General features: G+C 62.2%; 42 protein-coding genes and 3 tRNA genes (2 of these 45 cut by a window edge). 19 read left to right on the plus strand and 26 right to left on the minus strand.

Annotated features, from left to right (window positions below; genetic code table 11):
* The 8 genes from KF708_18820 to KF708_18855 all read left to right on the plus strand — a co-directional run.
* Positions 1–1,128, plus strand: partial view of a tetratricopeptide repeat protein gene (locus KF708_18820; GenBank protein MBX3414748.1) — the final stretch only. Its footprint begins 1,329 nt before the window's first position; 1,128 of the gene's 2,457 nt are visible here — the last part of the coding sequence; the start codon falls outside the window, past its left edge; its stop codon occupies positions 1,126–1,128.
* 64 nt (positions 1,129–1,192) lie between these two features.
* Positions 1,193–1,954, plus strand: coding sequence for a 4'-phosphopantetheinyl transferase superfamily protein (locus tag KF708_18825; protein MBX3414749.1), 762 nt, complete (start codon positions 1,193–1,195; stop codon positions 1,952–1,954).
* Positions 1,944–3,521 carry a hypothetical protein gene (locus KF708_18830; protein ID MBX3414750.1) on the plus strand — a complete coding sequence of 526 codons (1,578 nt, stop codon included), beginning with the start codon at positions 1,944–1,946 and terminating at the stop codon, positions 3,519–3,521. The genes KF708_18825 and KF708_18830 overlap by 11 nt, the downstream gene beginning before the upstream one ends.
* 183 nt (positions 3,522–3,704) lie before the next feature.
* The gene (locus tag KF708_18835; protein MBX3414751.1) at positions 3,705–4,826 is read left to right on the plus strand and encodes a glycosyltransferase family 9 protein; all 1,122 of its coding nucleotides are present in this window, start codon (positions 3,705–3,707) and stop codon (positions 4,824–4,826) included.
* On the plus strand, positions 4,823–5,782 hold the full coding sequence (locus KF708_18840; GenBank protein MBX3414752.1) for an endonuclease/exonuclease/phosphatase family protein: 960 nt from the start codon (positions 4,823–4,825) through the stop codon (positions 5,780–5,782). Before KF708_18835 ends, KF708_18840 begins: the two co-directional genes overlap by 4 nt.
* A gap of 276 nt (positions 5,783–6,058) precedes the next feature.
* Complete coding sequence (locus KF708_18845; GenBank protein MBX3414753.1) at positions 6,059–7,117, plus strand: radical SAM protein; 1,059 nt, start codon at positions 6,059–6,061, stop codon at positions 7,115–7,117.
* A gap of 454 nt (positions 7,118–7,571) precedes the next feature.
* A complete protein-coding gene (locus tag KF708_18850) occupies positions 7,572–10,637 on the plus strand; it encodes a hypothetical protein (protein MBX3414754.1) in 3,066 nt (1,021 codons plus the stop codon).
* A gap of 204 nt (positions 10,638–10,841) precedes the next feature.
* Positions 10,842–11,690, plus strand: coding sequence for an MBL fold metallo-hydrolase (locus tag KF708_18855; protein MBX3414755.1), 849 nt, complete (start codon positions 10,842–10,844; stop codon positions 11,688–11,690).
* A 25-nt stretch (positions 11,691–11,715) separates the two neighbouring features.
* Here the strand turns inward: KF708_18855 and KF708_18860 are convergent, their stop codons facing one another.
* The gene (locus KF708_18860) at positions 11,716–12,789 is read right to left on the minus strand and encodes an FAD-dependent oxidoreductase (GenBank protein ID MBX3414756.1); all 1,074 of its coding nucleotides are present in this window, start codon (positions 12,787–12,789) and stop codon (positions 11,716–11,718) included.
* A 449-nt stretch (positions 12,790–13,238) separates the two neighbouring features.
* Between KF708_18860 and KF708_18865 the strand changes: the two genes are divergently transcribed.
* Both KF708_18865 and KF708_18870 read left to right on the plus strand, forming a co-directional pair.
* A complete protein-coding gene (locus KF708_18865) occupies positions 13,239–14,759 on the plus strand; it encodes an aldehyde dehydrogenase family protein (protein MBX3414757.1) in 1,521 nt (506 codons plus the stop codon).
* A gap of 56 nt (positions 14,760–14,815) precedes the next feature.
* Complete coding sequence (locus KF708_18870) at positions 14,816–16,099, plus strand: acetyl ornithine aminotransferase family protein (GenBank protein MBX3414758.1); 1,284 nt, start codon at positions 14,816–14,818, stop codon at positions 16,097–16,099.
* Positions 16,100–16,112: 13 nt separating this feature from the next.
* Here the strand turns inward: KF708_18870 and fliM are convergent, their stop codons facing one another.
* Together fliM and KF708_18880 are read right to left on the minus strand one after the other, a co-directional pair.
* Positions 16,113–17,117, minus strand: a complete 1,005-nt coding sequence (gene fliM / locus KF708_18875) for a flagellar motor switch protein FliM (GenBank protein MBX3414759.1) — start codon at positions 17,115–17,117, stop codon at positions 16,113–16,115.
* A 25-nt stretch (positions 17,118–17,142) separates the two neighbouring features.
* Positions 17,143–18,417: a glutamate-5-semialdehyde dehydrogenase gene (locus tag KF708_18880; protein ID MBX3414760.1), complete on the minus strand. Its 1,275-nt coding sequence runs from the start codon at positions 18,415–18,417 to the stop codon at positions 17,143–17,145.
* 359 nt (positions 18,418–18,776) lie between these two features.
* Here KF708_18880 and KF708_18885 point away from each other — a divergent pair, with 359 nt between their 5' ends.
* Positions 18,777–20,900, plus strand: a complete 2,124-nt coding sequence (locus tag KF708_18885) for a hypothetical protein (GenBank protein MBX3414761.1) — start codon at positions 18,777–18,779, stop codon at positions 20,898–20,900.
* On the opposite strand, the gene KF708_18890 is transcribed toward KF708_18885, so the two are convergent.
* From KF708_18890 to KF708_18905, 4 genes are all read right to left on the minus strand, one after another.
* The gene (locus KF708_18890) at positions 20,845–21,888 is read right to left on the minus strand and encodes a nucleoside hydrolase (protein ID MBX3414762.1); all 1,044 of its coding nucleotides are present in this window, start codon (positions 21,886–21,888) and stop codon (positions 20,845–20,847) included. The two genes, KF708_18885 and KF708_18890, sit on opposite strands and share 56 nt — an antisense overlap.
* Positions 21,885–22,688 carry a polyphosphate kinase 2 family protein gene (locus KF708_18895; GenBank protein ID MBX3414763.1) on the minus strand — a complete coding sequence of 268 codons (804 nt, stop codon included), beginning with the start codon at positions 22,686–22,688 and terminating at the stop codon, positions 21,885–21,887. Before KF708_18895 ends, KF708_18890 begins: the two co-directional genes overlap by 4 nt.
* Before the next feature lie 261 nt (positions 22,689–22,949).
* On the minus strand, positions 22,950–23,405 hold the full coding sequence (locus KF708_18900) for a carbon storage regulator (protein ID MBX3414764.1): 456 nt from the start codon (positions 23,403–23,405) through the stop codon (positions 22,950–22,952).
* A 275-nt stretch (positions 23,406–23,680) separates the two neighbouring features.
* A complete protein-coding gene (locus KF708_18905; GenBank protein MBX3414765.1) occupies positions 23,681–24,433 on the minus strand; it encodes a UvrB/UvrC motif-containing protein in 753 nt (250 codons plus the stop codon).
* Positions 24,434–24,889: 456 nt separating this feature from the next.
* On the opposite strand from KF708_18905, the gene KF708_18910 reads away from it, so the two are divergent.
* From KF708_18910 to KF708_18930, 5 genes are all read left to right on the plus strand, one after another.
* Positions 24,890–26,221: an LssY C-terminal domain-containing protein gene (locus KF708_18910; protein MBX3414766.1), complete on the plus strand. Its 1,332-nt coding sequence runs from the start codon at positions 24,890–24,892 to the stop codon at positions 26,219–26,221.
* 115 nt (positions 26,222–26,336) lie between these two features.
* Positions 26,337–27,845: a hypothetical protein gene (locus KF708_18915; protein MBX3414767.1), complete on the plus strand. Its 1,509-nt coding sequence runs from the start codon at positions 26,337–26,339 to the stop codon at positions 27,843–27,845.
* Between the two features lie 132 nt (positions 27,846–27,977).
* The gene (locus KF708_18920) at positions 27,978–29,249 is read left to right on the plus strand and encodes an alpha/beta fold hydrolase (GenBank protein ID MBX3414768.1); all 1,272 of its coding nucleotides are present in this window, start codon (positions 27,978–27,980) and stop codon (positions 29,247–29,249) included.
* A gap of 212 nt (positions 29,250–29,461) precedes the next feature.
* Complete coding sequence (locus tag KF708_18925) at positions 29,462–33,217, plus strand: HEAT repeat domain-containing protein (GenBank protein ID MBX3414769.1); 3,756 nt, start codon at positions 29,462–29,464, stop codon at positions 33,215–33,217.
* Between the two features lie 181 nt (positions 33,218–33,398).
* Positions 33,399–34,367: a hypothetical protein gene (locus KF708_18930; GenBank protein MBX3414770.1), complete on the plus strand. Its 969-nt coding sequence runs from the start codon at positions 33,399–33,401 to the stop codon at positions 34,365–34,367.
* 246 nt (positions 34,368–34,613) lie between these two features.
* On the opposite strand, the gene KF708_18935 is transcribed toward KF708_18930, so the two are convergent.
* From KF708_18935 to KF708_18960, 6 genes are all read right to left on the minus strand, one after another.
* Positions 34,614–35,123, minus strand: a complete 510-nt coding sequence (locus tag KF708_18935; protein ID MBX3414771.1) for a DUF2721 domain-containing protein — start codon at positions 35,121–35,123, stop codon at positions 34,614–34,616.
* A 125-nt stretch (positions 35,124–35,248) separates the two neighbouring features.
* Positions 35,249–37,333 (minus strand): hypothetical protein, encoded by a 2,085-nt coding sequence (locus KF708_18940; protein ID MBX3414772.1) that lies wholly within the window; start codon positions 37,331–37,333, stop codon positions 35,249–35,251.
* A 288-nt stretch (positions 37,334–37,621) separates the two neighbouring features.
* Positions 37,622–39,481, minus strand: coding sequence for a beta-propeller fold lactonase family protein (locus KF708_18945; protein MBX3414773.1), 1,860 nt, complete (start codon positions 39,479–39,481; stop codon positions 37,622–37,624).
* 307 nt (positions 39,482–39,788) lie between these two features.
* Positions 39,789–40,418 (minus strand): biopolymer transporter ExbD, encoded by a 630-nt coding sequence (locus tag KF708_18950; protein MBX3414774.1) that lies wholly within the window; start codon positions 40,416–40,418, stop codon positions 39,789–39,791.
* A gap of 37 nt (positions 40,419–40,455) precedes the next feature.
* A complete protein-coding gene (locus tag KF708_18955; GenBank protein ID MBX3414775.1) occupies positions 40,456–40,845 on the minus strand; it encodes a biopolymer transporter ExbD in 390 nt (129 codons plus the stop codon).
* Between the two features lie 159 nt (positions 40,846–41,004).
* A complete protein-coding gene (locus KF708_18960) occupies positions 41,005–41,637 on the minus strand; it encodes a MotA/TolQ/ExbB proton channel family protein (protein MBX3414776.1) in 633 nt (210 codons plus the stop codon).
* Between the two features lie 493 nt (positions 41,638–42,130).
* Here KF708_18960 and KF708_18965 point away from each other — a divergent pair, with 493 nt between their 5' ends.
* Together KF708_18965 and KF708_18970 are read left to right on the plus strand one after the other, a co-directional pair.
* On the plus strand, positions 42,131–43,096 hold the full coding sequence (locus KF708_18965) for a hypothetical protein (GenBank protein MBX3414777.1): 966 nt from the start codon (positions 42,131–42,133) through the stop codon (positions 43,094–43,096).
* Between the two features lie 208 nt (positions 43,097–43,304).
* Complete coding sequence (locus tag KF708_18970; protein MBX3414778.1) at positions 43,305–43,853, plus strand: hypothetical protein; 549 nt, start codon at positions 43,305–43,307, stop codon at positions 43,851–43,853.
* 38 nt (positions 43,854–43,891) lie between these two features.
* Here the strand turns inward: KF708_18970 and KF708_18975 are convergent.
* From KF708_18975 to KF708_19010, 8 genes are all read right to left on the minus strand, one after another.
* Positions 43,892–43,962 (minus strand) — tRNA-Ala (locus tag KF708_18975).
* An 11-nt stretch (positions 43,963–43,973) separates the two neighbouring features.
* A tRNA-Ala gene (locus KF708_18980) sits at positions 43,974–44,045 on the minus strand.
* A 242-nt stretch (positions 44,046–44,287) separates the two neighbouring features.
* A complete protein-coding gene (locus KF708_18985) occupies positions 44,288–44,683 on the minus strand; it encodes a YciI family protein (GenBank protein MBX3414779.1) in 396 nt (131 codons plus the stop codon).
* A gap of 1,141 nt (positions 44,684–45,824) precedes the next feature.
* Positions 45,825–45,917, minus strand: a tRNA-Phe gene (locus KF708_18990).
* Positions 45,918–47,128: 1,211 nt separating this feature from the next.
* Positions 47,129–47,308 carry a YqaE/Pmp3 family membrane protein gene (locus KF708_18995; protein ID MBX3414780.1) on the minus strand — a complete coding sequence of 60 codons (180 nt, stop codon included), beginning with the start codon at positions 47,306–47,308 and terminating at the stop codon, positions 47,129–47,131.
* A 16-nt stretch (positions 47,309–47,324) separates the two neighbouring features.
* A complete protein-coding gene (locus KF708_19000) occupies positions 47,325–47,849 on the minus strand; it encodes an alpha amylase C-terminal domain-containing protein (GenBank protein MBX3414781.1) in 525 nt (174 codons plus the stop codon).
* Entirely contained in the window at positions 47,846–49,555 is a 1,710-nt protein-coding gene (locus KF708_19005; protein MBX3414782.1) for an HAD family hydrolase, read from the minus strand. The genes KF708_19000 and KF708_19005 overlap by 4 nt, the downstream gene beginning before the upstream one ends.
* Before the next feature lie 45 nt (positions 49,556–49,600).
* Positions 49,601–50,650 carry an NAD(P)-dependent alcohol dehydrogenase gene (locus KF708_19010; protein ID MBX3414783.1) on the minus strand — a complete coding sequence of 350 codons (1,050 nt, stop codon included), beginning with the start codon at positions 50,648–50,650 and terminating at the stop codon, positions 49,601–49,603.
* A 311-nt stretch (positions 50,651–50,961) separates the two neighbouring features.
* Here KF708_19010 and KF708_19015 point away from each other — a divergent pair, with 311 nt between their 5' ends.
* Complete coding sequence (locus tag KF708_19015; protein ID MBX3414784.1) at positions 50,962–53,463, plus strand: cation-transporting P-type ATPase; 2,502 nt, start codon at positions 50,962–50,964, stop codon at positions 53,461–53,463.
* 1,334 nt (positions 53,464–54,797) lie between these two features.
* On the opposite strand, the gene KF708_19020 is transcribed toward KF708_19015, so the two are convergent.
* The 5 genes in view from KF708_19020 to KF708_19040 are tightly spaced (at most 18 nt apart) and all read right to left on the minus strand, a layout consistent with a single transcriptional unit that may run on beyond the window.
* Positions 54,798–55,871 carry a tellurite resistance/C4-dicarboxylate transporter family protein gene (locus KF708_19020; protein MBX3414785.1) on the minus strand — a complete coding sequence of 358 codons (1,074 nt, stop codon included), beginning with the start codon at positions 55,869–55,871 and terminating at the stop codon, positions 54,798–54,800.
* An 18-nt stretch (positions 55,872–55,889) separates the two neighbouring features.
* Complete coding sequence (locus KF708_19025) at positions 55,890–56,114, minus strand: hypothetical protein (GenBank protein MBX3414786.1); 225 nt, start codon at positions 56,112–56,114, stop codon at positions 55,890–55,892.
* Positions 56,111–56,650, minus strand: coding sequence for a Rieske 2Fe-2S domain-containing protein (locus tag KF708_19030; GenBank protein MBX3414787.1), 540 nt, complete (start codon positions 56,648–56,650; stop codon positions 56,111–56,113). Before KF708_19030 ends, KF708_19025 begins: the two co-directional genes overlap by 4 nt.
* A 10-nt stretch (positions 56,651–56,660) precedes the next feature.
* On the minus strand, positions 56,661–57,317 hold the full coding sequence (locus tag KF708_19035; GenBank protein MBX3414788.1) for a 4Fe-4S binding protein: 657 nt from the start codon (positions 57,315–57,317) through the stop codon (positions 56,661–56,663).
* A gap of 10 nt (positions 57,318–57,327) precedes the next feature.
* Positions 57,328–57,671 carry the 3' portion of a molybdopterin oxidoreductase family protein gene (locus KF708_19040; GenBank protein ID MBX3414789.1) on the minus strand. The gene runs 1,903 nt beyond the window's last position, so only the last 344 of its 2,247 coding nucleotides appear in the window; the start codon falls outside the window, past its right edge — the gene reads right to left on this strand; the stop codon is at positions 57,328–57,330.

The following is a 57,671-nucleotide window of genomic DNA, read 5'->3' on the forward strand; positions in this document are numbered from 1 at the left end:
CTGGGCTACGTCGAGCGTCCGCGCAAAGGCTATTCGCTGAACACGTACTCGAATGAGAGCTTCAAGAGCGGTACGGAACTGCCCAAAGATCTGCCGCGCGATACGGTCGTCGTGTGGTTGGAAAGCGCCCTGACGCCGCGTGGTACGATTCCGCGGCCCGAGGCCGTACCCGGGAGCGATCTCGAGATCTTGTATAACGACCGACAGTTGCATCCGCTCGTCGTCTATCGGCGGCGTTGGTCGCCGGAGGTGAAATCGGAAGACCTGACGCGTTGGTATCACGCCATGCTCTTGCCACAGTTGGATACGATGAGCAAGGCCCTCACCTTCGAAGAAGAAGGACGCCTCGAGGATGCTGCGGCGGCGTTTGCCGCGGCGATGGATCAGCAGCCAGACAACCCCGATGTTCGCACCGGTTATGGCCGCGTGCTCGTGAAGCAAAAGAAGTTCGAATCGGCACTCGAGCAGTTTCGCGAAGCGGTACGCCTGGCCCCCAATGAGGCGGTGTCACACCAGTTGCTCGGTACGATGCTGTTTGACATGGGGCGCTACGATGAAGCCGTTCCGGAACTGACGAAATCGCTGGAACTGAACCCCGAGAAGGGGGACGCTCAGGCCACGCTCGGTCGCGTCCAGGCGCGCCTGGGCAACTATGCGGAATCCGAAGCGGCCTACGCGGCTGCCATTCGGCTCGATGCTGAAAACCCGGCGTATCGCTACGAACTCGGCAATGTGTTGCTGATGCAAAACAAGTTCAGCGAGGCCATCGGCTCGCTGCGCGAAGCCCTGCGTCTGCGCCCCGATTGGCCCGATGCGGTGAATGTGTTGGCCTGGATCCTCTCGACGAACGCCGACGATAGCCTACGCAATGGCGCCGAGGCGGTCGAGTTGCTCGAGCGAGCCCAGAAGAATACCGAGCCCGACAGCATCGCCCTGATGGCGCTACTCGACACGCTGGCGGCAGCCTACGCCGAAGTCGGACGCTACGACGATGCCGTGAAGGTACAACAGCAATCGATCGATCTGGCGAAAAAGCTAAACGTCGAAAAGACCTTGCCGGGCATGGAACTGCGGCTGCAGCAGTACCAGGATCGGCAACCGTATCGAGATCCTGTCGCGTCTCCCTGATGGCCGGGCGTGCCCGCCAACCGTGTCAATCGCCGGGCGCATGAGCGAGTCCAGAGGACCAGGGATGCCGCACGACTCCGCCTCGTCCCATCGACCGCTCGGAACGCATGAAGTCCACGTCTGGCACTGCGCGACGATCGACCCTGCCGACGTGGAAGTCCTGGCCCAGGCCGAGCGGTTCTTGTCGGCCGAGGAACGCGCGCGGGCAGCGCGGTTCTTCTTCGATCGGGACCGCCATACCTACCTGGTAGCCCACGCGCTTGTGCGAACGCGTCTGTCCGCCACGACCGGCGTCGATCCGAAGGATTGGACCTTTGTCGCGAACAAGTATGGGCGGCCCGAGGTGTCCACACCGACGGAGCATCAATCGTTGCGGTTCAATCTTTCGCACACGCGAGGACTCGTCGCCTGTGCGTTGACCTGGCGGCGGGATGTCGGAGTCGACGTCGAGAACCTCGAACGACTCGAAGGATCGCTCGACGTCGCTCGACGGTTCTTCGCCGAGCCGGAAGTGGATGTTCTGTCGCGCGTGGCCGAGAGGGACCGCCGTCGAACCTTCTTCGACTTCTGGACGTTGAAAGAATCGTATATCAAAGCGCGAGGCATGGGGCTCTCCCTGCCGCTACGGCAGTTTGCCTTCGATCTTGCGCACGAGTCGAACGTGAGCATCTCCTTCGGTCCCGAGATCGAGGACGATCCCGCGCATTGGGAGTTTCATTTGAGCCGCCCGACCGAGCGGCATCGCCTGGCGCTGGCGGTGCGACGTCCGCCAGGCGAATCGATTCGCGTCACTATTCGAGAGGTTTCGCCCCTTGATGCCCGCTAACCTTTTCGTCCGCGATCGAAGGGCCGCTCGCCACGCCCAACGGATTCTGCTTGCATTGGCCGCGCTGTGGTGGGCAGCCGCGGGCGTGTCCCACGCCACGGCCTCCGAACGGGCATTCGTGGTCACGCTCGACCCAGCGGTCGCCAGCCAGCCGATCAGCGGACGGTTATTTGTGTTTCTGTCGCAACGAGAACGGAGCGAACCGCGGTTGGGTCCCAACTGGTTTTCGCCCGAGCCATTCTTTGGAGTGGATGTACGCGACTTTGCACCAAGTGAGACGCGCCGCGTCGACGACACGGCAGATGGCTATCCCGCTTCACTCGGCAAGCTCGAGCCGGGCAAATACTATGCCCAGGCGCTTTTGGATCACGACTTTTACAGCAGCTCGCCGGGGCGCGGCGTGGGCAATCTCTACAGCGATGTCGTCGAGATCGAAGTGCCAGCGGATGCCCAGGCTGCTTTTGATCTGCGATTAACGAACGAGGTCGAAGCGCAACCCTTTCCCGAAACGGAACACGTGCAGGAGATCGCGAGGCGCAGCGATCTGCTGTCGGCATTTCACGGTCGCGAAGTAGTCGAAGTGGCCGCCATCGTGCTTCCGGAAAGTTATGCCCAGCATCCCGAGCGTCGTTATCCCGTGATGTACGTCATTCCAGGTTTCGGCGGCAGTCATCGCGACGCATTGCGTTTTGCCAGCCGCCCAGAGGAACCGGGGGTCGAGTTTATTCGCATCATGCTCAGCGGCAATTGCAAATGGGGTCATCATGTTTACGCCGACAGCGCGACGAACGGCCCACGCGGCCGTGCGCTCGTCGAAGAACTGATCCCGCACATCGATCGCGAGTTTCGCACCATGGCGGAGCCGACGGCCCGATTCGTCACGGGGCACAGTTCGGGGGGCTGGTCGTCGCTGTGGCTGCAAGTGAATTATCCCGAGGTCTTCGGCGGCTGCTGGAGCACGTCGCCCGACCCGGTCGATTTTCGCGACTATCAACAGGTCGACTTGTATGCGGTCCCACCGTTGAGCCTGTACTTCGACGAAGCGGGAAACAAGCGACCGATCGCACGTCGCGGCGAGGAGCCGACCCTGTGGTATGAATCGTTCGGCCACATGGACGACGTGTTGAAGCGTGGCGGGCAACTGCGCTCCTTCGAGGCGGTGTTCAGTCCCCTGGACGATGCGGGAGAGCCCCTCAAGTTGTGGGACCGCGAGACCGGGCGTATCGATCCCCAGGTGGCCACAGCCTGGGAGGCATACGATATCCGCCTGGTCCTCGAACGCCACTGGGACGAGCTCGCGCCGAAACTGGCGGGCAAGCTACACGTCATCACGGGCTCGCTCGACACGTTCTATCTGGAAGGGGCCGTCCGCAAGCTGGCCGAGTCGCTACGGGCACTCGGCAGCGACGCCGTGGTAGAGATCCAGGAGGGGAAGAATCACTCCGATGTTCTGACGGCGGAGCTGGCGGCCCGTATTCGCCGTGAAATGCGGGAAAAGTTCCTCGAGCATCACCCGTGGCCCGTGGCAACCCCGTCACCTGCCGGCGCGGGCAACGCGGAAAAATAGCTGCTGCCGCCCGCCGCTAGCACTGCTATCGCCACCCGACTTTCGGTGGTGCCTTCTATTGGGCAAAACAGGGCGGCGGCTTATCATGCCCCGCCTTCGGCAGCGGCGAGTGCGATCGCATGTCTCGCTGCCGCAGAACCAATTTTCTACCAAGTCTCATCCTTGCGGCCCGAGTGGCTCCCCGTGCGCCAACGCATCCTGATCGTCAAACCAAGTTCCATGGGCGATATCGTCCATACGTTGCCCGCTTCGCTGGCAATTCGACAGGCGTATCCGGATGCGCATCTGGCGTGGCTGGTCGAGCGAGCACATGCCGAATTGCTGGCGCGGCAGAAGCATCTCGACGAGGTATTCGTCTGGGACCGGCGCGACATTCGCGGTTTGCCGCAGTTCGTGCGACGTCTGCGCGAAGGTGGATGGGACGCGGCCATCGATTTCCAAGGGCTGCTGCGGAGTGGCCTCTTTACGTGGGTTTCCGGGGCACGACGACGGATCGGCTACACGCCGTCGAAAGAAGGAGCCCACCTTTTTTATACCGAGCGCTTGCCGCTCGACATGTCGCGGTACCACGCCGTCGAGCGACACTTGCAGCTCGCAAGACTGCTGAACGCCGAGTTGACCTGCGTGCCGATCGAGCGTCCCTATCTCGACGGCGGGCATGTCGCGGCGCGACGCGATTCGCCGCCGATCTTTCCGCTGTTTCCCAGCGAGAAGGATGAAGCCTCGGTCGACGCATGGCTGGCGCGACACCAGTTCGATCCCGCGCGCGAGCGCCTGATCGTGCTGAACCCCGACTGCCGCAAGGCCGCCAATCGCTGGCCGACGGAGCGCTTTGCCGAAGTCGCCCGGCTCTTGAAGCAACAGCCGCATTTGCGCGTTGTGCTCTGCGGCGGACCGGCGAGCCGGGAACTGTGCGACGAGATCGATCGCCTGGCCGGAGGAGGCCTCTGGCGTGCCGATGGCCAGTTCGGTCTGCTGGCTTCGACCGCGCTCATCGCACGGTCCGCCGTGATGCTCACGGGAGACACGGGGCCGATGCACCTCGCGGTGGCCGTGGGCACGCTCGTCGTCGCCTTGTTCGGGCCGGCCAGTCCACGTCTCACGGGTCCGTATGCCAGCGATGCGATCGTGCTGAATGAACAGCTCTCTTGCGCGCCCTGTTTTGGCCGGCGCTGCCACCTGGGCTTCGATCGCCCCCCCTGCATGGAAGGCATCGCGGCGACGGCCACGGTCGAGGCCGTACGGCGGCAACTAGCCTTGTTCGAATCGGGGTTAGGCAGGAAATTCGCGAGGAAGTCGGCATGAAGACGACGGAATCGGCCAATCGCAAAACTCGCCGCCGCGATGTGCCCGCGGCGCAGCCCATCGGAGCGATTCCGTGGGCGCGACTCCGCACTCGTGGCGTCTGGATTCCGGCCGCCGTCGCTCTATTATTACTCTCCTCCGTCGTCTGGAGTGGCTCGCAACGTACCCCGCTGGGCCCGGCCGAGGGGCTCGAGCTATCGCCGCCGGCCGCCACGAATACCGAGACCGCGACGGCGCCATCGTCGGGCTCAGGGCTGCTGGTCACCAGCTACAACATCCACGGTGGCAAAGGTACCGATCGCGTGCGCGATCTGAGCCGCATTGCCGACAACCTGCGCGGGGCACAGCTCATCGGACTTAACGAGTTGCACCGCTTGAACCCCTTCAGCTCGTCGAACCAGGCAGAGCAACTGGGGGCGATGCTCGACATGCCCTGGCTCTTCGCGCCGACCGAACAAAAGTGGTGGTATCACGATTTCGGCAATGGACTACTTACGTCGTTGTCGGTCGATTACTGGCAGCGGATCCCCCTTTCGCGCAACTATGGCAAAAGCTTTCGCAACGTGGTGCTGACGGCGGTGCAGTACCGCGGCCGTACGATTCAGGTGCTCGTGACCCATCTGGACCGCAGCGACGATCGCGAGCGCAGGGCGCAGGTTCGGGCCGTGGGCGACCTCTTCGCGAGCCTCGACGAGCCGGCGATCTTGATGGGCGATTTGAACTCCGACGCGACCGAGCCCCAGATCCAACGCTTGATGGCCAAGCCGGGGGTCGAATCTCCGTTGCACGTCGCGCAGGGGGAGCAGGCCCCGCGCACGATCGATTGGATCTTTACGCGGGGTCTCGTCACGCTCGACGCCGGTCTCGAGCAGAGCGTGGCGTCGGATCATCCGCGCGTCTGGGCACGACTTGAGCTGCCCGAGCGCTCCGCATCGGTGCGATACTCGCGCCACTGACCAGCGGACGACGCTTCTCGAGCAACCTCTTTTCGCATCTCGCGTCCTGCCGGTGGGCGTCTCTTGTCGGCGATTCCGCAAGGGACGGCATCGTTCCGTCCTAGCCCCGCGACGGCACTGCTAGCATGCACCGCGTGCGGCTGAGTTTGCAGATTTTGTGGATTTTGCGGCGTGTTTGGGTCGAAATCTCACGTGATCGGCGCGCTGCGCGTCGACCGAGGGGGTCGCTGCGCAGAGACTTCGCGATCCGTAAAAACTGGCCAAGGTGGGCACACGATGCCGTCGCAAGAGAATCCGTTTCGCATCATTGACGCACCGCCGCGCCCCGAGCAGTCGTCGCGAGGCGGACCCCACTTCAAGCTACCGATCGTCGACAGTCTCGCCTCGACGATGCCCCCGGCGGCGAAGCCGGCGACCGCGCCACCTCCCGAAACGGCGCCGATCCGCGAGTCGGATTCGCTGTTGGCCCACGTGACGTCGCGCGCCATGGCGGCGGGCATGAACCTGCTGCTGGGCAGCTTTCCGGCCACCGTGCGCATCGAGACGACCAGCCGCTGCAACGCGGCGTGTACGTTCTGTCCTCGCGACACGATGAATCGTCCCAAGGAGACCATGGACGACGAGTTGTTCGAGAAGATCGTCCGCGAATGCGCCGCGGCGAAGTGCAAGCTGCTGCACCTGCACAATTTTGGCGAGCCGCTGCTCGACAAGGCCTTGCCCGACCGGATCGCGCTGGCGAAGAAGCTGGGCATTCGACGCGTAAAGCTCTTCTCGAACGGTTCTCTGTTGAAAGACGAGACGGCTCGACGGCTGCTCCACTCGGGGCTCGACGAGATCAAGATCTCGATCGACGGCGCCAGCGCCACCGAGTTCAACGAGTTGCGCATCGGGCTGTCGCACGAGAAGGTGATCGAGAATGTCCGCCGCTTCAAGGCGATGCGCGACGCCGCCGATCTGCAGGGGAGTCTCCGCATCATCGCCACCTGCACGCAAACCTCGAACCGCGAAGAAACCGATCAGTTGCTCTCGAACATGGTCGATCGCATCGACTATACGCGGTTGCACAACTGGGCCGGAGCGCTGGGTAGCCTGGTGAATCGCCGTATCCGCAAGCCCTGCGATCGACTGTGGCGCACGTTCACCGTGCTGGCCAACGGCAACGTCTCGATCTGCTGCCGCGACTACGCGGGTCGGGAACTGGTAGGCAACGTTCGCCAACAAACGATTCGCGAGATCTGGCGAAACCATCGCTACTACGACCTCCGTCGTCTCCATGCGCAGTCCAAGCAACGGGACATCGACGTCTGCAGCGACTGCTCGAGCAGCTTCTGGTAGTCCGACTGGTCCGCCCATTCTGAAGCGGATTCACGCGCGAGCGACTCGTGATGTGTGCGCGCAAACCAGTCAATTTGACTTGGCCGCGCTCATGCTATGACCCAAAAGCGCTCACCTCTCCCCGGCGTGATGCCCTTTCTGCAGCAAGAAAGCGTGCGATTCTCGCGTCGTTTTCACAGCTTTTGCATCTTCGGTGGCTGCCGCCGGAAGACGGTATAGCATTTGCTCTTGCGCAGTGACCATTGCCTGCGTCAGGCCGGCAGATCGTTCAATACCCACCAGAGAAACGCGGTTTGATCGTCATAAACCTCCCCTCAGGGTAAAAAGAGGGTTGATTCCCGAAATCAATCGGATGACTATTGTCGTATAGAACCGCGAAATCAGCCTTTCTCATGGGCATTATTGGGGTCACCTTAGGCCGAGCAAAAACGGCCTTCTCGGGGGAAAAGGATTGATGCTATTTAGCAAACGACGTCGATGCCGCTCCACGCCCAGCCGCGCTTTGGGGCTTGGATTTCGTTCCCGCCACATTTCTTGCGAGCCGCTCGAAGAGCGCCGGCTGCTGTCGACCTCGCCGGGAAATCCCGAGCAAATCACGCAGGTGGGCAACGAGCTTTTCTTCGTCGCGCAGTCTCTGCCCACGTTCGAGCGAATGCTGTGGAAGACCGACGGCACCGCGGAGGGCACCGTCATCGTCAAGGACCTGACGCCGACGGTGACCAACGCCGAAATCAGCGAGTTGACGAACGTCAACGGCGTGCTCTTTTTCCGCGCGAAGGTTGGCGCCACCGGCTCGGAGTTGTGGAAGACGGATGGGACCGCCACCGGAACCGTGATGGTGAAGAACATCCAGGCGGACAACGGGATCTATCCGGGTTCGGAACCTAGCCAACTGACGAACGTCAATGGCATGCTGTACTTCAAAGCCTTCGACGAGGTTCATGGCACCGAGCTGTGGAAGAGCGACGGCACCGTGGCGGGAACCGTGCGGGTCAAGGACATTCGGCCCGGCACGGATAGCTCGAGCATCGACGACATGACGAACGTCGGCGGCACGCTGTTCTTTTCGGCCAACAGTGGCGTGCCTGGGCACGAGCTGTGGAAGAGCGACGGCACGGAAACCGGCACGGTATTGGTGCAAGTGTTCAACGATGGTCAATCGCACGGCCTCGGAAAATTCACGGTCGCTAGTGGCGAGCTGTACTTCGCCGAAACTCGCTGGACCGAGGCGGGGGACCGCCTGTGGAAGAGCGATGGCACCGTGGATAATGCCGAAATCATGTTGGCTTCGCAGCCTGAGTATTCCATCCAGGAGTTGGTCGAGGTCGATGGAATCGTGTACTTCGGCTACGGCCGCGTGCTCACGAATCACACGGATCTTTGGAAGTCGGATGGCACCGCCGTGGGAACCGAGCTCGTCAAGTTTGGGGTCACGACGATTGCGGGCAGCTCGATCTCGGGGATGACGAATGTCAGTGGCACCCTCTTTTTTTCAGCCCCGGCTCCCTCCAACGGTATTCCCAACTACGAGCTCTGGAAGAGCGACGGCACCGAGGCAGGCACGGTCGTCGTCAAGGATATCGCCGTCACGGAAGTCTCTCCGGGCATTATTTCCTCACACCCCAGAAACCTGGTCAATGTCGGCGGCGTGTTGTACTTCACGGCGAACGACGGCACGCACGGTCGCGAGCTGTGGAAGTCCGATGGCTCCGAAACGGGCACTGTGATGGTGAAGGACCTGAGCCCGGGAACGACCGGCGATGGTCCTTACGGGCTGACCAACTTCAACGGCACCCTGTTTTTCACGGGGTTCACAGATAATAACGCGGGCCTGCGCACGCTATGGAAGACGGACGGCACGGCCGGGGGCACGGTGCTCGTGCGGCCGCCGGGCACGGTGTCGCTGCCCTTTGGCGATGACTTTAATCGCGCGCCAGGCACTGACCTGGGCATCTACTGGGTCGAGACCGACGGCGATCTCGGCATGACGAACGGCAAAATGGTGTTGTATCAGAACACCGAATCGACCGCCGTCTTGAATGGCCTGACGGCAGCCGACGTCACGGTCAGTGGCAACGTCGATCTGAGCGATGCCGAAGCAGGACGTAGCGTCGGCTTCATCATCCGCTCGCAAGGTCCCGACGACACGAATGCCTATTGGGGCATCTTCTACAAGTCGGACAGCGGCTACGCGATCCAGATCTATAAGAACATCGGCGGGGCGACCACGCCGTTGCGCAGCATCAGTGTCGGCTCGATCTCATCGGGCAATCTGCGCTTCGAAGTCTACGGCTCGACGTTGAACCTTTACTTTGAAAACTTCCTGGTCACCACGGTAATCGATACCTCGCTGACGGTCGCGGGACGCGTGGGCGTGCGTCAGACGGGGGGCAAGCTGGACAACTTTGCCGCCATCGTCGCGACGCCACTCCCTTCGTCCAACGCCGTGCTGCCGTTCGGAGATTCGTTCGACCGCGCGCCTGGTGGCTTCCTCGGCCCCTTCTGGACCGAGCACACCGGCGACGCAGGCATCAACAACGACGTGATGACACAGTTTGCCAACGACACCGCGATCGCGACGGTCAATGGCATCTTCGAGGAAAACGTCTCGATCGCCGCCAACATCAATGTCTCGACGACGCCAGCGCAATACAGTACAGGCCTGATCGCGCGTTACACGGGACCGGGCGACAGCGATTTCTACATGGCGCGCCTGTTCCACTCCGATGCGGGCAGCTTCGCCGCACAGATCTGGAAGAACGTAGGGGGGGTCTATACGCCGCTGCGCAGCGTGACCGTGGCAAGCGGACAGGGAGACTTGCGTTTCAACGTCGTCGGCAATCAGTTGTCGCTGTACTTCAACAATCAATTGGTGACGGGCGTGATCGACAATTCGATCACGGCCCCCGGTGGTGTGGGGGTGCGCCTGGCAGGCGGCTCTCTCGACAACTTCACAGTCACCGAGTTGGCCCTGCCGCCGGTCTCGAATGCCACGCTCCCCTTTGCCGATGGCTTTAATGGGCCAAACACGTCTTCCCTCGGCGCCTTCTGGACCGAACGAGTGGGGGATCTCGGCCGGGTAAATAATCAATTGGCGCTCCTCTCGGGCGAAACGTCGGTGGCGACCGTGAACGGTCTTTCCCTGACCGACGTGGAGATCTCGGCCGTGGTCACTCCCATCGCCGGCGCGAGTGCCGGCGTCCTGGCACGCTACTCGGGGCCGGGGGACTCGAATGGCTATCTCGCCCTGCTGCAACGGGTCGGCAGCAACTCCGTCGCCGCCCAGATCTGGAAGAACACGGGTTCCGGCTGGGTGAACATCGCCCACTCCGAATACACGCCCGTGTCGATCACCAGCACGTCGATACGCTTTGTGCTTCTGGGTAACCAATTGAAGCTGTTCGCCGGCGGCAATCTGTTGTGCGACATCATCGACAACGACATCGCCGGTCCCGGTCTGATTGGCGTGCGCATGTCGGGCGGCACGCTCGACAACTTCGTCGCCACCAACGTCTTCTAACGGTTTGCGTCCCCACGACCATCGCGATTCCTTCCCGCACGCGAGGTACAAGTTGCCTCGCGTGCGTTTTTTTTTGGCGATGGAGCGGGATGTCTTGGGGTTCGTCGTCGGGCGTATCGTCTGTTCACTAGCGGGTACGATGCCTGGCAGACGACAATCAGGGTTTTCTCACCGGCAGGCAGGGCTCGCAGAGAGGTGGCGGTCGTGGAACTGGGCGATTGGCGATTGGATACGGTGAGCGGCGGGCGTTTGCGGCTCGACGGGGGAGCGATGTTCGGCATCGTGCCACGCCCGCTGTGGGAGCAGGTCTCTCCGCCCGACGAACGCCATCGCATACGGATGGCCACCAACTGTCTGTTGGCGCGCAACGGCCGGCATACCGTACTCATCGAGACCGGGCCCGGCAGTAAACAGAGCGCGCGCGAACGGGACCAGTTGGCGCTCGAGCCAGGCGAGCCGCTGGTCGAGAATCTTGCCGCCTTGGGCGTCTCGGTCGACGAGATCAACACGGTGATCCTGACGCACCTGCACTTCGATCATAGCGGCGGAGCTACCCGGCGCGACTCGCGAGGCCACATCGTGCCCACGTTTCCGCGGGCCACTTATGTCGTGCAGCGAGCCGAATGGGAAGATGCGACCAGTGGCGCGCCCGAGTTGCGCAATGCCTATCCGCAAGAGAACTTCGCGGTGCTGGCCGATGCCGGACGCCTGGCACTCGTCGATGGCGATTCGCCGATCGTGCCGGGGATTTCCGCTCTCGTCACGAGCGGACATACCCGGGGACATCAATCGGTATTGATCGAGACCTCGGCCGGCACGGCGATTTATCTGGCCGATCTCTGCCCGACCACGCACCATCTGCGAACGTACTGGTGCATGGCCTACGACACGTCGGTGCTCGATACACGACGGCGCAAGCCACAGGTCCTGGGCCGAGCCGCCGACGAAGGCTGGCACGTCCTCTGGGGGCACGATCCCGACGTGGCGATCAGTCGCCTGGTGCGCGACGAGAAACGCGAATTCGCGATCGTCGAGCCGCGACCCGCGGTCTGACAACGCCGGCGACACGAGAATTCCGTTATTCCAATCCCTTGGCGGCCAGCCAGCGTTCGGCGTCGAGCGCGGCCATGCAGCCGGTGCCGGCGGCGGTGATAGCCTGGCGATAGTAGTCGTCCGCCACATCTCCCGCGGCGAAGACCCCTTCAACGCTCGTATAGGTGCGCGGGGGCGATACCCACTTGATGTACTGCTTGTCGTTCATCGCCAGCTTGCCTTTGAGGAAAGCGGTATTGGGCGTGTGGCCGATGGCGAGGAACACGCCCGTGGCCTCCAGCTCGCGCGACGAATTGTCGACCGTGCTGCGCAAACGGACGCCGGTCACACCTTGCTTCTCGTTGCCGAGCACTTCATCGAGTGCGCTATTCCACTCGATGGCGATCTTTTCGTTCTCGAGGGCCCGGGCGGCCATGATCTTCGAGGCGCGGAGTTCATCGCGGCGGTGTACGAGATGTACCCGGCTGGCAAACTTGGCCAGGTAGGTGGCCTCTTCGACGGCGGAGTCCCCCCCGCCGACGACAAAGAGCGGCTTGTTGCGGAAGCGGGGCAGGGCACCGTCACAGACAGCACAGGCACTGACGCCATGATTCTTGTAGCGATCCTCCGAGGGCAGGCCCAAATAATTCGCGCGGGCACCAGTGGCGATGATCACCGTGAGGGCTTCGGTCACCTCGCCGCTCGAGGCCGTCAGGCGGAAGGGGTGGCGATCGAAATCGACGTCGACGATATCGTCGGTGACGATCCGGGTACCGAAGTTCGTGGCCTGCTGGCGCATGAGCTCCATGAGCTCGGGACCGCTGACGCCCTCCTTCTGGTGCGGGGCCATGATGCCACGCCGGTCGGCCGCGATCGAGTGATCGAGATAAGCGCTTAAATCGCCGGCTGGAAAGCCAGGATAATTCTCGACCTCGGTCGTCAGCGCAAGCTGCCCCAGCGGGAGCGTGCCCGCGATGCGGTTGGCCTCGGTAATGGCACCCTCGAAGACGAGGGGCTTCAGCGCTGCACGAGCTGCATAGATGGCGGCCGTCCAACCCGACGGTCCGCTGCCGATGATGACCACTTTCTCTGTCACGAGAGCGAGCCCTTTCCATGACATCGCCGATACCGGACCGGCTGTGCTTCACCATGTCGCACGGCGGTGCTCGGTTAGGAACTGGCAAATTATAGGGATTGGTCCGCGCCCGTCTATGAGCCAGCGAGTGTGCGACGGGGACCTTGCAGCACGAGGCGCGGCGCCCTAGGCGTCCGCGTCGGCGGGCAAAGTCTGCTTGGGGCGTCTCCCGATTCTGGCAGTGGCCCACGCAAGGCGGGTTTTCCTCCGGCGCAAGTGCTGGCCGGGGCAGTGCTTTCGGACCTTCGATTTGTGGCTTGCCCCAATTCGTGGGAAACGTATGGTTCCCATGGTAGCCGGGAGAGTCCGGCCGCTCGTAACCGACTTCCAGCGATCGTGTTGCGTACGGAGTAAAGAGGCTTGCCAAGACGCCACCGATTCGCGCTGTGCCGTGGACGGGGCATGCTCTCGCGGAAATCGAGCAAAGGAAGCACATGATGGCCACCACGACGACGAACGAGCTTTGGCTGGGCCGCCACTTCATCGACGGTGCGTGGCACGATGCCGGTGGAGAACGGTTCGAGAACTATTGCCCGGCACACTTCGAGCTGATCCTGGGGACCTATCCGCGTGGCTCTCGGGAAGAAGTGGAAGCCGCCGTGGCGGCCGCGCGGCGGGCCTTTGGACCGTGGCGCCGCACGAGCCAGATCAAGCGGGGCGAGCTGTTTCTGCGTCTGGCCGAGCTCGTTCGACGCGACGTTGACGAGCTGGCGGCGATCGTGGCCCGCGAAAGTGGCAAGATCCTGAACGAAGCCCGGGCCGAAGTGGTCGAAGGGCTGCACATGATCGAGTACGTGGCCGGCACGGCCCGGCAGCCGGTGGGACAGATCGTGGCCTCGGAGATCGAGGCTAAGGATCTGTACGTGCGACGGAAGCCGCGCGGCGTGGTGGCCGTCATTACGCCGTGGAACTTCCCCTTCGCCGTGCCCCTGTGGATGCTCGGGCCCAGCCTGGTCGAAGGAAACACGACCGTCTTCAAGCCGTCGGAAGAGACGCCCGAGATCGGCGCCCGGCTGATCGCCTTGTTCGCGGAAGCCGGTTTCCCGGCGGGTACCATCAACCTGGTGCATGGCCTGGGAGAGGAAGCGGGGGATGCCCTTGCCCGCCATCCGCAGGTCGACGTGGTGGCCTTTACCGGCAGTTACGACGTCGGTTCGCACATTCGCCGGCTGGCGGCCGAATCGGACCATAAGACCTGCGCCTGCGAGATGGGCTCGAAGAGCGCCGTCATCGTCTGTAAGGATGCAGAGCTGGAGCTTGCCTGCGATGCAGCCGTATTGAGCGCTTTTAAGACAAGTGGGCAGCGCTGCGTGTCGGGCAGTCGCATGATCGTGCATCGCGAGTTGCTCGATCGCTTTGTCGATGGTTTTGTCGATCGGGCGAAGCGTCTGTGCTTTGGCGATCCCTTCGACGCGAAATCATTCAGCGGCCCGCTCATCAATAAGGCAGCCGTCGACAAAGTCGCGCGCTACAACGATCTGGCCCGGACCGAAGGGGCCGAGATCCTGCTTGACGGCGGCCGGATCATGGACGACGAGCACTCGTTGGGACATTACCTGTCGCCGTTCATCTACCAGCAAGAGCACCGGCCAGGCTTGCGGACGATTCGCGAAGAAGTCTTTGGGCCGCACGTCGCGGTGATTCCCTTTTCCGACGACGACGAGGCGGTGCAGATCTACAACGACACGCCTTATGGCCTGTCGATGGCGGTGATTACTCGCGACTTCCGCCGTTGGCGCTACTACCGCGATGAATGCGACTATGGCATGGGCTACGTGAACCTGCCGTGCATCGGTGCCGAGGTCCACGTGCCCTTTGGCGGGGTGAAACGCAGCGGCAACGGGCAACCTTCGGCGGCGGCGCTGGTCGATGCCGTGACACATCGCACGGCGTTCACCGTGAATCACGATACGCACATCACGATGGCACAAGGCATGAGTGCCAAAGTGGAATAAGGGAGGCGCCGATGTCCGCTCCGAAATCGCACGATACGCAAGCAGGGATCGAACCGATGGCCACAGTCTATAACATGCCTCTGCAAGAGGCGCCCCACCTGGTGACACCGCTCCCCGGCCCAAAGGCGGCTGCCTGGGTGGCGCGCGATCGGGCCGTGCTTTCGCCTTCGTACACGCGTGACTATCCGCTCGTGGCGCGGCGAGGATGGGGCTGCGCCATCGAAGACGTCGACGGTAACGTGTTTCTCGATTTCACGGCTGGCCTGGCGGTGACGTCGACGGGGCACGCTCATCCCGAGGTGGTAGCGGCCATCACCGAACAGGCCAACCGGCTGCTGCACATGTCGGGCACCGATTTCTATTACCCCGCCGAGGTCGAACTGGCCGAACGACTCGTCAAGCTCGCCCCAGGAACCAGCCCCAAAAAAGTATTCTTCACGAACAGCGGCACCGAGTCGGTCGAGGCGGCGATGAAGCTGGCCATGTACCACACGGGCCGCAAGCGTTTCCTGGCCTTTCAAGGGGCGTTTCATGGCCGGACGCTGGGCTCCCTTTCGTTGTGTGCTTCGAAGGCGGTCCACCGCCGGGGTTACGCCCCGCTCTTGCCGGGCACGCACTGGGTAAACTACGACTGCCCGCGCAGCGAGATCGAGAAACTCTTTGCGACGGTGGCGCCGCCGGAAGAAGTGGCGGCTATCTTCGTCGAGCCGGTACAGGGAGAAGGCGGTTACCGGGTGCCGAGTCCCGAGTTCTTGCCCATGCTACGCGATCTGTGCGACGAGCATGGCATTCTGCTGGCGGCCGATGAGGTGCAAACGGGCATCGGCCGCACGGGGCGCATGTTCGCGCTCGAGCATTTCGGCGTCGAGCCCGATCTGCTCTGCTTGGCGAAGGGTTTAGCGAGCGGCATGCCGATCGGGGCCATGATCGCGCGCGAGCGGCTGATGAACTGGCCCCCGGGAAGTCACGCCTCGACGTTCGGCGGCAACCCGGTCTGCGCTGCGGCGGCCCTGGCCACGCTCGAACTGATCGAGCGAGAGTACCTCGACAACGCGCGCCAGCGTGGCGAGCAACTCAAGGCGGGGCTCGATCAACTGGCCGAGGCGCATGCTCATCTGAACGACGTTCGCGGCTTGGGGCTGATGGTGGCCGTCGACGTGGTGGCCGCTGGTGCTCCCTGCCCGCAACGTCGCGATGCAATCATCCAAGCGGCCTTCAAGCGAGGCCTGCTGCTGGTCGGCTGTGGCAAGTCGGCGGTACGGTTCTGCCCGGGCTTGTGCGTCACCTCGCACCAGATCGCCACGGGCCTGCGTATTTTTGCCCAGATCTGCAGCGAATAACCCTTCGGGCAGGCTACGGCGCCTTGTCGGTGGGGCCCAAGACCTCGATGGCCTTGTGTCCTTTGAAAGAACCGGGCTTGGCGCGGAACTTCGCCGCGCCTTCGACCAGCACCTCGATCGGCGAACGGATGTCTTTCTCGGTGGTGATAACATCACCAACGCGCAAACCGATCAGTTCGCGTGCCGTGAGATGAGTCTCGGCCAGTTGCACGACGATATTCACGAGCGATCCGTGCAGATTCTGTGAGAGCTGCTTGATGCTCTCGGCATTCGACGTGCGGCGGCCGTAGGCGGTCCAACTGTTCGATGTCAGCCGGCTGCTGATGCGCTCGATGGCGTTGTAGGGAATGCAGAGGTTCATCATGCCGCGCAGCTCGCCCAGCGTGAGCTCGAAACTGATGAGCACGACCACCTCGTTCGGCGGCACGATCTGCACAAGTTGCGGGTTGCTCTCGACGCGGACGACCGAGAGAGTCAACTCGAGCACGTTCTCCCAGGCGCGGCGCATCTCGGCCAGGAACAAGCTCGTAATGCGGGAGACCAGCCGTAGCTCGATTTCGGTCAGCGGGCGGCGAGCCAGCGGCGCGCTCTCTTTGCTGCCACCTAGCAGACGATCGATGATCGGATAGAGGATCGACGGGTTGATGTCGAGAATCAGGTTGCCTTCGAGCGGCTCGGCCTTCAGCAGGTTGAAGCAGGTGGGATTCTCGAGACTGAAGACAAACTCGCTGTAGGTGAGCTGATCGACGCTCGTCAGCTTGACCTCGACGATGCTGCGCAGCAATGTCGAGAGCTGTGCTCCAAAATTGCGACCGAAGCCCTCGTAGAGGGTCTGCAAGGCGCGCATCTGGTCCTTGCCGACGCGCTCGGGACGCTTGAAATCGTAGGCGGTGACCTTTTCGCGCGGGCGTCCGGCATCGGAGCGCGAGCCACCACGCTGGCCGCCTGGCGAGGGGGCGCTATCGAGCGAAGAGAGCAGGCTTTCGACCTCAGCCTGGCTGAGTATCTCTCCAGACATCCATGTCTCCCAGCGAAGGGTAACGCTACTGGCGAATCTGACCGTCTCCGACGATCACATACTTGTAGCTGGTAAGCTCTTTCAGACCGCACGGCCCGCGGGCGTGGAACTTGTCGGTGCTGATGCCGATCTCGGCCCCCAGCCCGATGCAGCCCCCGTCGTTGAAGCGTGTGCTGGCATTTACGACCACGGCCGAGCTATCGACCCGGGCGGTAAATCGCCGGGCGGCGACTTCGTCGCGCGTGATGATGGCATCCGTATGGTGCGAACCGTAGCGGTTGATGCGTTCGATGGCCTCGTCGAGCGAGGCGACGACGTTGGCCGAAATAATGGGGGCCAGATACTCGGCCCCCCAGTCCTCCTCGGTCGCCTCGACGGCGCCCGGCACGAGCTCGCAGACGCGCTCATCGCCTCGAATCTCGACACCGCGGGCGGCCAGGGCCGCGCCGATGCGGGGCAGGAACTCGGCCGCCACGTCCGCATGCACCAACAGCGATTCGGCCGCGTTGCAGACCCCCATCCGCTGGCACTTGGCGTTGATCGCAATGGTCTCGGCCATGTCGAGATCGGCCGCACGATCGACGTAGAGGTGGCAATTGCCAGTGAAATGCTTGATGACCGGCATGCGTGCTTCGGCCGCCACGCGGCGAATCAGTCCCTCGCCTCCACGGGGAATGGCGAGATCGATGTACTGGTCGAGCCCCAGGAAGTGCCCGACGGCTGCGCGGTCGGTCGTCTCGACGAGTTGCACGGCATCGACGGGCAACCCGGTCTCGACGAGCGCCTCGCGCAGCAACTCGGCCAGCGCCTGGTTCGAATGCCGCGCCTCTTTGCCGCCGCGCAGAATCACGGCGTTGCCGCTCTTCACGCAGATGGCCGCGGCATCGATCGTCACGTTGGGACGAGACTCGTAGATGAAGAACACCACGCCGAGGGGCACCCGGATCTTGTCGACCCGCAGACCGTTCGGCCGCGTCGAAGTTTCGATCACTTCGCCGACGGGATCGGCCAGCGTGGCGACCTCTTCGACCGCGGCGGCCAAATCTTCGAGACGAGCGGGAGTCAGCCGCAGACGATCGATCTGCGCATCGGTCAGGCCATTGGCCCGCGCGTCGGCAAGATCGCGCTCGTTGGCGGCGATGAGGTCGGCGTGACGTTCGCGTAGCAAGCGGGCGGAGCGGGCGAGCCATTGCTGCTTCTGCTCCGTCGGGACGGTCCCCAACTCGAACGAGGCACGGTGTGCCCGCTGGGCGGTCTCGACACAATAGCGACGCAGATCGTTGGTCTCGGCAATGGCCATGCTAGCTCGCGATCGATAACGGCTGGCTGGCCGCTGCAAATGGTTTCGTATTCATGGCTTAAACAAATTCGGGACGCGGCGTTTTTCGCACGAAAAATGCCGCGAAGGCCACCGCGCAAGTATCGCTCAACCCCCAGGGAGAGTCAACGTCGGTCGTGTAGTCGCAGCATGCTTCCGGCGGTGCGCTATCAGCGGCAAACCGCGCCGGCACGCGACCTTTTGCTCGCTGAAGGTCGACTCCGAGAGAACCGACATTGACCCAGGTTGGGGAATGTTCTATTTCCTTCGCCGCATTCGCGCCAGCCGACGCAGAGCGAACGGCTGCGCGCTCACGTCTTGAAACGCCAGGTTCCTGGTACATGGTCACCATGCAAGTCGCCGATCAGCTTGCGCTCGCCGCAAGCCCGACACGCTGCGCGCCCCCACGGTTCGGGTGGGGAGCCTGGCTTGCGCCCTGTTTGTTGCTCTGCCTGGCTGGCTGTGCCGCCTCGGGCAATGTGGCGCTGCGTTCGGTGCCGAAGAACCCCCTGACCGAGCGGCTCCTCATCTCGGCCAAAGGCTACGCCGAACCGAGCGATCGGACCGCGCAATTGCTGCGCAAATACGATCTGGCGGGAACGCTCAAGGAAAGCCCGCGCGAGACGTTGGTCGGGCTGCGCACAGTGACGCAGGAGGAGCCTTCGGCCGAGAAGCTCTATGCCTTTGCCGAGTTATCCTACCTGGCGGGCAAGCGCGTTCAGGCCGTGAATCAACAGGAGGCGCTCGACCTCTACTCGGCGGCGGTGGCGCACGCCTACCTGTACCTGTTCGACGATCGCGTTGGCTACGGACGCAACCCGTACGATCCGCAATTCCGCGGCGCGTGCGATCTGTACAACGGCGCCCTCGAAGACGCGCTGCGCATCGTCTCGAAGAAGCAGGGCATTACGCCGGGCGCCACGCATTCGCTCACCATCGCTGGCAGCACCTGGGATTTATCCGTCGTTTCGCGCAGCAAGGCATGGCACGACACAGATTTTGAGCGATTCGAGTTCGTCTCCGATTACGAGATTCGCGGCCTGACGAACCGCTATCAGACGCACGGGCTGGGTGTGCCGTTGATCGCCGTGCGCAAACCGCACAAGGGCGCGCATGCGGCGGAAGACTACTACCCGCCTGGCCTGAGCTTTCCGGTCACGGCCTTCCTCCGCGTGATGCCCCCCGTGGCAGACGCTTCGGCCGCCGGAGGCGTGCGCCGTCAGGCGTTGCTCGAGCTGTACGACCCGCTGACCTCGACCGATATCAACGTCGCGGGCGCCCGGGTACCGTTGGAGAGCGATCTGAGCACGCCGCTGGCGTACTTCCTCGACCGGCCCGAGTTTGTCGATACGTCGACCATCGGATTATTGTCGCCAGCCGAGAGCCAGGAGACGCGCGGGCTGAAGATGGTGCAGCCCTATCAGCCGGGCAAGATCCCGGTGATCCTGGTGCATGGCCTGTGGTCGAGCCCGATCACCTGGATGGAGATGTTCAACGACCTGCGCAGCGATCCGCTCATCCGCGCGCACTACCAATTCTGGTTCTATCAATATCCGTCGGGGCAGCCATTTTGGATCAGTGCGACGCAGTTCCGGGCCGACCTGTGGGGGGCGCGCGAGAAGCTCGACCCCGCGCACCGCGAACCGGCGCTCGACCAGATGATTCTGGTAGGGCACAGCATGGGTGGTCTGGTGTCGAAGATGCAGACCGTCGAGAGTGCCGATGCGTTCTGGCGGATCGTGTCGGACCGCCCCTTCACCGATTTGAAGGCCGATCCGGCCACGCGCACCGAGCTCGAACGACTGTTCTTCTTCCATCCGAATCCTTCGGTGCGGCGCGTCGTCACGATCGGCACGCCCCATCGTGGCAGCCAGTTCGCCAACGCCACGACGCGTTATCTGGGGCACAAGCTGATCTCGCTACCGCAGATGATGGTGGCGCAAACGCAGACGTTGTATCGCGAAAACTCCGACCTCTTCCGCGATGCAAGCCTGCTGACGATGACGACCAGCATCGATTCGCTCGCGCCCGATTCACCCGTGTTGCCCGTGCTGCTAACGTCTCCCCAAGCCCCTTGGGTGCGCTATCACAACATCGTGGGCGTGGTCGAAGACACGGGCTGGAAGGGGCGGTTCGCCGGCCGCGGCGATGGCATCGTGGACTTCTCGAGTGCCCATCTCGACAACGTCGAGAGCGAGATCGCGGTGAATGCCGATCATCTCACGGTGCATCGGCATCCGCGCAGCGTGCTCGAAGTGCGCCGCATTCTGCTCGAGCAGCACGCCGAGTTGCATCCGGCACGGCCGCCGGGACCGCGCTTGTACCAGGCGACGGCGCCGCCGAACGTGGGTCCGCACCTTCCACCGGGTGCGCCCACCACGCCCCCCTGGCCGGCGGATCGGGCCGCGACTAGCGATCCGGCGGCTGGCTGGCCAACTGCACCAGTGCCTCGCGGACCCGGCTGATCTGCTCGGCATCGACCGTCAGGTAGCGGTGGCGCCCGCCTGCTTTTGGCTCGAAGTGGGTGACGCCCTGCGCATCGGTCGTGATTTGACCCGGTTGCGAAAGCCCGAAGTAACCGCGTTCGGGGCGCACCGCGTACAGCACCGACGTGAGATCCCACGTCTCACGGTCGTAGGGCATCCGCAGGTAGAGCGTATACGCCTCCTGCACGGGATGATGCTCGACGTAGTTGAAGTCCTGCTCGATGCTCGCCGCGGGGTATTTAATCGCCAGACCGATCTCGAAGCCGCTGGCGACGATCTCCGTCGGCCAATCGGCAAAGACCTTGGCCGCCGAGGGAAGATCGATATGGACGTTGTATTCCTTCTGCCGCGGATCGGTGAACATACCGGCCATCATCGAAAGCAGGCGGACGCGCTCGGCGACGAGCTCGCGTCCCGAGAGTGGCGAGTACGAGTCGGGACCGCTCTCGAGCAGCCGGGCCAGGTTCGTCGAAAAACCGACCACCACGAGCACGACCGATTTCTCGGGCGAGGAAGCCAGCAATTGACGCAGGAGGGAGACCGCTTCGGGCGCGTCCTCGCCCCGTAGCAGGTCGTGCGGGTAGCGCTGCCGGTCGCCATCGTGCGCTTGAGAGACCTGGCGAACGAACTGGCCGTCCTCCTTCTCCTTGCCGTCATGCACCATGCCGATGGGGATCTCGCCGCGACCGTAGAATTCATTGACCGCGTCGATGAAGGGGGCACAGTAGGCGTTGTCCTTGCTGATGGTCACGCCGAGCAACTGGCACTCGCCGCGCGACTGCAAGGCATGCAGGACCGAAAGGGCGAGCGCATCGTCGATATCGTTGCCCATGTCGGTGTCGAAGATGATGCGCACCGGCTCGGGTCGATCCGCATCGGTCGCGCGCAGCGAGCTTCCCGATGTCGTCATCAGCCAGCCAGCGACCAGCGCCCCGGCCGCGTTCATCCAGCGTGCTCGCCGCGTCATTCGATCACCAGCTTGTCGAGATCGGACGCGGGGGGCGGGAATTTCGGATCCATCTTCTCGAGGGCCTCGCGGAGCAGCTTGCTGATGACGAAATTGCGATACCATTTGCGATTCGCCGGAACAATGTGCCAGGGTGCGTAATCCGTGTTGCAGTGGGTGAGGGCGTCCTCGTAGGCCCGCTGGTAGTCGTCCCACAGCTTGCGCTCGGCCACGTCGGCCGGGCTGAGCTTCCAGCGTTTCTTGGCATCGTGCAGACGCTCTTCCAGGCGCTCTTTTTGTTCGTCCTTGCTGATGTGCAGGAAGATCTTGATGATCGTCGTGCCCCCGTCGACGAGAAACCGCTCGAAACCGTTGATCGTGTCGTAGCGTTTTTCCCACACGTCCTGCGGCACCAGATTGTGGACGCGCACGACGAGCACGTCTTCGTAGTGCGAACGATTGAAGATGCCGATATTGCCCTTGGCGGGCACGGCCTTGTGAATGCGCCAGAGAAAGTCGTGATCGAGCTCCTCGGCGCTCGGCTGCTTGAAGGGTTTGACCTGGCAGCTTTGCGGGCTGACGCCGCGCATGACGTGGCGGATGGTGCCGTCCTTGCCGGCGGTGTCCATGCCTTGCAGCACGATAAGCAGGGCGCGACGATTCTCGGCATACAGCCGATAGGCGAGATCGGTCATCGCCGAGACGCTGGCCTCGGTCTCGGCCTCGGCGGCCTCGCGAGAATCGACGCCGTTCTTGAAACTGGCGTCAAAATCGGCAAGGCGGATCTTGTGGCCGGGCTTGACGGTGATCGGCTGCGACATGGCGAGTCCTGAGTGGCGTGCAGAAATCCTCTCGCGGCGCGAGACGCGCCGCGGTTGGGCACCACTCTAGGCGGCTCGGTGCGAAAATGCAAAATGCCGGCCGCCGCGACGCAGTACAGGGTGGCGCCTGGCGTCGCGACGGCACGGCGAGGGAGGAGCGTTGCTGCGATCAGAGTTCGCTGGAATCAGCGAGGGAAGTGTCGAGCGAATCGTTCACGAAAGGATGCTGGAAAAGTCGTCCGAGAGCGGTCCGTGGCGGATTTAGCCGCGGCGACCGACGAGACCTCGCATGGCCAAGGGCCCCATCGTAGCCGAGGGACGCATTGTCGGAGCTGCGCTAGGCTCGACCACGGTCACTCGTTCGGCTCCATAGCCACGTCGCTCGTTGCCGAGTCGCGGGGTCATGGCGTCGACCGCCTCGCGAGGATGGATGCGGTTGACCTTCGAACCGGTTCGCGGCGTGCTGCTGGCGGCATCGGTCTTGGGTCCGCGACGACCGGCAGCCCGCACGACGAGGGCCGGCACCACTTCTTCGGCCGACTCTTCGGTTTCGTCGATCGTCTCTTCGAGCATGGGCAACTCGGCACGGACGACACGCACCTCTCGCGGGGCCTCGATGCCGACACGAACCGATTTTCCGGAGACACGCAGGATGGTGATCGTGATCTCGTTTCCAACGCGAATCTGCTCCTTCAGCTTCCGTGTCAGCACCAACATGGCTTTCTCCTTGGCATCTGCCTGCGTCGGCAGGCTTTGTTTGATTTCCCATCGTTGTCGCCTGCGTGGGACAACGGAATTCTTCTATTGCAGGAGGCGTGCCAATCGAATTTCCGCCCGCGCGGAATAGTCCGCATCCATGGATGCGATATAGACTTACGACGAATAAAAAACATGGACACCAGTGCGCTACTGTGCGCATGTTTACAAGTGCTTGGAAAGGCTACAAACTGGCCTTGTAGCGTCTGTCCGAGAGGGCCACTAGCGGTGGTGGCTCAGGCGCGTTTCTTCGCGCGGTGGGCGATCTGGTCGCGCAATTGGGCGGCCAACTCGTACTGCTCGCGCGAGATGGCGTCGGCCAGTCGTTCCGAGAGGGTCTGACCGACGTTGTATTGGTCGCGGAGCGATTCACGCAGCTCGACCAGCCGGGCGACCATCTCGTCTTCCTCGAAGGGCTCTTCGGCGTCGGCGTCGGCGTAGATTTCGCGCAGGCGATCGAGCCCGGTGTTCAGCGTCTCGATCGCCGGCTCCGGCCCGCGTTCTTCGAGCTCGGCCAGGGCCGCGGCCTGCGTGCGGTGGAAGAGGATAAACGGGCGGTATTGCTCGTGCGATTCGGTCCATTCGTCCGCGGGGGAGCAACTACGGACGAAGTCCATGAAGGCGAGATTGTGATCGGCATCGCGGACAGCGTGCTCGTATTCGCGCAGCGCCAGCCAGCAGATGCGACGATGGTAGAACTGCACGAGCTCTCGATCCACCTCGTTGCACTGCTCTTCGGTGAGGGTGAAGCCATCTCCCTCGTGGATCGCCAGGGCGAGCAGATAGTCGAAGTAGGTTTCGGCGCCGCCGGGACGCTGACCATCGGGGCGATGAGTCGTTTCGAGTTGCATGACCCCCAACTCGACCCGCATCTGCAGGACCTCGCGACCGTCGTGTGCCTCGACCAGCCGGACGCTGATTTCGCCTGGCTCGTGGGGCCAATCGCGGAGCACGTGATCGATATCTTGTCGCGGGGGACGTTTCGCCATTACTATTTCCTGGACGTCGCCGCCGGGCCAGCCCTTCACGTCGCTAGCAGCGGCCTTACCTCCACCCGATTATACGCAGCTGGGAAAGTGGCGACACCCAGGGAGCAAGGGTTGGGGAGTTTCTACGGTCTGCGACGTCTGACCGAAGCCCGGCTTTGCGGTGCCGAGGCACGGTTCTGGGCTTGGGAACCTGCACGGAGAATCTGCGATCGCGCCGGGGTGGTCGTGTCTGGCCAGATTGTCTGGCTGGTTTGCCAACCCGAAGCGTCAGGAACCAATCCCAAGCGCGAAGCGTCAGCAAGGGGATTCCTAGAAAGAACGTCGATCGAAGCGCTCCCTCGCTCACGCTTCGGGTTACGATTCCGCGAAAAGCACAATTTCAAAAACTCACGCTTCGAGTTTCTCTTGTCGGCGCCTTCGGCCGCCATAGAATCTTACCACACACGGGTGGTCGAGGTGCTCGACGCCACAGGGCAGGGGGGTTACCGTAGCAGCGACATGTCGCTCGAAGAGACCCCCATCCTGCGCCGCCTGCTCGTGCCCTATCGGCCCCGGCCCACGGCACGTACGTTCGACGCGCGGGCGCAGACGCAATCGCAGGATGGTCTCGACATAACGGTGGCCGTGCTCGACAGCAAGGAAAGCCGGCACTATTTCGGCGTCCCCATGGCGCGGCGCGGCATTCAGCCCTTGTGGCTGCGCGTGGTCAACCGCGCCGAGGGCCCCTACCGGGTCAACCTGGTGGGGATCGACCCGAATTATTTCTCCGCGCACGAGGCCTCGGCGGCGAATCACTTTTCGAGCGGCAAGCGGATCCTCGGCTTCGGCGCCGCGGCGCTGCTCGTGTTCTTCCCGCTCATCTGGCTGCTGCCCTTCAAGCTCTTCGGCGCGTGGCGGGCGAATCGCCAGATGGACGACTACTTTCACGAACACGCCTTTCGCTTGCGCCCCGTCGAACCGGGCGAGACGTCGGAGGGGTTTGTCTTCACCTCCCTCGATATCGGCAACAAGATCATCCACGTACGACTGCTCGGGATCGAGGACACGCGCGAGTTCGTCTTTTCGGTGCCCGTGCCGGGGCTCGACGCCGACTACGCGCGGCGGGCGTTTCAGGATCTCTACCCAGCGGAGCAGCAAATCGAGTGCGACGAACTGTCGCTGGGACATCACCTGGCCGAGGCGCCGGCGACCACGCTCAACGGTCGCGGCACACGTTTCGGCGATCCGGTAAACCTGGTGATCGTGGGAGAGTTCCCCACGGTGGTGAGCGCCTTCGGCGCACGCTGGGACGAGACCGAGGTGATTACGCTGGCGACGTGCTGGAAGACGGCACGAGCGTTCTTGACCGGCTCCGAATATCGCTACTCGCCCGTGAGCCCATTGCACCTCTACGGACGCATCCAGGACTTTGCCTTGCAGCGTGTGCGCAAATCGATCAACGAGCGGCTGCACATGCGGTTGTGGGCCACGCCGTTGCGACTCGGGGGACAGCCGGTCTGGGTCGGCCAGGTCAGCCGCGACATGGGCGTACGCCTGACCTGGCGGACCTGGAACCTGACGACCCACCGGATCGATCCCGATATCGACGAAGCTCGCGACTATGTGCTCGAAGACCTGTTTCAGGCGGGACGCCTCAAGTTGGCGGGCTACGTCACACGGCAGGATGCCGTGCCGGGAGAAATCCGCCGCCGCAACCTGACTGGGGATCCCTATTTCACCGACGGCAAGCTGGCCGTGATGGTGGTTTCGCCCACGCGAACCACGGCGCGATTCGTAGCCTGGGAATAGATCGCGGATTTCGCCCGCGAGATGGAAACGGTCTGTCGGCCGCACTATCCTGGTCGGCGCGGCCGCAGGGCGTCACTCTCGCCCGCCGCACACCTCATCCCCCCAGGCCACGACCATGAAATTCTGGCTCACCTGCCTCTCCGTTGGCTGTATCGCATGGAGCGTCTGGCCGGTGACGTCGATCGCGGCCGGCTTGTTACGTGCCGGTGTGGCCAAGGTCGAGATCACCGACCGTGCGGCGGGACCGGTCCACGATCCGCTCTACGTCAAGGCGCTCGTGCTCGAGAACAACTCGACGCGAGCCGTGCTGATCACGCTCGACGCGGTGGCCATCGCCGAGATCGGCACCATTCCGAACAGCTATCTGGGAGACGTGCGCGCCCGGCTGGAGAAAGAGCTGGGCATCGCGCCGGCGAGCGTCCTCGTCAACGCGAGTCATTGCCACGGCATCGTCTGCGCCGACGTGGTCGAGAGAACCTTTGCCGCGGTGAAAGAGGCCGTGGCGGGACTCGTGCCCGTGAGAGTGGGAGCAGGCGTCGGACACGAAGACCGCATCATGGAGAACCGGCGTCTCAAGATGAAGGACGGTCGCGAAGTCGACGTGCGCCATGCGTACTCGCTGCCGCCGGATGACGAAGTCGCGGCCGTGGGGCCCGTCGATCCTGAGATCGGGATATTGCGACTCGATCGTCGCGACGGTCGCCCGCTGGCGGTGGTGTATAACTTCGCCTGCCATCCGATTCAAAGCGTGCCGAACGGGGGCAATACGGCCGACATGAGCGGTTTCGCCTCGCGCGTCATCGAACAGAATCTGGCCGAGGACACGATCGCGCTGTACGTGCAGGGGTGCGGCGGCGACATCAATCCGATCTGGTACAAAGACGTCGATCGCCCGCGCGACGGCGAACCGTTGGGCAACCTGCTCGGCCTGAACACGCTGCAAGCGGTTCGCAAGATCGAATGCCGAGACGACGACCGGCTGGCCATTCGCAACGAGGTGCTCGAATTGCCGCGCGCCAACACGGCCGAGCGGATCGTCGCGCTCGAGAGCGAGTCGCAACGGTTGCTTCGCTCGTTGCAGGGAACGCACCTGAATCTGAAGACGTTTCTCCCCCTGGCGGTGAAGTATGGCTGGTCGGAGGATTATCCCTCCTCTGCCGCGCATCGCTACTTGCGCGACGAGGCCGCCGGCCGAGACGACTTGCGCAAGCTCGACGCGACGAACCGCGCTTATCTCAAGCAGTACATCCACAACATCCACGTCATGGAGGAGTTGACCCGCATTCAGACGAATCTAGCCCTGCTGCGCAAGCATCAGGCGACGAATCTCGCGGCGTCGAAGCGCACGCTCGAGGCCGAACTGGTCGGCCTGCGCGTGGGAGACTTCATCCTGCTGGCGTTTCCGGGCGAGTTGGTCGTCGAGATCGGGTTGAATCTCAAAGCAGCGTCGCCGCACGTGTACACGTTCGTCGCTGGCTACTCGAACGGCTACATCTATTACGCCCCCACGACAGAGCAACTACTGAACGCTGGCGCCGCGCAAGAAGACAGCGAATGCCTGCTGGCGCCACACTGGCAGAAGATCTTCGAAACGCGGGCCGTGGAAATGCTCGGCAAACTCTAGCAACCTGTAGAATTCTTCCACTGGCTGCTAGCCTAGGCAGGCGATCTGAGATCGGCGTGCCTCGCGGCGCATCGCGTTTAGAAGATGGAATCAACCGTCCGTTTCTACCCCACGTCAGAAGGCTGCTCCACCATGCTATGCCGAGTCTCGCTTCTCTCGCTCTGCCTGGTTCTGCTCGCCTTCCCCTGGGGCCATTTGCTGGGGGACGATACGACAAGTCCCTCGAAGCTGCCGGCCTCGACTCCCTGGAACCTCGAAAAGCTGTCTCAGCCCCCCGAGTTCTATTGGGTCGACGACGCGGGGCCGGTGCGATCGTTGTTCTACGTCGGCGAGTGGTACAACGGCATCCCGACGCGCGTCTTCGCCTACTATGCCACGCCCGGCACCTTGGCGGGCGATACCTCGCAAGACAAGAATCTGCCGGCGGTCGTGCTGGTGCATGGCGGCGGCGGCACGGCGTTTCGCGAATGGGCCGAGTTGTGGGCCAAGCGCGGCTATGCGGCCATCGCCATGGACTTGTCGGGACATCGACCGATCGAGAACACCAACCCACACTCGCCCGAGAATCGCGTGCGGCACTCCGGCGCGGGGCCCGATCAAGGTGACGATGAAAAGTTCGGCAGCATCGCCAAGCCGGTCGAAGAGCAATGGCCCTATCATGCCGTGGCCAACGTGATTCGCGCGCATTCGCTCGTGCGCAGCTTTCCTGAAGTGGATCCCGAGCGAACCGCGATCACGGGCATTAGTTGGGGCGGATATCTCACTTGCATGGTCGCGGGGGTCGACTCGCGATTTCGCGTGGCGGTGCCGGTTTACGGCTGTGGCTTCCTGGCCGAGAGCAGCGTGTGGCACGATCGCATGGCCCAGATGTCGTCGGAAGATCGCGAGCGTTGGACGACGCTCTGGGATCCGGCGCAATACCTGCCCAGCGTGTCGATGCCGATCTTGTTCATGAACGGCACGAACGACGGAGCCTACTTTCTCGACAGCTATCAGAAGAGCTACGACCTGGTGCCGGCGCCAAAACAGATTCGTGTGACGGTGAACATGCCTCACAGTCATCCCGACGGTTGGGCGCCCCAGGAGATCGGGCTGTTCGTTGACCAGTATCTGCGCGGTAGCACTCCGCTGCCGAAGGTGGATGCTCCCCGACGTGACGGAGAGCAAGTGGTGGTCCCCTACTCGAGCGCACTTCCTCTCAAGACGGCAGAGATTCATTGGACGACCGAAAGTGGCCCGATCAATCGTCGCAAGTGGGAATCGCAGCCGGGGACGATCGAAACCGACAAGGTGACCACACCCGCGCCACCGGCGGAGGCGACCGTGTGGTTCGTCACAGTGACCGACGAACGGAAAGCGACGGTCAGCACCGAGGTGCAGTTCGCCCTAGCGCCGGCCCCCTAGAGCGCTGGATTGCCGGGAATGGTGTAGGTAATCGCCACGCCGCGCTACGCTACTCTAGCTGTTTGCGCGCATCGTGGGGCCGACCGGGGGCAAGGGGCTGGAATGCCGCGATGGCTGGACAGGGTTCCCGGTTCTGGTCAAAGTACGAATGAGCCGCCCTGCACCCCACCCTTGCGGCAGCCCACCTGTAGCAACCTTCAAGGACCCTCTCGATGCCCCTCGTGTCCGTCAACCGGCACGCCCTTGTTTTCTGCGTGCCGGCGATCTTGTTGATTGGCTTGATGTCTCATCCCGTGCTGGGGCAAAAGGTGCTTGCGCCCGGCTTCAAGGTCGAGTTGTTCTTCGGGGTGCCGGAAGTCGAACACCCCTCGGTCGTGACGTGCGACGACGCGGGCAATCTTTTCATCGGCGAGGACCCGATGGACATGCGGGGCCCCACGACCAAGGAATTCGACCGCGTGCTGTTCGTGCGCTGGAACGAGGATGGCACGGCGGAGCGAACCGTGTTCTGCGAAAATCTTTCGGCCGTGTTCGGGCTGGCATGGCTCGATGGCTGGCTATACGTCATGCACGCGCCCCACTACTCGCGATTCGCCGATACCGACGGCGACGGCAAGGCGGACGTGCGCGAGGATCTGGCCGAGGGATTCGGTCCGGCGGCGGGAATCTTCGGCTTCAACGATCACATCGTGACCGGCATCCGCTTGGGCATGGATGGCTGGATGTATGTCTCCGTCGGGGATAAGGGCATTCAGCGGGCAACCGGCAAGGATGGCTCGGCCATCACGCTCGAAGGGGGGGGCGTGGTACGCCTGCGCCCCGACGGGACACGGCTCGAGGTCTATTCTTCCGGCACGCGCAATCATCTCGACGTGGCAATGAACTCGCTCGATGAGATCTTTACCTACGACAATACCGACGATGGCCTGGGCTGGTGGACGCGATTCACGCACCACATGCAGACGGGTTACTACGGCTACCCCTTCGATTACCTGACGCGGCCCGAGCGACACTTGCCACGTATCAGCGAGCATGGGGGCGGTTCGCCGTGCGGGGCGGCCTGTTACCGAGAAGCGGTATGGCCGACGGCCTATCGCGACGCCCCCTTCTTCGCCGAGTGGGGCAAAGGCAAGGTGCAGTGCTTTCACGTTACGCGCTCGGGCGGAACCTACACGGGCGAGATCGAAGACTTCATGGTGCCAGAAGAGAACTCCACCTTCCGGCCCGTCGATCTTTGCTTCAGTCCCGATGGCCGGCACATGTACGTGGCCGACTGGAACTTCGGCGGCTGGACGAATCCGACCGTCTGTGGCCGCGTCTATCGCGTGACGTATGTGGGAGAGGGAGAGCCCTCGATAGCAGCGAATACGGTTTCTACCACCAAGGACGATCCGGCAACTTGGGTCGCGGACTTGAGCAGCGAATCTTTCGCAACTCGCTGGTCGGCGCAGCAGAAGCTGGCCAGGCAGCAAGCATCGCTCGGCGCGTTACGCGCGCTGCTGGATGATCTAAACGCGACCGGCGCGGCCAAGATCCATGCCCTCTGGGCGCTCGCCGCGGCGAAGGACCTGCACGGCAACGAGGAGGTCGTCGCGGCGATTCGTCCACGGCTCGACGATTCGCACGGCGATGTGCGGGCGCAGGCCGTCCGCGCCCTCGGCGAGTTGAACGCCCAGGAAGAGGCGTCGGCTATCGCAGCACATCTCCGCGATGCCGAGCCGCGCGTGCGGGCACAGGCCGCTATCGCGCTGGGACGGCTCGACGCGAAATCGGCGGTTTCAGCTTTGACGGAGTCGCTCGACGATCAGGACACGTTCGCGCGGTTCGCCAAGCTGCAGGCCGTGCGGCGACTGAACGACTGGGCCCAAGTGGCCGACGTCTTGCGGCAAACAGAATCGAACGACGTACGGCACTGGGGAACTCTGGCGGCCAGCGAACAATATGAACCCGGGGCCGTCGCGCTGTTGGCCGATCGCTTGCAGCATTCAGCGAGCCCCCAGGAGCGCCGTACCTGTGTCGACGCGCTGGCCGACGTCTACTTCCAGGCGGCCCCGTATCAAGAGGGCTGGTGGGGCACGCGCCCCGCGGCGCAAGCCCCGCCGCGTCCGAAGAAGCACGATTGGGTAGGTGGCCCCACCGTGTTCGCGGCGTTGGCCTCCTCGCTCGACGACACCGACGCGGGAGTGAGGGCGGCGGTCGTGCGTGCGTTTCAGATGGTGCCGGCCGCGTCGGTGCTCGCCGAACTGCGGCAGGTGGCCGAAGGGGACCCAAGCAAGGACGTCCGCAAAGTGGCCTTCGCAACGCTGGCCAAGGCAGGGGATGCCGAGTCGCTTTCGTTGTTTTTGCAGGCAGCGGAGAATGCCGACTCGACCGGTGATGTGCGAGCCGAGGCCGTGCGCGCCGTCGTCACGCTGGGTGGCGCCGGGCAGGCCGAGAAGGTCCGCGCGTTGCTGGCCAATCTCTCTGCCTCGTCGACAGCCTCGGACGAAGTCGTATCGCTGGCGCTCGATGGGCTGGCCTCGCTGGCCTCGCCCGAGACGGTCGCCATCGTCGAGGAGCGCACCAGATGCGAGCGCCCCCCGGTTCGAGCCAAGGCGCTGGCCGTGCTCGCGCAATTGCAGAAGGAAGGGGCCGCCGCACGACTGGAAGAGGCCCTGGGTGACGACGCGGTGGTCGTGCGACAGACGGCGGCACGGCAATTGGGCGAATTGGGTATTCGTACCGCGGTCGCGGCGCTGGTGAAGCTGACGAGCGATGCCGAGACGCGTTTCGACGCGGTGCTGGCCTTGGCGAAGATTGCCGATCCGTGTGCGCTCGATGTCTATCTCGATGCCCTGATCGATCGAAGCCGCGAGGTGCGCACCGAGGCACGCAAGACGCTCGTGTCGCTGCGCGATGAGGTCGCCGACGCGATTCTCGCCAAGGCGCAACGCGGCGAGCTCACGCGCCGCGCGCGCGGTGAATTGGCCGAGATCTATACCCTGCCGCGGCCGATTACCGCCTGGCACCTGGTCGGTCCCTGGAGCAAGGAGACGGGACAACCGGCCTTCGATCCAGCCTCGGCCGCGGACCTTGGAGGCGAACTCCAGATCGGCGATCAGAAGGTCGCCTGGAAGCCCGCCGTCGCCGATGCGTCGTCGGGCAAGGTCGACGTCGCCGCGACCCTGGGGGGACATGGCAGTGCCTGGTCGCTCGGCTACGCCGAATGGGAATCGGCGCGCGGTGGCAAGCATACATTTCAGGTAGGCAGCGACGATCAACTGCTCGTCTGGATCGATGGCCAGAAGGTGTTCGAGTTCAACGGCGAACGCGGCTGGTCGCCAGCGCAGCAATCGTTCGACGTCGAGCTCGAAGCGGGCGTGCATCGCATTTGGGCCCTGTGCGGCAATGGGGGCGCCCAGTGGGAGTTCAGCATGCACGTACCCTTGCGCGAAGAACGCTTCGACGTGCTCGCCACCGCCGATAGCAGCAAGCCGGATATCGGACCCTACATCGAGCACGCGATGCAGCACGAAGGAAGCGCCGAGCGTGGCAAGGCGCTGTTCCAGGATGTGAAAGGTCTGGCCTGCGTCAAGTGCCACGCGGTAGGGGGCGATGCCAAGGCGGTCCTTGCTGGCCCTGACCTGGCGGGGATCGGGGGCAAGTACGATCGACGCGAAATCATCCGCTCGGTGCTCGAACCGTCAAACCGACTGCTGTCGGGCTATGAAATGACCGTCGTCGCTACCTCGGCCGGCGAGGTGCTGCAAGGCGTGGTCAAGAGCGACACGGCCGAACGCCTCGAACTCGTGGATGTGAATGGCAAGGTACTCACCATCGCCACCGACGACATCGAGGAACGCATGCGCAGCGAGTTATCGTTGATGCCGACAGGACTCTACGAGGGGATCTCGGTCGAGGAATTTGCGGACCTCATGGCGTATTTGCGCAGCCTGAAGGAAGTGGCGCCGGCAGACGAGATGCCGTGAACAGGGTCGCAAACGCAAGAGTCTGTGGAACGACGCCCCGTTGATGGTCGCTGCGCAGCCATGCTGATTTTTGCATTCCTGACCTTTTCTTAGGAAACGTTCTGTTCGGGTTGCCCCGCCAAGTCCCTTTGGGCTACAACCCAAGGAGGGAAAACAGCATCCGCCCCGGGGAACAGGCTCGATGGAACAGGCACGGCGGCGGCGCGTGGCGATGGCGGCGATCGCCGCGGCAATCGTTCTGGTCGCAATCTTCTTGCTGGCTCGCACGACAGTCGGGCGTGCAATGGTGCGCACGTATGCGCCGTGGCTCGTGCCGGCCGAGGCGGCTCCCGCGAAAGTGGCTGAAGTGCCCTGGCCCGAGTCGGTCTTCGATTGCAAGCCGGCCCCTGTGTTGTGGGTCGAGCCGGGCACGATCGTCGATCAAGGGCCCCCGGCGGACTGGTCTCACCTGGTGATGAAGAATGACACGCGTGTCGTAGCCGGTGAGACAGGCAAGCAGGCCGAAAACTGGAACAAGCTGGCCGAAATGTTCTCGATGGCGGCGCTCGCCGACATCGGACGCAAGGAGAACGAGTTTTTTCTGGCACGTATCGGCACGGGCTGGTGCCATCCGATCGACGGTCACGACACCGTGATTTCAAGCCGCACGCAAGCCAGGCAAGGGGCCAAGCTGCCGGCGCTGGCGGCCATTGCGCTCGGCGTGCGCGAAATCGAGTGCGACGAGAATACGAAGATCGTGGCGCGGTCGGCGAGCACGTTGTTCTACGACGTCGAACGGGCCATCGCGTACGGCGACGAACATCTGCAGGCGCGCTTGCGCTATGCGATCCTCGTCCATCCGCACGAAGGAAAGCTGGTCGCGTTCGCCTGGATCGTGCCGCCGAAGGAAATGCAGGATCCACCCGCGGCCGCCATCCAGAAGCTGCCGGAGAGCTTTATCACCACATTTGAGTTGCGGTTCCGACCCAAGGGGAGCGGCGCGCTGTCGATGCCGGGCGCCGACGATTACGCGGTGCTGCGCGTACCGCAGGGTGAATTGCCGATCGACGTCACGCCAGAGCTGCAGCCGATCGTGTACGCGGATGCGTTCGACCAGGAAAAAGCGCTCGCGCTCGAAGAACTGCTGCGCGAGCACTTGGGCTGGCGCTGAGGAGTTGGCCGGTCACTAATACGCATTGATCGCTACGCGACCAGCCTGAATTGCAAGGCACCACTAGAAAAAGCGGCATCAACTCGATCGACTATCAGGCTGCTGAAAAAGTCGGCAGCCTGATAGGATCGCCTGGATGCGATCACAAAATAGCGACGGAAGTCGTTCTTTTGTGAGCGGTGCGGAGTTCAACTCCGCACTTCGCGAGGCTGAAAAAGGCCACGACGGGCCTTTTTCAGCAGCCTGCTAGTGGCCATCCATCGCACGTGCTTCGGACGGCAATCGATCGTAGAGGTGGGCCGCTTCATCCGTCAGGGCCTTGAGGGCGCGACGGGTTTCCCATACCAGAAGCGATGTGCCCGTGACGAGACCTCCCACCCCCACCATGCCGGCCGCCAGGGCAACGTAGAGCGACACCTGTTGCAGCAGGTTCTGATGCCCCATCGTAAAAACGGCCCCCAACAGCGAGATGAGCGCGGCGGCCGCAAACGAGCCGACCGAGGAATAGAACGCCGTCAAAGCGCGGACCAGCAACAAGACGCGAGACTCGGCGATTTGAAGCTGTCGTAGCCGGTGATCCAGTCGCGCGGGATCGGACTCGCGGGTGGTCTCGGCATACAACACACGGGCGCGGTCCACGGTCCTGGCAAACCGGTTCGAGGTTCCCAAGGCCATCACCGATGAGGCGTTGGTCAGGATGGCAGGGGCGACAATCGACGTGAGGACCTGAAACGGATTCGAATCCCAGCCATCCATGGAGCACACCTCTGTAGCTCGTCAAACGCAACGACAACCCCGCGGCGCGATTCGGCTTTCTCGCGCCGTGAGGCCGATTGTAGAGGTGTGCGGCACATTTCGCCAAGCCAGCCGCCGCCGGTGCCTCAACGGCCGGCAGGCTCGGGCGATGTACCATACGGCGCTGCCAAAGGAGACTTGGCCACATAACCGGGCAGCCAGATGCTGGCAATCGCGGCCGGATCTTGCCGCATGACCCGTTGCAGCGCCGAGTTGACGTCCTCGCCCTGGTTCAGCGACAGCAGGTGAGGGGGAGAGGTCTTGCTTTCGTATTTCCAAACCTTTTCGTCATTCAAGACAAAGGCGATCTCGAGGATCTCGGACGTCGCACTGTGGCTGGTCGAATCGAACTTACCGAACTCGCGGTACTGGATCGCCTCGGTCTCGCCCGGCCGAATCGAGCAGCTCAATTTGAGGGGACTTCCCTCCTCTACCACCAGACCGCTTTTCGTCAATTGCGACGTCAGCGCCGCTTGCACTTTTTGACGGTCGTCCGGCGCCGCGTTGATTTGAAGGTCGAGCGACACCTTCATGCCGGGTTTGATGACGAGTAGACTTTCGGCCTCGAGCCCCGAGGTTGCCGCGCGTGCCGCTTCGTCGGGCAACGTGGCCGAGCAGAGCACCATGGCATTCTGTCGCCCGCCGCCGGTGATATACCAGGTCTGCGGACCATGCGCGCGGACGGCGGGTGAGACTTCTTCATAATCCCAGGCCCACAACCTCCGCGTGACGTCGACCAGGCAATGACCATCGACGAGCAGATGCTCGGGCCCGCACCAGACCAGCGTTTCGCACTTCAGCCGGGCGGGCAGGGGAAACTCGCGCACGAGTTTTTGATCGCTCAATTCCCAGACACGACATCGCCCAGGATTAACCAGCGCGAGTCGTGTTCCCAGCGTGTCGAGCGCCGCCAGCTCGGCCCGCGCATGTGCCGGTTCGGCGCCCAGGCTGCCGAGCTTGCGTCCCGATGAAGTCTCGAGCAAGACGACTCCTCCCTCGACGGGCAGGGCCACGGTCTTCTGGGTGGCGCTGAGCCCGGGATAGGCGTCGCGGGCGCCTTTCGCCATCCAAAGTGGCGCCAGCTCGTCCGTCTTCCACAAGCTGAGCACGCCCTCTTCACTGATGGCCAACACCTGGTGGGGTCCCACGAACCGTGCCCAGCGGATATCGCTGTCGTGGTCATCCTCTTCGCCGTATGGCTGCCAGGCGACGACGGGAGTGACCTCCTTGCCTTCGAGCGAATAGATCGTCAGGCGGGCCTGTTTCCCAAAGCCAAAGCCGGCCGAACGGGCGAGCACCAACCGGGCGTCGGACGAGAGATCGATCGGCTCTTCCCCCCCGACGAACTGCGCCACGGCGCCGACCTTCTTGCTCGTCAGGTCGCAATCGACGACGCGCGCCACATAGTCGTCCGCGCCGGGATGCGTGTTGAGCAGAATAGCGACGGCCTTGTTCTTGTCGGGGGCAAGCAGCAGGCCGGTGGGATTCTCGAAGAAATCTCCCTTGTTCCCCAAGGGGATTCGTACCTTGGACAACGATGACGTCGATTCCGTCGCCGCGTCTGGCTTGTATTGCCACGCGCCACCGATCGACACATCGGCCGGGCTGGCACGACTGAGATCCGTTTCGCTCAGCTCGATGGTTTTGTCGGCGATGTCGCTCTCGATCGATTCGTCCGATTCTTCCGCATCGTCCGAACCATTGCCCGCCAGGAACTGCTGATCGGTGTCGCTCAATCGAGAGAAAGGCAGGACGACCTCTTTGCCGTCCTTGCGTTTGAGCACGACCTTGCCCGCTTCGTGCCGCACGAGGGTCGCCTCGACCTTGTGCTTGCCGGTCGAGTCGGTCCACAAGCGCAACACCTGCTTGTCCGATTTCTCCTCCTCGGTGGCAAAGGGATCTCCCGCATCGCCCAAGAGCCGGATATTTTTGGGCGTGTAGAGATGACGATCGATCTCGTCGGTGCGGACCCACACCCAGCCGTTCTGGATCACTTCGATGACCGTGCCGGGCTGCCACTCGTCGAAGATATTCACTTCGACTTTATCCCCCTTCTTCAGCTTCGAGGTATCGATCGCCTCAGCGAGCCGCGGCAGGGCGATCGAGAAGATCGCCATGAGCATGAGTGCGGCGATTCCCCGGGACGCTGGAATCAGCGGTTGATGTCGCATGACGACCTCCCCATGAGCATGTGCATGTCTACCGACGAGAGCGCACAGGGCACCCCCACTCGTACCGACGGCCTTCACTCTGCACCGAAGAACTGCCCCGGCTGCCTGATGGGGACCACAACCCCTTGCAACCGATCTCCCAAATTGTGAACGGTCGCCGAACGAGAGTCCAGCAGGCCGCAAGAAATTCGTAGAAACGACGTTTCCGCCCAGTTTAGGCGACACCAACGCCTGCTACCGACGGCTGCGTCCTGGACGTGGCCTACGCCTGGCTTCGCTGCCGGCGATCTACAGCGATTCGAGGTAGCTGACCAGATCGTTGACTTCGTCCGGTGTCAGCTCGCCAAGGCCGGTCACGTTCGCGGGGTTGTGGGGACCGTGGAGTACGTCGTGCAGATTCTTCGCCCGGCCATCGTGCAAGAGCAGCACACGATCGTAGACACCCCGCAACGAGGGAGCGCTGTACTCGGGATAAGCGTCGTTGGCGGCCCCCAACCCGACGTCATGCGTGCGGCCATCCGTGAATTGTGGCGCGGGATGACAATTCGCGCAGCCCGCCTTCTCGCCGTGAAATACTTCCTCGCCGCGCAGTGCCGCCTCGCTTAACTCACCTGATTGACGTCGGGGATTCCTCGGTGGCTCGAGCGTTGCCACAAACGCCGTCACCGCATCGACCTCGTGCTCGGTGGGTTTTTCGCCCAGCATCGTATCGATGAGCGACTTGTGCAGGGCCGCGCGCAGCTCGGTCTCCCAACCATGCCAGAACCAGGGACCGGTGTCTTGGGCGCCGCGCAGGCTGAGAATCGTCTTGAAGTTGCCAAAACGTCCATCATTGCGTGTATCCATCACGATGCGATTCGTATGCCCTTCATAATGGCAACTGTGGCAACTGTACCACTGGTCGAGGGACCGCACGGCGTCGTAGAAGATCGCCTCTCCCTGGCGCGCAAGAGTCGGCGCGGGCGATTCGCCCAAGGCGATCGTTTTGGCGACTTGCCTGCCCGACACGTCGACGACCTGTACCGCGTCGAGCAGGTAGTTGGCGACGTAGGCAAGCTCGCCCTGCTTTGAGTAGCGAACCGCCATGGGCCTGCCCCCCAGGGGGATGCGGTAGAAACGCTCGCTATCGCGCAACAACTCGGGATTGATATGGTCCCCCGGTCCGCCGTAATCCTGGAACGGCAGTCCCGGCAGCTTGTAGACTAGCAACTCGTGCGTGCCCGAGGCCGTGCAGACGATCGTCTGCTCGTCGGGGCTGAGGGCGATGCCGTGCGGATCGCCCACCGCCTTTCCTTCGGGATCGAGCGAGATGGCCTCGCGGCGGGCATGTTCGTCGAGCCGCACGCGGGCGATGCGACTGGCAAGCACCCAACCGCGGCGAATGTTGTCGACCGTGATCGGATTCTGCCGGTAGACGATCCAGGGAAAGTAAACGTACTTGCCGTCGGCCGAGACCTGCATCTCGCCGAGATTCAATCCGCCGAAATCCTCGATAAACCGTTGCTTGCGCGAGGCGGTGTCGATCACCGCGACCCCGCCGTCGCCACTGCAACCCACGGCCAATCGCGCACCGTCGGGCGAGAGAGCCAGGTAGCGCGGCCAGTGTCCCACGGCGATACGCTCGATCAGTTGCAGTTGCTCGATATCGACGATCGCCACCTCGGCCGCGGTGGTCAGCGCAACGTAGGCCAGCTTGCCGTCGGGCGAGATCGCCAGCCCCCGCGGTTCGAATCCTAACCAGAGGGAGCCCACGAGCTGAAGCTTGTCGTCGACCAGCGCATAAGCGAACAACTCGCCCGAGAAGGTCGCCGTGGCCAGCAATTTCTTCCCATCGGGCGTCATTGCCAGGCTGCTCGGCCGATCGCCGCAGGCAACCTCGTCCAGGACAGTACCTTGTGCCACATCGACCAGCGAGATCGAATCCGCGGTTTGATTCGCGGTAATGAGCCGTGTCTCGTCTGGTGTCAGCAACAGGTCGACCGGCGAACGGTGAACCGCTCCGGACGAGGCCGGTTCGCGGTCGTACGCAGCCGCGTCATCGGGCGAGAATGCCGACACACCGTACGCGCCACTGCCCAGCAACAGCAGTGCCGCCACGATCAGCTTGCCGAAGGCCCCGTCTCTGGTTGCTCCGTCTTGTCGCTGCATGGGAATTCGTAGCCTACGGTGTCGGATCGCTCTCCACTGGTCCCAGACGCATCTTCGAACGAGCGGCCACGCGCGAGCGATCGACGCTCGATTGGCTCCGCTCGGTCGCAAGACCGCGAACTGCGAGTATACAATAGCAGCCGGCGCGTCTGTCTACTCGAAATCACCTCGCTGGGGTGTTGCTAGCACGATGTGGCCGCCTCGCGCTGCCGCTAACGTATCGTCACGGCGCGAAGTCTTTGTCGCTCCGCCGCGTTCGGTCCTGCGCATGAGCCCTCGCGCTCGATGGTTGCCGTTCGATGGGTTATCAATCTTCTGCCGCGACCGAGAGTCGGACGTTTGCGATCCCCAGTTCGTGGACGGCGTCGAGCACCATGACGGCCGTGCCGTGATGGGCGTCGGGATGCCCCACCACAAGCACGCTGGGGCCGTCTTCATCACGCGATTCGACGCGCGAGACCGCCTGACGTAGCGAGGCGGTCACGTCCGGCGCGCTATGTACCATCTGCTCGTCGACGTAGATCGAATTGTCGGGTTCGATCCGAACGATGATGTAATCCTGGTCTTCCTCGTAGTCCTCGAGCGTGCGCGGGGCGGCCGAGGCGCTGCTCGATTCGGCCGAAGACGATTGCGGCATCGATGGCATGGCGATCGAGGCCTGCTTCGCCATCAGCGAGGTGACCATGAAAAAGATCAGCAGGAAGAAGACGATGTCGACCATCGCCGTCATGTCGATCATTTCTTCCGGAGTGTCGCTTAGCGTCGAGGAACTCACCAACGGGGGCAACGATTCGCGCCTGGCCGCGCGGGGGGGCTTCTTGCCGGATGGCGGCACGCGCAGCACGGTCTGGCACGCGGGGCATTTGCCCTGTTTGCCGGCCTTGCCGTCGGCAACCGACAGTTGGCGTCCGCAGTGGGGACAGGCGAAGCGAATCATGCGGCTCTTCCGGCAAAAGATGAGGAGGGCGTCAGCATTAGTCCAGCTCCATCACGGCCAGATGTAAGCGCACGCCATCGATCGAGGCCGCCGCGGCCACACGCGAGACGACACGGAGCGGCACGCGCCGTTCGGCCTTGATGACGACCAACTCCTTGCCCGCCGCCAGCCCAGTGGTGACCGCCGTCGAGATAGAGACCTCTTCATCGAGTTGGGGAATCAATCGCGACTCTTTGTCCTCTCCCAGATAGACCTGTCCGTCGGCGCCTCCTCCGGCGGACAGGATGGTGATTGTCGTGGCCGATTCCATATCGGCCGCCACGACGTGCTTCGCCGCCGGGAGATCAACTTCGGCCAGGGCCGTCACTAGCGATGTCACCAGAAAGAAGATGTTGAGCATGAAGACCAGGTCGATCATAGCGGTCATGTCGACGCTCGCATCAACCGAATGCGGGCCCCGGTGACCGAAGCCTTCGTGGCCGAGTCCACTCGACGAGATTGATTGCGGTGTCAGCATGGAAACTGTCTTTCGCCGTGTGCTAGGCCACAAAATCGCGCGAGCACGGGCCGTGCTACGTTTCGTTCGTTAGACGGCCACTTCCTTGAGTCGGTCGAGCAAGCGCACCAGCGCATGTCCCGTCGATTCCTGCAGGTCGCGGATACGCATCGTCAGGCTCGAGGCGACGTAGCCGAGCGGAATGGCGGTACCCAGGCCCATCGCGGTGCAGATCAGGGCCACGCTGATCTCGTCGGCGATCTGCGATGGATCGACCTTCTCACCCGTGCCAATGCGTCCGAACGCCGCCATCATTCCCAGCACCGTGCCGAAGAGTCCCAGCAGCGGGCCGTTGCGAATCACGGTCAGGACCCAGTTCACGCGGTTTTCCAGCGGCGCAATGACGTCGCGTTGCATCCGCTCGCCCATCAGTTGCCGTAGCGACACCAGATCGAGGTCGTGGTTCTCGAGTGCCAGCAAGGCAAGTTGCGGCAGCGCCCGTTCGTCGTTGCTGCAATAATCCATGGCCTCTTCGAGATTTCCCGCGTCCAGCTCTTGCCGGATCGTGTCGAGGAATTCGCGTTCGTCTTCGGGCTTTGCAAAGCGAATCTGGCGCAAGCGGCGCCAGACGAGTATGGCGCAATACAGTCCCCACAAGAGATTCGCCGCCAAGAACACGTAGCAGAAGTCTGCCAGGAATTTGGCGAGTGCGTTGGTATCCATGTCCTGTTCCTGAGTGTTTTGATGGGACGCTGCATCCAGCCCCAAAGTGCCAGCCATGTGCAACGTCGACCGGCCGCGAGACGGCCGTGGCCGCTCGTGTGGTGCGCGGCAACATCGCGGAGACGCTCACGATTCGAACGCGATCGTGGGCCGTGACGTCGATAGGAGCCACTGCGCGAGGGAGACCACCGTGACATCGCATGCGACGTGGACCTGCCTGCGCGTGCCGGGTTGTTGACGCGCTCGTGCCGGGGACGCATCGACGGAAGCCACTCGCAAGCCGGAGGCTATCCGCAGCATAACTGGGCACTACTGGCCGAGCAAGTTTCGCCGGCGGCATCGCAAATTGACACTAGCGACCACCGACATTACGCTCCAAAGAAGGTGCAGAAACCGTGTCCGACGGTTTCGCCCTCAATACCGCAGCGATCTCGCACCCTCACTCGTGGCGGCCGAAGCGCTTTCACCGTCGAAAAGGGCCGCCGCATTCCTTATGACCGACGCCGTCCAGCAACCCAGACGCCCACGTCGACTCGTCGATGTACACGATGCTACCGAGTTGAAGGGCTCCCGTTACGACTCGGCGGCAAGCTGGTTGATTTCGCTCCTGATGCTGACGGGCATCCTGGTCGTGGCGCTGGTGCTGATTCGCCTCTCGCAGCGGTTGCCGTCGGGCGAGCCCGCGGTGGAGGTCGTCATCGAGGAGCTCGGCGGCGGTGGCGGCGGGCGCGAAGATGGCTTTCCTGGCGAGACGCTCGACTTCGAGTCCCCTAATGCCGACGTCATCGCCGGCGAAAGTCAATTGGCGGAAACGCAGATCGAGCAGACGCTGGCCACCGTGTCGACGGTCGTCAGCAGTTTGCAGGCCGAGTTGCCCGACCTGACCTATACGGAGCAGTTCGTGCCCGGCGAAGGAGGCCGTTCCGAAGGGAACAGCCGGCGACCGGGACGCGGGACCGGAGGGGGCACCGGCAGCGGAGATGGTATCGGTTGGGGGAGCGGTTCAGGGCCGGGGGGTGGAGGTCGCTCGCGCGCCGAGCGTTGGGAGATCTTCTACCAGGATGGCGGCACGCTCGAAGAGTACGCCCGCCAACTCGATTTCTTCAAAGTCGAACTGGGGGTGATCGGCGGCACGGCCGAAGTCCAGTATGCCTACAACCTGACCAAGCCGATTCCCGACAAGCGCACCGGGCCCGGGCAGGATGAAAAACGGCTCTACATGTCGTGGCGCAAGGGCTCTCTGCTGCAGGCCGATCAGGAGTTGTTGACGCGGGCCGGTATCTCTCACACGGGGCGGATTGTCGTGCAGTTCTATCCGGCCGAAACTGAGAACCTGCTGGCCCGGGCCGAACGCGACTTCCGCGGACTCGAGGCCAGCCGCATTCGCAAGACACGCTTCGGCGTGCGTCCCTCGAAGACGGGCTTCGAGTTTTTCGTCCTCGATCAGCTTGCGTTCTAGGTTGAACTGGCCCGGCTCGATCCGCGCTCGCGCGTCCTGCTCGTCGGAGGGGGGCCTGTGCTCCTCTCAAAAATGCCTCGCCGACGAGTCGAACCTCGTCTTAAAGTTTCAAAGACTGCCGTGCGATCCGGCACACTGCAAGGCATAGTCGGTTAATTATTCGCTCAGGCCACGGTTAACTTGGCAGAAGTGGCTCGATCTCGATGGTGTGGCGATGAACCATTGCCGGAAAACTCGCAAGTTCTCATGGTTCGCCATCGCTTTCTGGTTCACCGTGATGGGCATGCTGTTCTGGACGTTGTACGACGGAGACTGGGAGGCGGTCCTGTTAGCGGATAATGTCAGGTGGATCAAATCGCTTGATAGTCGCCCTGCTTGGAGCACTCCAATCGCTCCAACATACGAGGAGTTTCAATACGCCTTCCGTGAGCAACCTGGCGAACTTCCCATCACGGCACCCATCAAAGCTCGACTTCGATGGGATCGCATGCTCATGGAGTTCTTGCTTCGACTGTGGGGCGTGGTCGTGGTCTTCGCACTCCTGTCGGTTTCAAATCTTTCCGAGCAACGTAGCCTGGCGAGTTGCCTCGCGCGTTCGTGCGCGGTGACGTTCACGGTCGCCGCGGCACTGTGCCTTGTTCTCTCTGTTGTATTGAACGGTTGGGGCCTTGCCTTCCCGCATGTGTTTGCCATTGTCGGACTGTTGTTGGGATTACTCCACGGAGAAGCGACCTGGAAGCGGCGTCAAGTCAGCTAACGCCGTCGACGACTGAGATTGCATTCATCGCTGGAAAGTGGACCCACCGGGAATCGAACCCGGATTTTCAGACTGCCGGTCTGATGTCTTCCCTTTGGACCATGAGCCCGCGTAGTTCAGTGGACCTGCCTGGGAATCGAACCCAGATTTCCTGGTTGCAGGCCAGGCGTCTTCCCGTTGGACGAGCAGCCCATTCAAGTAGTGGTCAGTGGTCAGTGGTCAGTGGTCAGTGGTCAGTGGTCAGTGGTCAGTGGTCAGTGGTCAGTGGTCAGTGGTCAGTGGTCAGTGGTCAGTGGTCAGTTGGCAGTTGGCAGTTGGCAGTTGGCAGTTGGCAGTTGGCAGTTGGCAGTTGGCAGTTGGCAGTTGGCAGTTGGCAGTTGGCAGTTGCCGGCCCAGGTCGATCCACTGATCACTAGCCACTGCCCCCTGCTTGCTCACGGCTTGCGCGCCAAAACGGCATTCCGCTCGGCGACCATTTTTTCAAACGCTTCATCGGCCGGCCGGATCTCGAACGGACCTATCTTCACGCCGGGATGCTTCGATATCAGCGCGACGGCGTGTTCCAAATCGCGGGCTTCGAGCAGCAAGATGCCCCCCAGCACTTCCTTGGTCTCGGAAAACGGGCCATCGGTGGCTTCCACCTCGCCCCCTCGCATCTTCAGCGTGACCGCCTTTTGTGCGGAGGAGAGCGCTTCGCCCCCGAGAAAATGCCCACCGCGCCGCAGCTCGTCGTCGTAGGCCAGGCACTCGTCCATCAGGCGCTGCGTTTCATCCTGCGGAAGCTCGGCAAATTTCGTTTCGTCGAAGTATCCCAGGCAGACGAATTTCATCACATTCCTCGTTTGTTGGCGGCACGGTGTGAACTTGATCCCAGCCTGGATCGCTGCCAGGCTTCTGTCCATTGGTCGAACGGCAGCGGCAGAAATCGACACGGCGGACGAGATTTTCCGGAAAAAATGCCCGTGGATCGTGCCGTCGATGGGGCCTGCCGGGTCGCCGACAATCTCTGAAGCGGGTTCGCTTCCGTGGTTTCAGTCGGGCAGTCCGACGCCTATTTCAAAAAGAAGGCAGCTTTAGCACAAGCTCTATCTGGCCTGGTGATGACCCCTGCGACGTTGAAAGTCGCAGGGTCTGCACACGGGCGTGTTCGACCCTTCATCACCTTTACCCCTGTTGTTGATGTCTCCATCGCCCAACAGCAGGCGGTCGTGCCACGAGCCTTCTGAGTTCGGGTCGAGTCTCCCGTCGGACACTCTCGCCTTGCTCGATCGCTTTCCTGCTCCGGGAAGCAGGTCCACGATCCCCTTGCGGGCAAACGCGACCGCCTTGCGGCGAATCGCTGTAGGCACTTCGACTCTGTAGCACACACGGTTTGTTGCCGCTCCTTGCGGATGGGCAGCTTCCCGGACACTTCCGAGTGTCGGCTTGCGCCGATGGGCACGTTTCACGAGAACCGCATTGAAGCCGTGATCTTCTGGGCAGCATTGCGCTGTTGGGCAGCGCCTCACACCCTCAGTTGCTTGGCGGCCTCTCGTTCCCAAAACGATTACCCGCCAGCGTCGTTGCCACACGCCACCGACGAACGAACGCCGGCGCGGTGAACTGCCTTTCGTCTATCTCTCCTGCCGAGAGCCGATTGCCCGTGCCAGGCAAATCGGTTTCAGGTCCGGGCGACATCACGGACCGTTTATCGCTCCACGTGGCCGATGTGCGAGAAACTGCGAGTAAACAGCTCCGACCATGTGCAAGCAAGACCTGCACGAGGAACGCATCGTTCACGTGGAATTCAATCACTTCAATTGTCAAAGATCAGCGCGCACGCTGAGCGCACGCCGAGAACGGGGGAGCAGTCGAACCGTGGACCGCAGGAAAGAGAAGATCGCGTTCGAGCTCGATTATTCCCTGAAATCTTTTTTTGTTCTGCCGCTCTTCTGTTCTCGTGTTCGGATTGCGAGTTGCGAAATGCAAACGTGGATCGGGAGACGCTCGTCGACCACCGCTGCGCGGCGGTGCCCGCGTCTGCGGCTTTTCAGGCCACCGCTACACCATCTCAGCTACCGACCCGGTTCATAGGTGTTGCGTCGTTTCCTCCGCGGCGTCACGCTCCGGACAACAAAAAAGCCCGCTGTCTTGGTGACACCGGGCTTGAGCAGCCAGCAGGTTGCAGCCAAGCGTCACAAGCGTAGCGGTTGCGCCAAGAAATGTGTCTCTCGCCGTGTCAACAACGAGACTATTCGGGGCGCAAGAGCCGCCTCGGCAAATCGTTCGTTGAACTGGATCGGCCGCAAAAGGATCATGGCGGAACGAAGGCAAGAAGTTCGCATGGTGTCACGCCGCGTACGCCGCGACGTCATTCCTACTAAACCCGACAGACACGGAATAAGTTTCGGCGGTTCGCTCAGAAAAATGAAGCCGGCCGGCCGGTGGTCGTCGCTGCCATCTGTCGCCGTAAGAAGGCTCGACGATGCCGCGGTACCTTAACGAGATCACCCCGCCGCGTGAAAGTGATCGAGTCGTTGCGGCAAGTCGCGCACGAACTTGGCATCCACGTGCGGCGGAAGGCCTGAGTATTGAATCTTGCGACTGGACATCCAGGCTTTAGCGCGGTGCGTACCTGCTCGTGGCTGATGGCCTCGACGATTACTGGTCGGACCAGGCAGGGCCGGCCGCATCGGCCTTTAAGAGCATTTGCGCTCGCCGGACCTGCTAGCTCGAACCGCTGAGATTCTCGATGATCTCACACAAGGCTTCGCGCCTTCGCTGCCTGCTGCACAATGGACTGTTTGGGCATGGGACACTTCCTTGTGACCCCAATCAATCACCAACAGCCAACCCAAGCTGCTGGGTTTGACAAAACAACAGTAGTATCCCCGACAGGATTCGAACCTGTAACCTTCGGCTCCGGAGGCGGCGATCCGGCAGGGAACTGCACTCAGCGACACGTTCACAACTCGCGCATCGAAGCCAAGTTGTGAAGGAAAACGCAAGACCGACAGGCAGGCGTCGGTTGTCCGAATTTTACGCGATTTCGCAGGAATTGCCAGCGCTTCTGCATCAAATTTTGTATTTCATCGACTTAGAAACCGGATCGACGGCCTGCGCCACTTCTCGGTTGGAAGTCATTCATCGCGTCATTCGGCGTTGATACGCAATCGCGAAATCGGCGCTGCGATTGTAATCTGATCCGCGCGGTATGGTGCATCGAGCATGCATATCGCGATGCCTAAGCGCACGGCCAACCTACCGCACCCAAAAACTTCTTACTTCCCCGGCTTCTAAGCATTCTTCTTCGCACCTCGGCTGACGATCAACCAGAGTGCATGAACCGTGCCTGGTATCCAGCCAAGAAGTGTGAGGATCAGGTTGATCCAGAAATGAGTGCTGAGACCCACGACCAAGAACGCAGCCAAGGGCGGAAGAAGTAATGCCAAAAGGATCAACAGAACCGTCCACATTTTGTGCCGCCTTTCGCTAATCGCCTGGTTTCTCTTGCGAGAACACTAATACGCTGTAGGGTCCGATGTTAATCGTTCCGGATGCAGGAAAGCCATCTCTGCGAACGGAATTCGCTTGCTGCGGACCCTCTGGGGTCACAGCGCCCGTGATCACATCGGAACAAGCCTGGTTTCCAAAGCCGCGGCTATAACCGCTCCAGTCGCTGTTCAGCCGTAGTCGCCAAGTTTCCGGCGCCGGAAATCCCAGCCGATAGTTCTCGTGGGCAAGATGGGAGAGATTCACCACGACCACCACGTCGTCGCCGGGGCCGCCTTGGTGCCAGCGATGATAGGCGATCACGTTGTCGGCCTGATTCTGATGGAACGTGTTCAGTCCAGAGCCCGTAAGCCCTCGCGTCGAACGGATGAGCCAATCCTGGCATGCGAGCGAGTCAAGCCGACCAACCTCGGAAAGCTGGCTGCGAAGGATCCTCCGGCGGACAAATGCGAGGGACTGGCGGCAGCTCGGCAAGCGGACATGTCCAGTTGTGGAAGGCCTCATTCGGGCAGCGTGTAGCGCGCCTCGATGAGGCTGCGGATCAAGCGTCGCGATTCGACAGGATGCAGGTCCTGCCTGCGTTCAATCTGCTCCGCCTGCTCGGCTAGGTAGCTGTCCTTCACGGCGCCGCGGAACCATCGCGAGTAGTCGCCGCGGCGCAGATGGTACAGCCAGGTTTCTTCGTCTACGCCTTCGGCAATTTGCGCGAACATGGCCAAATTCTGCGCGCGGATATTCTGCCGACCTCCGGGGCCGCGAAAGAAGAAACTGCGATGGCGCATGTTTCCTTCGGCGTACTTGCGGTGATGCCGAATTCGTTCCGCGCTGCCGGGAACAATCTGTATCGGAAATGGCGGCTCGTTCTTGTGCGGGAACCAAACGACCGCGTTGCCGCGCTGACTGGACAACCCCTCGGGCCAATCGAGCGGCTGACCGATCGCGTCGGCAAACTTCCGGATCGTCTTCTGTGGCGAAGGACCGACGGCGATGACGACATCCACGAGCCTCAGCACCAGCGGCGCCAGATGATCGGGATGAACGGTCACGAGCACGGTTTCTCCCAGGCTTTGCGGCAATGCTCGCCCCAAGTGGGCCCACTCGCCAGGCAACATGTGGTGAGCCTCATCGAGAACAATCCAGTGCGGACGCCCCGTGCGCGTGCGAATAGCCTGCAAGTTGGGAAACAGTTGGCCGAAAAACTCGGGCCGGTCGGCGAGTGGAATCCCTAACAAGTTGACGTTGAGGGTGACCTTCGGATCTTCCAGCAGGGCCAGCACCTCGCCAACGCTCACCGGGTGGTTCTGGTTGCCAATCGTGATCACGTCGGGCAAGGTTCCGTAATCCCCTTCGGGATCGACGATACAGAGTTGATATTCCTGTTCCATGAGCCGCTCCACGATTCCGGCGGAGACAGTCGATTTGCCGCTGCCGGACGGACCTGCGATCAGGATGTTGACGCCATACGGCGAGATGGTAACGTCCGACCCGTCCTCTCGTCGGCCGATGGTCATCAGGTGCTGAGGCAGGTGGGCTTGCATGCGGCACAGGTCGTTGGCGAGCAACTCATCGACGAGCTCCGCGAAGCCATCTCCGTTCGACGCCTGGGTGACCAGGCTCGCCGCTTGCAAAATCGACGGCACGGCATTGGCGACCGTCGCCGAGCATTCGCTGCGCTGCAGGAAAGAATGATCGTTTTCCGAATCGCCGATTCCCACGACTTCGTGCCGCGAGAGGCCGAGCTTGCGCAGTGCATAGTCCATGCCCGTGGACTTGTTGACGCACGCCGGCAACACCATCACCGCCGCGCGGTTGAAGATGACTTGCAGTTCCAGCCCCATTTCCTGAATGACTTGAACCACGGCCGTATGATGAGGCAACCAGGTCGCGACGATGACCCGCCCTACTTCGAGCGGCTCCACGCGCAGCTCCTTGAGCCGTTCGATAAAACGGGGCGACGGAGGCTTGGCCAGTGACGTTTCTTTGCGAGTCGCCGGCTCGTAAATGACGGCGCCGTTTTCGGCGACAACGCAATCAAACAGATCGAGCTGAGGAAAGACGGAGAGCAGGTCATCGAGTCGCCTGCCGGTAATCAGGACCGCGCGGCGACCCGAAGAACGGAGACGCTGAATCGCCGCGATGGCCGCGCCGGAAGGGCGCCCCTCCTGGGCAATGACGCCGTCATAGTCGGTCACGACTGCCAGGTAACGCACAGAAAACCCTTCCGGAGACGTCGTGTCGCAGATGCTTCGCCAGGTTCACGCCGGTGAGATCGCCACCTTGAGCACGCCGTCGCGCTGGTTCGCAAACAGGTCGTAGGCCTCTTCGATTTGATCGAGCTTGAACCGGTGCGTAACGAGCGGCTGCAGGTCCGCTCGCCCGGCCGCGAGGACGTTCATCAGACGCCGCATCCGTTCCTTGCCCCCGGGGCACAGCGTCGTCACCAGCGTATGGTCACCGAGCCCGGCGGCGAAGGCATCCGGCGGCAGGGTCAGTTTGCCCGCATAGACTCCCAGGCTGGAGAGCGTGCCGCCGGGCCTGAGCACGCGCAGGCAACTTTCAAAGGTTGTTTGAGTGCCGAGTGCCTCAATGGCAACATCCACGCCGCGGCCGTCGGTGGCATTCATGATGACCGCTACCGGGTCTTGCTCTTTGAAGTTGATCACCTGATCGGCGCCGAGCGTGCGAGAGACGGTAAGCCGCTCATTCAATCCGTCGACCGTAAAGAGGTGAGTCGCTCCGCAAAGCCTGGCTCCCACGGTGGCGCACAGGCCGATGGGGCCTTGAGCGAAGACCGCGACAGAATCTCCAATTCGGATGCCCCCGCGCTGCGCCCCCGCAAACCCGGTGTTCATGATGTCGGGGCACATGAGCACCTGTTCGTCCGTGAGGCCATCAGGAATCGGGGCGAGATTGGCCATCGCGTCCGGGATCAACACGTATTCCGCCTGGCAGCCGTCGATGGTGTTTCCCAGCCGCCAACCACCCATCGCCTTGCCGCCGCATTGCGCCTGATCGCCATTGAGACAGGCGTGGCATTGGCCACAGGGAGTGATCGCGCCGGCAATCACACGCTGTCCGACCGAGTAGCCCGATACCGCGGAGCCAAGCTCTTCGATCACGCCGACCGGTTCGTGACCCACGGTGAGCCCGCGCGCCACGGGATACTCCCCCTTGAGAATATGCACGTCGGTGCCGCAGATGGTGGTTGTCGTGACGCGTAATAGCGCGTCGCGTGGCCCGACTTGGGGAATCGGCTTGTCCACCAGGACGATCCGGCCGGGTTCTGCAAAGATGGCTGCCTTCATGGGTGATTATCCATGGCTTTCAGGTTCCAGGGTGCATCGGTCAGCCAGCAGGCTGGGTTGGCGACACGAATTCATCGGGTTTAACCGTCATGATGCTGGCCGTCATCTTTGCACAGCCACATTCTAGCGGCACACGCGCGTGTCACACGCATTTCGCGCACGGCGAACATCAACTTAGCCCGTGATTGTCGCCCTCGTCGCTGGGCGAGCCCTGACGCAGGACGCATAATACGTCTCTCGTGAGGCGCGGAGCACCGACGCTCTGCGCCTCGCGGTTTTTGGTGAAACGTTTCCAGGTGTCGAGTTGCGCAATGTCGAGCAGGAATGTACCGCTGGATCGATTGAATGATGCCTGGAGCGACGAGTGCGGTCTGGAGCGGGACGAGGCCGAGCGACGGCTTGCGCAATATGGGCCCAACGACATTCTCGAATCGCCGCCGAATCGCTGGTGGCATCTCATGCTGGAAACGGCGAAAGATCCGATGCTCTGGTTCTTCGCCGGCACGAGTGCTCTGTATGCCTTCGTGGGGCAACACACGGAAGCGATGACGCTGTTGATCGCTATTCTTCCGTTGCTGGGGATGGATATCTATCTGCATCGGCGGACGCAGGCGTCCACCGCGGGACTTGCCAGCCGGTTGGCGACAACAGCCACAGTTCTTCGCAACGGTGTCGCCGTAAAAGTGCCATCGAGAGAACTTGTCCCGGGGGATCTCGTGCTTGCCCGACAGGGGGATCCGCTGCCTGCCGACGGAGTGATCATTGCCGGAGAGGAGATGCAGGTCGATGAATCAGCCCTCACCGGCGAGGCTTACCCGGTCATCAAACGACCGATTTCCCAGACGCCCTCTTCAGGAAGTGAACCGCGCATCGATGAAGCTCACTGGGCTTTTGCGGGCACGAGGATGCTGACGGGTAGCGCACGGCTGCGCGTGGTATTCACTGGCAAAGAAACCGTCTACGGCGAGATCGTGCGTTCGGCGGTCCACGGCGCGCATGAAAGCACCCCGCTGCAGCAGGCAATTGGCCGCCTGGTGAAAGTCTTGTTGGTCGCGGCGATTGCCGTTTGCCTGCTCCTGGCAGGCATCCGTCTTTATCAGGGAAATTCGTGGCTCGATGCGCTGATTAGCGCGGTCACCCTGGCGACGGCGGCGATTCCCGAAGAGTTTCCGGTCGTATTTACCTTCTTTCTGGGAGTGGGAGTCTATCGATTGGCACAGCGCCAGGCATTGGTCCGGCGTGCCGTCACAGTCGAGAACATCGGGCGGGTAACATGCATCTGCTCTGACAAAACCGGAACGATCACCGAAGGGCAGTTGGTTCTCGCGCACCTCATTCCGGCGCCTGCCAACAATGAAGATCGACTGCTGTCGCTGGCGTGTTGGGCCTCGCGCGCCGACAGCGGCGATCCGATGGACGAAGCCATCTATCGGCGTACTCCCGAGGGTGCTCAGCGCGCCGATTTCGAGCGGCTGGTCACCTTTCCTTTTACCGAGGATCGCAAGCGTGAAACGGCAGTTACGCGAGACTGTTCAGGCCAGACGACGGTTGTCTCCAAGGGCGCGGCGGAAGTCATCCTTGGCATGTGCCCTCTTACCGCCGACGAGAAGGCAAGATGGCTGGCCCAATTGGAGGAGCTCGCCGCCAGTGCGCATAAGGTCATCGCCGTTGCATCACGCCCCACAGATGCCATTGAATCCTTCGCCCAAGAACCCGACGAGGGCTTCGTATTCGCCGGGCTGCTGGCCTTTGAAGACCCGGTTCGTCGTGGAGTGCCGGAGGCGGTCGCGTCTTGTTTGTCTGCGGGAATTCGCCCCATCATGGTCACCGGCGACCATCCTCTGACGGCGCGAGCCGTGGCGCAAGAGGTGGGAATTGGTGGTGACCATCCGCGGGTCGTGCTCGGGGACGAAATTGAGAACCTGGCAAAGAGCGGCAATTCTGATCTGGCCAGCGTCGACGTGGTCGCGCGAGCGAAGCCGGCCCAGAAGCTCATGCTCGTGAAAGCCCTGCAAGAGGCGGGCGAAATCGTGGCGGTGACCGGCGACGGCGTGAACGATGTGCCGGCTCTCCAGGCCGCCGATATCGGTGTGGCAATGGGGGAGCGAGGCACTCGCAGTGCTCGTGAAGTCGCGTCGATCGTCTTGCTGGACGACAACTTTCGAACGATTGTCGGCGCGATCGCCGAGGGAAGGCAGCTATTTCAGAACTTGCAGTTGAGCTTTCAATATCTCCTTATCATTCATATTCCCCTGGTGCTTACGGCCACGCTTATTCCATTGGCCGGTTTCCCGCTGCTTTATCTGCCCGTTCATATTGTATGGATTGAAATCCTGATTCATCCCACCGCGATGCTCGTGTTTCAGGAAACGGCTGCGAAGAAGCTTGTTCGCAAAAACCATGTCTCCGGGAAAGCGACCTTCTTTAATGCAACACAGTGGACGATGTTGCTGCTGACGGGGTTGGTAATCGCCGGCACGGTTTCGGCGGGCTTTCTACGTAGTCTGGAGGGAGCCGACAACGTGGAACATGGTCGAGCAATGGCGCTGGCGACCTTCACGGCGGCGAGCGCAGCCATTACGGCCGTCCTCAGTCGCCTCCGAACTCGCGCAGCATGGATCATGTGTCTTGGCACCGTCCTCTCTTCATTCATTCTGATTCAGACACCAGGGCTCGATACGCTGCTGCATCTGTCCCCCTTGCATTGGGATGACTGGGCATTGGTGCTTGTGGCAAGCGGATGCGCCGCCGCCGTCCCACTCGGCTTTGCAGCTTGGAACAAAGGTTCTTTCGACAAATGGCGCTCCGGATAGCCGTCGCGCTTCATACGCTCCTGACGGACGATCTCACGCTTGCTGGGTGAATTGAGCGGATCGCCGCCGATTTTGATCTCTCCGTTGCGCTTGCAGTGTCCGATCATGACGCCCGTGCTCGATACGCGCGAACTGGTCAGCTTGTATGCGTGTGGCGCCGAGCCGTCGGCAAACAGCTTTTTGCCGCCGCCGAATACCGCAGGCGACAACTCTTCATCTGACGTCATCACGCAAAGGACCCAAACGGTCCCATCAGGTTCAGCTCCTCGCATAAGACAATCCAAATCTGTCCGAAAGACCATAGCTGTCAGCAACTGCAATGGCCGAGGGCCTTAATTCGCCGCAACTCATTTTACAGAGAGGACTTGCGTTATTCCTGGCGATGGCCGCATTGCATTGTTCACTGATTACAATATATTTACTACGTAGTGAACAAGGCGATTTTGGTGAACTCCATGCGAGACCAGGAACTCGTCCGCCAAGCGGATCGCGTGCTCCGGGAAGTCCTCGAAGGGGTGCCAGGTTTTCGGGTCACCTCCCGGCGCGAACCCAAGCAGCACCGTCGGGAAAGCGACCTGATCGTCGATGCCGTTTCCAAGTCAGCGAGATTCCGCTTCTTCGTCGAAGTGAGGTCGCGCGTCACGCCGCAAACAGCGCTCTCCCTCTGCGACCAATTCCCCAAACTCCCCGCACGCGTGATTCCTGTCGTCTATGCGCCCACCATTTCGCCGCGGGTACATCAAGCAGCTGCTCGACAGTGCGCGTGTCGTGCGACACCTCTCCCAATCGCATTCTGAGATCCTCACGCAGTTCCAGAAGCTGACAGAACTACGGAACTTGGTTGAGTAACTCGGTCGGGCAGCCAACTTTCTGAGTGCCGACATTACCGGACGCACGTAAGCTAGACCCCGTCGGCGCGTTGGTGCCTTACAATAGCCCCCCGACCTCGGCAACCTCGGTCGATATGACCGAAGTAGGTTGGCAGCATGAGCGTTCGTGACACAGGACGGTTCGTCATGTGCGCGCAAACCTCACGGTCGATTTTGTTCCCCCTCGGGGGAACAAAGGCAGGCGAAAACCAACGACGAAACAACCAGCTCCAGGCACAACCTACTCCGCTCCGCGCAGCCAATGAACCCAAGGCGCCCAACGGAAGCCCGGAATTCGTGGTAGCAGCTTCCTTCACCGAGGCTCATTGGCCGCGTGGACAGCAATAAAATCAAATGTGCGCATCTTGACGGACGCTTTCGATGGTTTGCAGCCGTCGCAACTATTTCAAAACCCCTTTACGCGACACAGCATTGCCAAACAGTCGCCTAAATTGCAAAGACTGCCTACTTCTCTGACTTAGCAGCCAGCGTCGTCGCGAACGAATAAATCATGCCCAAAAAAGTCAAGCACCAGGCGGCGATGGCGACGTAGATGAAATAGCGCGGAATGACCGCCAGAAACGGTGCTTCGATTGCCTGAGACAATCGATAGGTACACACCGTGTACATTCCCAGTGGAAACACCGCGCCCCAGTATTGCGGATCGTAGGCGAGCCGAAAACGCTTGTAGAGATGTCGCCACGCGCCAAGGGTCACCAGCATTGGAATCCACCAGGTCGCCGTGGCCCAAAAGAACAGCGTGAAGCCTTTGAGAAAAGGCGTCAGTTGGCTCAGGATCGCCGAACTCGGAACCGCCGAAATCAGTGTTGCACCTGCCAGCGTGGAGATGGCCATCGCTCCCATGTTGATCCAATAAGGCGGTGCCAGGTCGGCGGGACTCATGGGAAAGAAGGAATATCGATAGAAGATCAGCGAGATAATCCACATATAGAGCATTCCGCCTGCCAACCACAGCGCGAGTGCGAAGAATAGAATCTGCTCCCGAGAGGAACCGAACCCTTCGGACAGCATCGTTCCGAGCACCGAGATGGACTGCACGGCGACAACGGATACCAACCATCCACCATGAATGCCGTCGGGCAGTGGAGGCTTTGATTCCTTGACGGCAAGGCTCGTGAAGATGGCATAGGTGAGCACGAATCCCAGGACCGTCCCCAGACACCACAGCCCCACCGCCACCCATCGAAGTTCGGCAATCAGCAGAAACTGATTTCCGAGCACGCAGGTTGCCGCAACCGTCGTGAAAAATCCGACGCCCCGTTTGTGATCGGTCAGGTCCGCAATGAACCGGCCAGGACAAACCACCAGTCTGACAATCGTGAGCACGAGAAGAATCACATAGGCCGGAACATTGAGCCAGAACAAGGCGCGAGCGATGCTCGGCATCGCCAGAAGGTGGCAGCCGATCGATACGATGCCCGTCGCCATGACCAAGGCGAAGTAGTTCGGGTTCAGCGTCTCGACGATCTCCCACCCCACCGAGCCGGTCCGCTCCGTTTTCTTGGCGGTTTCGCTCACGTGGGTCGCCTTCGAGGGTCACCGATCGAGAAGAACGAGATACCGCAAAAGACCGGCGTTCAGGCCCAGGCAAATCGTACTGGCCACGGCCGCCGGCCAGACGATCGTATGATTGCCCCCCAGGAACGCGTTCATGGTGGCCGTGAGCAGCCAGAGCTGCATCACGACCAGGATCAGCACCAAGATCAAGATGGCGTAGACAATCGACAGCCGTTGCCCGCGTGTCTTAGGCAGGTTGCTCATGATGCGCGCTCTTCAACGCCGGTGGCGTAGACAATGCCGCGATCGATTCGCAACTGAATCCGCGGCAGAGGCCGCCTGGGCGGTCCTGCGATGGGCCGCCCCGTGCCGAGGTCGAAATAGCCTTCATGACATGGACAGTGAAGCCGGCCCTGCTCTAACTCGGGGCGAACCGGGCACATCAGATGTGTGCAAAGGCTCGAATAGGCCAGGAACTCGTTTTCCGACTGGCGAATCAACAAGCAAGGATCGCGCTGGGTCGGGAAGTGAAATCCAACCGCTTGGCCGACCTGCACGTCGTCGACAGCGGCAATCCGCTGCTCCCTCGGTGACCGGCCGCGAAAGGTGCTCAAGAGCGCGATCCACAACTGCCCGCAAGCAAACGCCAGGCTCGTGAGAACCATAAACTTGGTGAAGTCACGGCGCGCGCCGTACTCATCCGCCTCGAGGTCGATTGGAAAGTCCTGCCGCCATCTCGGCTGCACGCGCTGCGGCCGGCCGTCGGGGAAGTTGGTGACCTGCACGTTGTTATCTTCCATGCGTAGACTCCTAAGTCCGTGCCACAATCGGCAGCTCGCACAGCGCCGCGGCCAGCATGGCATCTTCTTGGTCGCTCCCTTCGTCCGGATGGCAGAGGACTTCGGCGACGTCGATGTGCGTCGCGACGGTCTCCCGGGGCACCATCATGCGGACTTTGGTGTGGATCGTCTGGAAACCAAACTGAAACTCATTGATCGGTCGAGACCGTGGGCGGAGGCGCTCGATTTCCTCGCGGGTCCCGAAAAACAGGGCCTGGCTTGGGCAGACCGTGGCACACATGGGCCGTTTGCCCTCCGACGTGCGGTCGTAGCACATGTCGCACTTCATCATCAGTTCTTGGCGGACATTCATCTTCGGCACGCCGAAAGGACAGGCGAGCACGCAATTGTTGCACGCAATGCAGCGGGGCTTGCGGGCCGTCTGCACCACGCCGTCTTCAGTCCGTTTGATGGCGTCTGCCGGACAGACTTCGGCGCACGTCGGTGAGTCGCAGTGCATGCAGACGACCGGCAGGGTCTGCGGCGACTCGCGGCGGTTGGCATACTCCAGATGAATCATCGAATGCCCCTTGTGCGTGTCGCATTCTGAACAGGCTTGCACACAGGACTCGCAGCCGATGCAGCGATTGGGATCGATGAAGAAGTATTGGTCCGCGGGCACAGGCATCGCGCGATCCTTATTGTTGCCGTTCCAATTGTGTGGCGTATTCGGGCGGGGCAGCGGCCTTGGACAGCCGTACGGCACAGACTTTGTACTCGGGGATTTTCGAGATCGGATCCTGAGCAGAGATCGTGACCTGGTTGGCGCTTTTAGGACCCGCCCAATGATAGGGAATAAACACGGTGTCGGGCCGGATGGTCTTGACCACCTGGGCTCGTACTGTGATTTCGCCCCGCCGCGAGGTGACTGTCGTCCATTCACCGTCGCCGAGGCCGAGCCTGGCCGCTAGTTGCGGATGAATCTCCACGCGCGGCTCGGGATATTGATCGACCAACGGCCCGATCCGCCGCGTCTGCGTTC

The organism is Pirellulales bacterium (assembly GCA_019636335.1).
GTDB lineage: Bacteria > Planctomycetota > Planctomycetia > Pirellulales > JAEUIK01 > JAHBXR01.

What these genes read in the sequence shown, in the direction of transcription:
- KF708_18825 (MBX3414749.1), top strand. Translation starts at nt 1,193, where the DNA reads ATGCCGCACGACTCCGCCTCGTCCCATCGACCGCTCGGAACGCATGAA.
- KF708_18830 (MBX3414750.1), top strand. Translation starts at nt 1,944, where the DNA reads ATGCCCGCTAACCTTTTCGTCCGCGATCGAAGGGCCGCTCGCCACGCC.
- KF708_18840 (MBX3414752.1), top strand. Translation starts at nt 4,823, where the DNA reads ATGAAGACGACGGAATCGGCCAATCGCAAAACTCGCCGCCGCGATGTG.
- KF708_18845 (MBX3414753.1), top strand. Translation starts at nt 6,059, where the DNA reads ATGCCGTCGCAAGAGAATCCGTTTCGCATCATTGACGCACCGCCGCGC.
- KF708_18850 (MBX3414754.1), top strand. Translation starts at nt 7,572, where the DNA reads ATGCTATTTAGCAAACGACGTCGATGCCGCTCCACGCCCAGCCGCGCT.
- KF708_18860 (MBX3414756.1), bottom strand. Translation starts at nt 12,789, where the DNA reads ATGTCATGGAAAGGGCTCGCTCTCGTGACAGAGAAAGTGGTCATCATC.
- KF708_18865 (MBX3414757.1), top strand. Translation starts at nt 13,239, where the DNA reads ATGATGGCCACCACGACGACGAACGAGCTTTGGCTGGGCCGCCACTTC.
- KF708_18870 (MBX3414758.1), top strand. Translation starts at nt 14,816, where the DNA reads ATGGCCACAGTCTATAACATGCCTCTGCAAGAGGCGCCCCACCTGGTG.
- fliM (MBX3414759.1), bottom strand. Translation starts at nt 17,117, where the DNA reads ATGTCTGGAGAGATACTCAGCCAGGCTGAGGTCGAAAGCCTGCTCTCT.
- KF708_18880 (MBX3414760.1), bottom strand. Translation starts at nt 18,417, where the DNA reads ATGGCCATTGCCGAGACCAACGATCTGCGTCGCTATTGTGTCGAGACC.
- KF708_18885 (MBX3414761.1), top strand. Translation starts at nt 18,777, where the DNA reads ATGGTCACCATGCAAGTCGCCGATCAGCTTGCGCTCGCCGCAAGCCCG.
- KF708_18890 (MBX3414762.1), bottom strand. Translation starts at nt 21,888, where the DNA reads ATGACGCGGCGAGCACGCTGGATGAACGCGGCCGGGGCGCTGGTCGCT.
- KF708_18895 (MBX3414763.1), bottom strand. Translation starts at nt 22,688, where the DNA reads ATGTCGCAGCCGATCACCGTCAAGCCCGGCCACAAGATCCGCCTTGCC.
- KF708_18900 (MBX3414764.1), bottom strand. Translation starts at nt 23,405, where the DNA reads ATGTTGGTGCTGACACGGAAGCTGAAGGAGCAGATTCGCGTTGGAAAC.
- KF708_18905 (MBX3414765.1), bottom strand. Translation starts at nt 24,433, where the DNA reads ATGGCGAAACGTCCCCCGCGACAAGATATCGATCACGTGCTCCGCGAT.
- KF708_18915 (MBX3414767.1), top strand. Translation starts at nt 26,337, where the DNA reads ATGAAATTCTGGCTCACCTGCCTCTCCGTTGGCTGTATCGCATGGAGC.
- KF708_18920 (MBX3414768.1), top strand. Translation starts at nt 27,978, where the DNA reads ATGCTATGCCGAGTCTCGCTTCTCTCGCTCTGCCTGGTTCTGCTCGCC.
- KF708_18925 (MBX3414769.1), top strand. Translation starts at nt 29,462, where the DNA reads ATGCCCCTCGTGTCCGTCAACCGGCACGCCCTTGTTTTCTGCGTGCCG.
- KF708_18930 (MBX3414770.1), top strand. Translation starts at nt 33,399, where the DNA reads ATGGAACAGGCACGGCGGCGGCGCGTGGCGATGGCGGCGATCGCCGCG.
- KF708_18935 (MBX3414771.1), bottom strand. Translation starts at nt 35,123, where the DNA reads ATGGATGGCTGGGATTCGAATCCGTTTCAGGTCCTCACGTCGATTGTC.
- KF708_18940 (MBX3414772.1), bottom strand. Translation starts at nt 37,333, where the DNA reads ATGCGACATCAACCGCTGATTCCAGCGTCCCGGGGAATCGCCGCACTC.
- KF708_18945 (MBX3414773.1), bottom strand. Translation starts at nt 39,481, where the DNA reads ATGCAGCGACAAGACGGAGCAACCAGAGACGGGGCCTTCGGCAAGCTG.
- KF708_18950 (MBX3414774.1), bottom strand. Translation starts at nt 40,418, where the DNA reads ATGATTCGCTTCGCCTGTCCCCACTGCGGACGCCAACTGTCGGTTGCC.
- KF708_18955 (MBX3414775.1), bottom strand. Translation starts at nt 40,845, where the DNA reads ATGACCGCTATGATCGACCTGGTCTTCATGCTCAACATCTTCTTTCTG.
- KF708_18960 (MBX3414776.1), bottom strand. Translation starts at nt 41,637, where the DNA reads ATGGATACCAACGCACTCGCCAAATTCCTGGCAGACTTCTGCTACGTG.
- KF708_18965 (MBX3414777.1), top strand. Translation starts at nt 42,131, where the DNA reads ATGACCGACGCCGTCCAGCAACCCAGACGCCCACGTCGACTCGTCGAT.
- KF708_18985 (MBX3414779.1), bottom strand. Translation starts at nt 44,683, where the DNA reads ATGAAATTCGTCTGCCTGGGATACTTCGACGAAACGAAATTTGCCGAG.
- KF708_18995 (MBX3414780.1), bottom strand. Translation starts at nt 47,308, where the DNA reads ATGTGGACGGTTCTGTTGATCCTTTTGGCATTACTTCTTCCGCCCTTG.
- KF708_19000 (MBX3414781.1), bottom strand. Translation starts at nt 47,849, where the DNA reads ATGAGGCCTTCCACAACTGGACATGTCCGCTTGCCGAGCTGCCGCCAG.
- KF708_19010 (MBX3414783.1), bottom strand. Translation starts at nt 50,650, where the DNA reads ATGAAGGCAGCCATCTTTGCAGAACCCGGCCGGATCGTCCTGGTGGAC.
- KF708_19015 (MBX3414784.1), top strand. Translation starts at nt 50,962, where the DNA reads ATGTCGAGCAGGAATGTACCGCTGGATCGATTGAATGATGCCTGGAGC.
- KF708_19025 (MBX3414786.1), bottom strand. Translation starts at nt 56,114, where the DNA reads ATGAGCAACCTGCCTAAGACACGCGGGCAACGGCTGTCGATTGTCTAC.
- KF708_19030 (MBX3414787.1), bottom strand. Translation starts at nt 56,650, where the DNA reads ATGGAAGATAACAACGTGCAGGTCACCAACTTCCCCGACGGCCGGCCG.
- KF708_19035 (MBX3414788.1), bottom strand. Translation starts at nt 57,317, where the DNA reads ATGCCTGTGCCCGCGGACCAATACTTCTTCATCGATCCCAATCGCTGC.